Source organism: Caballeronia glathei (assembly GCF_000698595.1).
Lineage (GTDB): Bacteria > Pseudomonadota > Gammaproteobacteria > Burkholderiales > Burkholderiaceae > Caballeronia > Caballeronia glathei.
The window spans coordinates 57,324-113,127 of record NZ_JFHC01000016.1 but is presented as its reverse complement, the minus strand read 5'-3'; the positions used below and the strand labels follow the sequence as shown (position 1 = coordinate 113,127).

The 55,804-nt window shown below is 61.9% G+C and carries 52 protein-coding genes (1 of these 52 running past the window's edge); 27 read left to right on the top strand and 25 right to left on the bottom strand.

The annotated features are described in order from the left end of the window. Positions 1 to 348: 348 nt before the first annotated feature. The 5 genes from BG61_RS44965 to BG61_RS12990 all read right to left on the bottom strand — a co-directional run bounded on the left by BG61_RS44965 (position 349) and on the right by BG61_RS12990 (position 5,545). On the bottom strand, positions 349 to 612 hold the full coding sequence (locus tag BG61_RS44965) for an N-acetyltransferase (RefSeq protein ID WP_411776664.1): 264 nt from the start codon (positions 610 to 612) through the stop codon (positions 349 to 351). A gap of 16 nt (positions 613 to 628) precedes the next feature. Beyond that, a complete protein-coding gene (locus tag BG61_RS13010) occupies positions 629 to 1,210 on the bottom strand; it encodes a carboxymuconolactone decarboxylase family protein (RefSeq protein WP_035937711.1) in 582 nt (193 codons plus the stop codon). A 221-nt stretch (positions 1,211 to 1,431) separates the two neighbouring features. Further along, positions 1,432 to 2,220 carry an alpha/beta fold hydrolase gene (locus BG61_RS13005; protein WP_035937712.1) on the bottom strand — a complete coding sequence of 263 codons (789 nt, stop codon included), beginning with the start codon at positions 2,218 to 2,220 and terminating at the stop codon, positions 1,432 to 1,434. Positions 2,221 to 2,800: 580 nt separating this feature from the next. Then, positions 2,801 to 3,772 (bottom strand): AraC family transcriptional regulator, encoded by a 972-nt coding sequence (locus BG61_RS13000; protein WP_035937713.1) that lies wholly within the window; start codon positions 3,770 to 3,772, stop codon positions 2,801 to 2,803. A 387-nt stretch (positions 3,773 to 4,159) separates the two neighbouring features. Further along, positions 4,160 to 5,545: an FAD-dependent oxidoreductase gene (locus BG61_RS12990; RefSeq protein WP_035937716.1), complete on the bottom strand. Its 1,386-nt coding sequence runs from the start codon at positions 5,543 to 5,545 to the stop codon at positions 4,160 to 4,162. A 118-nt stretch (positions 5,546 to 5,663) separates the two neighbouring features. Here BG61_RS12990 and BG61_RS12985 point away from each other — a divergent pair, with 118 nt between their 5' ends. Continuing rightward, on the top strand, positions 5,664 to 7,214 hold the full coding sequence (locus tag BG61_RS12985) for a bifunctional AfsR/SARP family transcriptional regulator/alpha/beta hydrolase (protein WP_174479722.1): 1,551 nt from the start codon (positions 5,664 to 5,666) through the stop codon (positions 7,212 to 7,214). 352 nt (positions 7,215 to 7,566) lie between these two features. Here the strand turns inward: BG61_RS12985 and BG61_RS12980 are convergent, their stop codons facing one another. The 3 genes from BG61_RS12980 to BG61_RS12970 form a co-directional block, all read right to left on the bottom strand. After that, entirely contained in the window at positions 7,567 to 8,457 is an 891-nt protein-coding gene (locus BG61_RS12980) for an NmrA family NAD(P)-binding protein (RefSeq protein WP_035937718.1), read from the bottom strand. Between the two features lie 121 nt (positions 8,458 to 8,578). Next, entirely contained in the window at positions 8,579 to 9,121 is a 543-nt protein-coding gene (locus BG61_RS12975) for a carbonic anhydrase (RefSeq protein ID WP_035937720.1), read from the bottom strand. Between the two features lie 115 nt (positions 9,122 to 9,236). Further along, on the bottom strand, positions 9,237 to 10,223 hold the full coding sequence (locus BG61_RS12970) for a nitrilase-related carbon-nitrogen hydrolase (RefSeq protein WP_035937721.1): 987 nt from the start codon (positions 10,221 to 10,223) through the stop codon (positions 9,237 to 9,239). A 219-nt stretch (positions 10,224 to 10,442) separates the two neighbouring features. On the opposite strand from BG61_RS12970, the gene BG61_RS12965 reads away from it, so the two are divergent. After that, positions 10,443 to 11,399: a GlxA family transcriptional regulator gene (locus BG61_RS12965; protein WP_035937723.1), complete on the top strand. Its 957-nt coding sequence runs from the start codon at positions 10,443 to 10,445 to the stop codon at positions 11,397 to 11,399. A 248-nt stretch (positions 11,400 to 11,647) separates the two neighbouring features. Here the strand turns inward: BG61_RS12965 and BG61_RS12960 are convergent, their stop codons facing one another. Further along, positions 11,648 to 13,099, bottom strand: a complete 1,452-nt coding sequence (locus BG61_RS12960; protein ID WP_035937724.1) for an IS1182 family transposase — start codon at positions 13,097 to 13,099, stop codon at positions 11,648 to 11,650. 290 nt (positions 13,100 to 13,389) lie between these two features. After that, positions 13,390 to 14,109: a TetR/AcrR family transcriptional regulator gene (locus BG61_RS12955; RefSeq protein ID WP_232256387.1), complete on the bottom strand. Its 720-nt coding sequence runs from the start codon at positions 14,107 to 14,109 to the stop codon at positions 13,390 to 13,392. Between BG61_RS12955 and BG61_RS12950 the strand changes: the two genes are divergently transcribed. From BG61_RS12950 to BG61_RS12940, 3 genes are all read left to right on the top strand, one after another. Further along, positions 14,079 to 15,458: a carotenoid oxygenase family protein gene (locus BG61_RS12950; protein WP_035937727.1), complete on the top strand. Its 1,380-nt coding sequence runs from the start codon at positions 14,079 to 14,081 to the stop codon at positions 15,456 to 15,458. The two genes, BG61_RS12955 and BG61_RS12950, sit on opposite strands and share 31 nt — an antisense overlap. A gap of 12 nt (positions 15,459 to 15,470) precedes the next feature. Next, positions 15,471 to 16,163 (top strand): NnrU family protein, encoded by a 693-nt coding sequence (locus BG61_RS12945; RefSeq protein ID WP_035937729.1) that lies wholly within the window; start codon positions 15,471 to 15,473, stop codon positions 16,161 to 16,163. A gap of 117 nt (positions 16,164 to 16,280) precedes the next feature. Further along, positions 16,281 to 17,180 (top strand): hypothetical protein, encoded by a 900-nt coding sequence (locus tag BG61_RS12940; RefSeq protein WP_081868056.1) that lies wholly within the window; start codon positions 16,281 to 16,283, stop codon positions 17,178 to 17,180. A 543-nt stretch (positions 17,181 to 17,723) separates the two neighbouring features. On the opposite strand, the gene BG61_RS12935 is transcribed toward BG61_RS12940, so the two are convergent. Beyond that, positions 17,724 to 19,139: an amidase gene (locus BG61_RS12935; RefSeq protein ID WP_035937844.1), complete on the bottom strand. Its 1,416-nt coding sequence runs from the start codon at positions 19,137 to 19,139 to the stop codon at positions 17,724 to 17,726. 121 nt (positions 19,140 to 19,260) lie between these two features. Here BG61_RS12935 and BG61_RS12930 point away from each other — a divergent pair, with 121 nt between their 5' ends. Further along, complete coding sequence (locus BG61_RS12930; RefSeq protein WP_051672473.1) at positions 19,261 to 20,190, top strand: LysR family transcriptional regulator; 930 nt, start codon at positions 19,261 to 19,263, stop codon at positions 20,188 to 20,190. Here the strand turns inward: BG61_RS12930 and lepB are convergent. Continuing rightward, positions 20,187 to 20,873: a signal peptidase I gene (lepB, locus tag BG61_RS12925; RefSeq protein ID WP_035937730.1), complete on the bottom strand. Its 687-nt coding sequence runs from the start codon at positions 20,871 to 20,873 to the stop codon at positions 20,187 to 20,189. The genes BG61_RS12930 and lepB overlap by 4 nt on opposite strands. A gap of 128 nt (positions 20,874 to 21,001) precedes the next feature. After that, positions 21,002 to 21,826 carry a fumarylacetoacetate hydrolase family protein gene (locus BG61_RS12920; protein WP_035937731.1) on the bottom strand — a complete coding sequence of 275 codons (825 nt, stop codon included), beginning with the start codon at positions 21,824 to 21,826 and terminating at the stop codon, positions 21,002 to 21,004. 184 nt (positions 21,827 to 22,010) lie between these two features. Here BG61_RS12920 and cynR point away from each other — a divergent pair, with 184 nt between their 5' ends. After that, positions 22,011 to 22,904 carry a transcriptional regulator CynR gene (gene cynR, locus BG61_RS12915; protein ID WP_035937733.1) on the top strand — a complete coding sequence of 298 codons (894 nt, stop codon included), beginning with the start codon at positions 22,011 to 22,013 and terminating at the stop codon, positions 22,902 to 22,904. Positions 22,905 to 23,135: 231 nt separating this feature from the next. After that, the gene (locus BG61_RS12910) at positions 23,136 to 23,786 is read left to right on the top strand and encodes an ureidoglycolate lyase (RefSeq protein ID WP_035937734.1); all 651 of its coding nucleotides are present in this window, start codon (positions 23,136 to 23,138) and stop codon (positions 23,784 to 23,786) included. Between the two features lie 157 nt (positions 23,787 to 23,943). Here the strand turns inward: BG61_RS12910 and BG61_RS12905 are convergent, their stop codons facing one another. Both BG61_RS12905 and BG61_RS12900 read right to left on the bottom strand, forming a co-directional pair. Continuing rightward, positions 23,944 to 24,825, bottom strand: coding sequence for an alpha/beta hydrolase (locus BG61_RS12905; RefSeq protein WP_051672472.1), 882 nt, complete (start codon positions 24,823 to 24,825; stop codon positions 23,944 to 23,946). Between the two features lie 2 nt (positions 24,826 to 24,827). After that, entirely contained in the window at positions 24,828 to 25,625 is a 798-nt protein-coding gene (locus tag BG61_RS12900) for a DUF4118 domain-containing protein (protein ID WP_035937738.1), read from the bottom strand. A gap of 382 nt (positions 25,626 to 26,007) precedes the next feature. On the opposite strand from BG61_RS12900, the gene BG61_RS12895 reads away from it, so the two are divergent. The 4 genes from BG61_RS12895 to BG61_RS42785 all read left to right on the top strand — a co-directional run bounded on the left by BG61_RS12895 (position 26,008) and on the right by BG61_RS42785 (position 32,708). Then, positions 26,008 to 29,382, top strand: coding sequence for an efflux RND transporter permease subunit (locus tag BG61_RS12895; protein ID WP_232256388.1), 3,375 nt, complete (start codon positions 26,008 to 26,010; stop codon positions 29,380 to 29,382). After that, on the top strand, positions 29,379 to 30,647 hold the full coding sequence (locus BG61_RS12890) for an efflux RND transporter periplasmic adaptor subunit (protein WP_051672471.1): 1,269 nt from the start codon (positions 29,379 to 29,381) through the stop codon (positions 30,645 to 30,647). Before BG61_RS12895 ends, BG61_RS12890 begins: the two co-directional genes overlap by 4 nt. Continuing rightward, complete coding sequence (locus BG61_RS12885) at positions 30,644 to 32,176, top strand: efflux transporter outer membrane subunit (RefSeq protein WP_129572263.1); 1,533 nt, start codon at positions 30,644 to 30,646, stop codon at positions 32,174 to 32,176. Before BG61_RS12890 ends, BG61_RS12885 begins: the two co-directional genes overlap by 4 nt. Before the next feature lie 358 nt (positions 32,177 to 32,534). Continuing rightward, positions 32,535 to 32,708: a hypothetical protein gene (locus BG61_RS42785; RefSeq protein ID WP_161783673.1), complete on the top strand. Its 174-nt coding sequence runs from the start codon at positions 32,535 to 32,537 to the stop codon at positions 32,706 to 32,708. A 163-nt stretch (positions 32,709 to 32,871) separates the two neighbouring features. Here the strand turns inward: BG61_RS42785 and BG61_RS12880 are convergent, their stop codons facing one another. The 3 genes from BG61_RS12880 to BG61_RS12870 all read right to left on the bottom strand — a co-directional run bounded on the left by BG61_RS12880 (position 32,872) and on the right by BG61_RS12870 (position 34,322). After that, on the bottom strand, positions 32,872 to 33,210 hold the full coding sequence (locus BG61_RS12880; protein ID WP_063740982.1) for a DUF4148 domain-containing protein: 339 nt from the start codon (positions 33,208 to 33,210) through the stop codon (positions 32,872 to 32,874). 221 nt (positions 33,211 to 33,431) lie between these two features. Next, on the bottom strand, positions 33,432 to 33,629 hold the full coding sequence (locus tag BG61_RS12875) for a hypothetical protein (protein ID WP_035941685.1): 198 nt from the start codon (positions 33,627 to 33,629) through the stop codon (positions 33,432 to 33,434). Between the two features lie 15 nt (positions 33,630 to 33,644). Next, positions 33,645 to 34,322: a response regulator transcription factor gene (locus tag BG61_RS12870; protein ID WP_035937743.1), complete on the bottom strand. Its 678-nt coding sequence runs from the start codon at positions 34,320 to 34,322 to the stop codon at positions 33,645 to 33,647. Between the two features lie 393 nt (positions 34,323 to 34,715). Here BG61_RS12870 and BG61_RS12865 point away from each other — a divergent pair, with 393 nt between their 5' ends. After that, positions 34,716 to 35,027: a DUF4148 domain-containing protein gene (locus BG61_RS12865; protein WP_035937745.1), complete on the top strand. Its 312-nt coding sequence runs from the start codon at positions 34,716 to 34,718 to the stop codon at positions 35,025 to 35,027. Positions 35,028 to 35,178: 151 nt separating this feature from the next. On the opposite strand, the gene BG61_RS12860 is transcribed toward BG61_RS12865, so the two are convergent. Beyond that, positions 35,179 to 36,051, bottom strand: coding sequence for a LysR family transcriptional regulator (locus BG61_RS12860; protein WP_035937746.1), 873 nt, complete (start codon positions 36,049 to 36,051; stop codon positions 35,179 to 35,181). 210 nt (positions 36,052 to 36,261) lie between these two features. Between BG61_RS12860 and BG61_RS12855 the strand changes: the two genes are divergently transcribed. From BG61_RS12855 to BG61_RS12805, 11 genes are all read left to right on the top strand, one after another. Continuing rightward, a complete protein-coding gene (locus tag BG61_RS12855; RefSeq protein ID WP_035937748.1) occupies positions 36,262 to 37,113 on the top strand; it encodes a transporter substrate-binding domain-containing protein in 852 nt (283 codons plus the stop codon). A gap of 11 nt (positions 37,114 to 37,124) precedes the next feature. Next, complete coding sequence (locus tag BG61_RS12850; protein ID WP_035937750.1) at positions 37,125 to 37,805, top strand: amino acid ABC transporter permease; 681 nt, start codon at positions 37,125 to 37,127, stop codon at positions 37,803 to 37,805. Then, positions 37,795 to 38,457 carry an amino acid ABC transporter permease gene (locus BG61_RS12845; RefSeq protein WP_035937752.1) on the top strand — a complete coding sequence of 221 codons (663 nt, stop codon included), beginning with the start codon at positions 37,795 to 37,797 and terminating at the stop codon, positions 38,455 to 38,457. Before BG61_RS12850 ends, BG61_RS12845 begins: the two co-directional genes overlap by 11 nt. Before the next feature lie 33 nt (positions 38,458 to 38,490). After that, positions 38,491 to 39,450: an agmatinase gene (locus BG61_RS12840; RefSeq protein ID WP_035937753.1), complete on the top strand. Its 960-nt coding sequence runs from the start codon at positions 38,491 to 38,493 to the stop codon at positions 39,448 to 39,450. Beyond that, positions 39,447 to 40,193 (top strand): amino acid ABC transporter ATP-binding protein, encoded by a 747-nt coding sequence (locus BG61_RS12835; protein WP_035937756.1) that lies wholly within the window; start codon positions 39,447 to 39,449, stop codon positions 40,191 to 40,193. The genes BG61_RS12840 and BG61_RS12835 overlap by 4 nt, the downstream gene beginning before the upstream one ends. A gap of 19 nt (positions 40,194 to 40,212) precedes the next feature. Beyond that, positions 40,213 to 40,629 carry a RidA family protein gene (locus tag BG61_RS12830; RefSeq protein WP_035937758.1) on the top strand — a complete coding sequence of 139 codons (417 nt, stop codon included), beginning with the start codon at positions 40,213 to 40,215 and terminating at the stop codon, positions 40,627 to 40,629. A 2-nt stretch (positions 40,630 to 40,631) separates the two neighbouring features. After that, positions 40,632 to 41,786 carry an acetylornithine deacetylase gene (argE, locus tag BG61_RS12825; protein ID WP_035937760.1) on the top strand — a complete coding sequence of 385 codons (1,155 nt, stop codon included), beginning with the start codon at positions 40,632 to 40,634 and terminating at the stop codon, positions 41,784 to 41,786. Between the two features lie 447 nt (positions 41,787 to 42,233). Continuing rightward, positions 42,234 to 42,878 carry a two-component system response regulator NarL gene (gene narL, locus BG61_RS12820; RefSeq protein WP_035937762.1) on the top strand — a complete coding sequence of 215 codons (645 nt, stop codon included), beginning with the start codon at positions 42,234 to 42,236 and terminating at the stop codon, positions 42,876 to 42,878. Between the two features lie 174 nt (positions 42,879 to 43,052). After that, positions 43,053 to 43,478, top strand: a complete 426-nt coding sequence (locus BG61_RS12815) for a hypothetical protein (protein WP_035937853.1) — start codon at positions 43,053 to 43,055, stop codon at positions 43,476 to 43,478. Positions 43,479 to 43,651: 173 nt separating this feature from the next. Further along, a complete protein-coding gene (locus BG61_RS12810) occupies positions 43,652 to 43,942 on the top strand; it encodes a hypothetical protein (RefSeq protein ID WP_051672470.1) in 291 nt (96 codons plus the stop codon). A gap of 111 nt (positions 43,943 to 44,053) precedes the next feature. After that, positions 44,054 to 44,344: a hypothetical protein gene (locus BG61_RS12805; RefSeq protein WP_035937764.1), complete on the top strand. Its 291-nt coding sequence runs from the start codon at positions 44,054 to 44,056 to the stop codon at positions 44,342 to 44,344. 18 nt (positions 44,345 to 44,362) lie between these two features. Here the strand turns inward: BG61_RS12805 and BG61_RS12800 are convergent, their stop codons facing one another. Next, a complete protein-coding gene (locus BG61_RS12800) occupies positions 44,363 to 44,950 on the bottom strand; it encodes a helix-turn-helix domain-containing protein (protein WP_035937857.1) in 588 nt (195 codons plus the stop codon). A gap of 77 nt (positions 44,951 to 45,027) precedes the next feature. Next, the gene (locus BG61_RS12795) at positions 45,028 to 46,926 is read right to left on the bottom strand and encodes a PAS domain-containing protein (protein WP_051672469.1); all 1,899 of its coding nucleotides are present in this window, start codon (positions 46,924 to 46,926) and stop codon (positions 45,028 to 45,030) included. A gap of 34 nt (positions 46,927 to 46,960) precedes the next feature. Between BG61_RS12795 and BG61_RS12790 the strand changes: the two genes are divergently transcribed. Continuing rightward, a complete protein-coding gene (locus BG61_RS12790) occupies positions 46,961 to 48,814 on the top strand; it encodes an ATP-binding protein (protein ID WP_232256389.1) in 1,854 nt (617 codons plus the stop codon). 154 nt (positions 48,815 to 48,968) lie between these two features. On the opposite strand, the gene BG61_RS12785 is transcribed toward BG61_RS12790, so the two are convergent. The 4 genes from BG61_RS12785 to BG61_RS12770 form a co-directional block, all read right to left on the bottom strand. Next, positions 48,969 to 49,535: a dimethylamine monooxygenase subunit DmmA family protein gene (locus BG61_RS12785; protein WP_232256390.1), complete on the bottom strand. Its 567-nt coding sequence runs from the start codon at positions 49,533 to 49,535 to the stop codon at positions 48,969 to 48,971. A 66-nt stretch (positions 49,536 to 49,601) separates the two neighbouring features. Further along, positions 49,602 to 51,278, bottom strand: a complete 1,677-nt coding sequence (locus BG61_RS12780) for an APC family permease (RefSeq protein ID WP_035937767.1) — start codon at positions 51,276 to 51,278, stop codon at positions 49,602 to 49,604. Positions 51,279 to 51,428: 150 nt separating this feature from the next. Next, complete coding sequence (locus BG61_RS12775; RefSeq protein ID WP_035937769.1) at positions 51,429 to 52,496, bottom strand: heme-dependent oxidative N-demethylase family protein; 1,068 nt, start codon at positions 52,494 to 52,496, stop codon at positions 51,429 to 51,431. 24 nt (positions 52,497 to 52,520) lie between these two features. Continuing rightward, positions 52,521 to 53,477 carry a PDR/VanB family oxidoreductase gene (locus BG61_RS12770; protein WP_035937771.1) on the bottom strand — a complete coding sequence of 319 codons (957 nt, stop codon included), beginning with the start codon at positions 53,475 to 53,477 and terminating at the stop codon, positions 52,521 to 52,523. A 502-nt stretch (positions 53,478 to 53,979) separates the two neighbouring features. Between BG61_RS12770 and BG61_RS12765 the strand changes: the two genes are divergently transcribed. Next, on the top strand, positions 53,980 to 55,092 hold the full coding sequence (locus BG61_RS12765) for an aminomethyl transferase family protein (RefSeq protein WP_035937772.1): 1,113 nt from the start codon (positions 53,980 to 53,982) through the stop codon (positions 55,090 to 55,092). 131 nt (positions 55,093 to 55,223) lie between these two features. Then, positions 55,224 to 55,804 carry the 5' portion of an oxidoreductase gene (locus tag BG61_RS12760; protein WP_035937774.1) on the top strand. The gene runs 1,612 nt beyond the window's last position, so the window shows 581 of its 2,193 coding nt (coding positions 1–581); the start codon lies at positions 55,224 to 55,226; the stop codon falls past the right edge of the window.

The following is a 55,804-nucleotide window of genomic DNA, read 5'->3' as shown; positions in this document are numbered from 1 at the left end:
GGGGAGTGGTCAAACTTCGACCCTCAACCGTCATCTGCCAGCGGCGCGCCAACGTCCGATATGCGCCGCAAAGCTGCCATCCGTTTGGAGCGTACAGCATGGGCAGCACACACAATCACGGTGCGAGAGGTGTGGGCACAATATCGATACAGCAAGGCTGCGTCAAAAGCGCTTCAACAGCATCTGGTTGTACCGTGGTGCCATGCGTGGACTACGCCGCATCTTGCATAACGACGCTCCTATCTGGGTCTGCGAAGGTTTGGCCCGACACGCCCCAACTAAATTGGTCTTCGGCTATATGTCCCGCTTCATATAGCGAACCCATGCGGTTCTTCCCTTTTCCCGGGTTCACATATCCACCCAACCGGCTTTCGCGTACGAGCGCCGACCGGCCATATGCTCTTCGTCGACCGAAAGCATAATGGACGTCGTATCAACCCAGTGGGTCAGGAGCCGTGCGGGCAAATGCCGAAGCGCGGCTGTTCCGACTCCCAAGCCTTGGAAGCGCAAGTCGATACGCAGGGCTGAGAGGACGAACGCCTCCGTCAAAAGCCCACCTAGCGCTACGCTTGCGGATGGTTGTCTTACTTCCAACGCATTGACGTAACCTATCAGCTCAGTTAACGCATCACAAATCGAGAAGCATGCGAGTCCCGTCTTTCAGGCCCTGACGTGTATGCACCACGGGAAAGTCAATCTCGGTGTGTGCAACGACGTTGGCATAGTTCGTCAAGACACTCAGCGCGATGTGCACAACAATTTCGACGATCTGCGCATCGGTGTAGCCAGCCTCCCTGACGACGCGCAGATCTTCGTCGGATACGCGGCCACGCTCGTGCGCGACCTTCGCGGCGAACTGCACGGCAGGGGCGGCCTTTGGATCATTCGAGCCGCCATTTCGATTGGCGGACATTTCCGCATCGTCAAGTTTCGCCACGTTCTTTCCCAAATAGCTGTGCGCCGACATGCAATAGTCGCAGCCATTGATTTCGGCGACGGCGAGAGCGATACGCTCGCCGGTTTGTGCTGGAAGCGCGCCTTTTGCCAAGGCTCCGGCCAGACCGAGGTAGCCCTCGAGCGCCGCGGGGCTGTTGGCCATCAGACGAAACAGATTCGGCACAACACCCAGTTTCTTGTTGATGGCCTCCAGGAAGGGCTGAGAAGCAGCGGGTGCATCTGCGATGGTGGCGGGTATCTGAAGACGGGACATATCGGTTCTGCCTTTGGGAACAAGAGAAATTGTCGAAAACAACGGATGCGCATGGTTCTATCTGAAAGAGCATCCCGGTACGGACCATCGAAGAGCGGCCTGCAGGCGGTGCGCGGGAACCCGGATATAGCGAGCCCCGCGCCCGGAGCAACATACTTGAAGGCGAAGCGCGGGATGACGAAGCCGCCGCGCCTTCGCTTCCCGGACCAACCGGGAACCGCCTATTTCGCAGCGGCCTCGATCGCCCTTGCGAGGCCGTCGGGATCGGTGAGGAACGGCGTATGACCGGTCTGCAGGGTGTACTCGGCTCTCACGGGGGTCGCGGCAACCATCCTGGCCTGGAACGAGGGGCTGATGACCTGGTCCATGGCTGTGTGGATATAGATCTTGTCGACCTGACCAAAGTTGGTGGAAGTCACATGCACGGGCGTAGACAGCGGGCCCACGGGTTCGTCCAGGATCAGATTCGGGATTGCCTCGCGCAGTTCGTCAGAACCTCCATTGGCGAACAGATCGGCGCGTGCCGAATACTCGATGGAGGCAATACCCTTTTCCTTATCGATCTGCAGGTGCGGGCCGATCTTGGCGTCGGCATCCTTGTTGGCCATCGACACGAGCGAGTCGCCGTCTTGCGGCAGGTAGGCAGCAACGAAGACCAAAGTCTTGATCTTCTTCGGTGCCGTTTCCGCGGCGTCGGCGATGACGATGCCGCCGAAGCTGTGCCCGACCACGACGGCCGGGCGATGGAATTTGTTCAGCGCTGCGACCACGGTGTCGCGATAGAGGTCGAGGCTGACCTTGTCCGGTGCGGCGGGCGCGCCCGGACGCCCGGGCAGTTCAACAGCCACAACCTTATAGCCATCGGATTGAAGCTTGGATGTGACATGCCCCCAGACCTGGGCGTCTTCGAAAGCGCCGTGGACCAGAACGATGGGGGGCTTCTGCGCAGCCATCGCACTAGTACCGAACGCGAATGCTGAAATGGCGAGAGCGGCGGGGAGGAGTTTCATCTACATTGCTTCCTTGAAGAGACATCGGTGCCGATGTCGTGAATTTGAACCTGCCTTTGAAAAGATCCGTGGATACGCCTCGACCTCTCAATTCCGATTAGGAATCAAGGGCACTGCTACGTTAGGGTGGAACTGAACGGCGCCGCATCGAAGAAATGTCCGCGATCAGCCGACATTTCTCATGCATCGAGGCATGCCTGGCCTTCACGCCACCTATACGACGGTGACGCTGGCGGCCGAACTCGCGCTTCGATCCAGACGCATGACGGAAGCGCGGGTGTTGCAACGAGAAGTGTTATCGCAAGCTGTCTGAGCTACTTGAGCATGAGAGATCCGAACCATAGTGCGTGAGAGCCGTCCTCCTCCAGATACGGGAGGACCTTGGCCATCTACTCTAAGGAACGTATCCGGGACTGACCATATCTCTGCGTCCGATTTGCATGATCTATCGTACGATCGACGCACTCGGACAAGCGGGGTAGGTCGACGCCGCTTGGGGAGTGACGCGATGCCATTGAAACGAAACCGCGGCAATGACAGCTTCAACCGACGATTCGAGCCAACGGTGTAAAAAGGACTGTCAAATGAGTTCCGAACTTCGCGCGACAAAGGCCCCTGTCTGCGCGATTCGGTGCGCGTCACGCGGTGGATAGCCGAACTCCTCCTTGAAGGCGCGACTGAAGGCAGCCTCCGAACCATAGCCGGCACCGTGGGCCACTTCGGTCACCTTCAATGTTCCTCCGCGTAGCAAGTCTGCTGCGATCGTCAATCTCCACCGTGTCAGATAACGCAGCGGTGGAAGCCCCACCACCGCCGTGAAGCGATCCGAAAACATCGATCGCGACATCATCGCGGTCTCGGCGAGCGACGAGACCGTCCATGCACGGTTAGGTTCCAGATGCATTGCGTTCAACGCACGGCCGACGCGTTCGTCGCTCAGTCCGGACAGCCAGCCGACCCGGTCGCCTTGCCGGCTGACCCACATCCGCAAGGTGCGGATAACGAGCAGATCAATAAGCCGCGAGATCATCAGCGATGACCCTGGGCCGGCTTTACGCGATTCCACGTCGAGGAAATGGGAGATGGAGGCCAGCCAAGCGGGTTCGCTGACTTTGTCGCATGTCAGATGAATCAGCCCGGGAAGCCCGGTGAGCAAAGAGCGTAACGGCGCCCCGTCAAAATGGAATGATCCTGCGAGAAAGGATCCTGCTATGCCGTCGTCAGCCGCCCATTTGAACTTCTGAGCATCTCTGCTGGGGGTAAAGTCAACCGCCGCCTCGAAGCGTTGATGTGCTTTCCCGCCCGGCTCGCTTCGAATCGTATGTCCGTCCGCATGGGGCAAAAGAACGAAGTCTCCTGACCGCAGCAGCACGGAGGGTCCATTGCATTGAGACACCGACAGTTCGCCGGTACGCAGATGCAAAAACGTCGCCGGCCCTGGCGGAAAAATCACTTCGGTGGAACTGCCCAGCTCGCCGTGGAAAACGTGATCCCCGCGAAGGCGTATCAGCGTGAGTACCTGGGACAAGACATCGGCGTGCTCGGACGGCATGGGTTATCCTCTGCGGCATATTCACAAGACTGCGCCCATCAACGATGGGTGCGAGGTCAAGAGATTGACGGTTGCTTCAGAGCCAGCATCCTACCGTGAACGCCCCCTCCGGTATGCGGACATCTCTTCGGCGGAACGAACGCCAAGCGGGGCGGGCTGGCCAATCCCAGCGTGTCTTCAGCCATTCGAGCTTTTCGCACAAGTGGGCGCTGCTGGCCGGCAAGCGCCCGCTCGCCGACCATCTCGAGCGCGTCGTCGCCTTCGATTCCGAGATATCGGACCGTGCTTTCAAGTTTTGTACGGCCGAATAGCAGCTGAACTGCGCGCAGATTTTTCGTTTTAACATTGAGCGACACAGCCATACGACCAGGGCTGTCCCATGTCAGGTCAGTTCAATTCTCGCGTTGTATCGCGGGTTGCTTCGAGTGCCCGCGAGGGAACGGATAGCGCAGGCTTCCAGGTGCCCCGCCAGACCCGCCAGGCGATCGAAGGGCTGAGCAGCGACGGCGGCGGAATCATCAGGTTTACCACCTTCAGAAAGGTACTCGTCAGCGTGCTGTCGTTCGCCGCAGCAAGATGAAGCTTGCCGATGTACCAGTTGATGAAACGCAGCATCGGCGGACGCGCGCCCTTGACTTGCGGATGGCGGAGATCGTTGCCGACTGCAATGTCCCACGGAATGTCGACGATCCTCGCGGCCGCCCTGAAGAATCGCCGCGCAAGATCGTTCGAGCCCGCGAGCAGGCACTGTTGCAGCCTTAGCGCCTCCTGTGCCGCGACCGTCATGCCTTGCCCGTAGATCGGGTTGAAGCTACAGATGGCGTCACCGAAAACCAGGTAGTTCCCGGGGAAGCGTGCAAGCTTCTCGTACCGCCAGCGCACGCTGGAGGCGTAGTGGTAACGCGTGTAATCGCTTAGCGGCTCCGCTCGTGCGACAACGTCGTGAATCTCCATGGTGGGCAGCGTTGCCAGATACGCGAGAAAGCCTTGATCGTTATCGGGTGCGTCATCACCAAGAAAGCCGCCGGCACTGACGATCCAGGTGTCGTGTTCCTGCGCGAGCATGACGCCGTTCCGCCAGTTCGGCGCACTACCGGCGACAACGATGCCGAGCCTACCGTCAAGATCAGCCGGCCGACGTCGATAGGTACGGGTCATGTAGCCAATGCCGATCTCGACCTTCTCGTTGACAGGAGGCTGGTAGCCGAGCTCCTCCAGCCAAGCCACGCTGGACGAGCCGCGGCCGGTAGCATCGACGACAAGGTCCGCGCTGGCGGTCTCTTCCAGTTTGCCCTCAACACGCATGCGCACACCGGTCACGTTTTTGCGAGCGGGGTCGGTGGCAAGACCCCGCACAGCGCAATTCTCTATGGCGCGCACGTTCGGCAACCCCAGGACCCGTCGGCGCAGATGGCCTTCGAGCACGGGACGACTCGCAATCAGGCCGATCAGGCCGCTCGTGCCAGCAGCAAGCGTAACGTTGTGACCGATCCAGGTCACATCGTTGGCGACATCGCCAAGCAACCCGCCGCTCTGCGCGACGACTTCGTTGTTATACCCTGGGAAGAATTCCTCGAGTATCGCGCTGCCGCGCGCAAGAAGCCCATGGATGTGACGCCCTTGTGGCACGCCCTTGCGCGGCGTGTCTGCTGCTGGAAATGCATCGCGTTCGAGCACGGTGACGGTGGTATAGAAATCCGACAGTGCGCGTGCGGCCAGTAGCCCGCCCATGCTGGCGCCGATTACGATCGCGTGCTCGCCCAGGTTCTTCATGACAATCCTCCAATTCAATCCGTCGCAATGTGTCCGGCGACATTCGTCTGCAGTGGATGATAGTATCGCCTCGTCCCCTGAGCGTCCCCTGGACGCCGTCATTGAGGCTCGCATCACGATGACTCTGTTCAGCGTACGGACGCTTGGATTTCCGGAAATCCGCCGGGACGACCGGCTGTGCGAGCTGCCCTTGCGCAAGGGCCTGGCCCTGCTGATCTATCTGGCCGAAGCGAAGGGATCGGTCGGGCGCGATGTCATCGCAACCATGTTGTGGCCGGACAGCAGCGAAGACGTCGTACGGGCGCGGCTGCGGCGCCTCCTGCATCGCCTCCAGCCAACGCTCGGCGACGACGTTCTCACAACCGACCGGTCGACGGTTCGATGGTCATCAAGGATCGACCTGCAGGTGGATGCTCAGTCGTTCGAGCAAGCCTGCGACCGCGGCGAGTTCGAGCGGGCCTGCCGTCAGTATTCCGGCGACTTTCTGGAAGGTTTTTCGCCTGGCGACTGCCCGCAGTTCGACGAGTGGGCTTTCTTTCGCCGTGAGGCCCTGCGGGGTCGGGCGATCCAGGCGCTCGAGCGGGTAGTGCACGACAAGAATGCGGCCGGCGACTACGCGGCTGCGGCTGCGCACGCCGGCCGTCTCGTCGAGTTCGATCCGCTCAGCGAAGTGTACGGCCGGCACCTCATCCGCAATCTCCTGCTCGCCGGAGATCGGGCCGCGGCCGAGCGCCACCTCGAAGCCCTGACGCAGCGCCTTCGCGACGAGCTCGATGTCGCGCCCGAAACCGAGACCCGCGCGCTGCTGAACCCCGGCGCAATGTTGCCGATCGAGGCCCCACCGCCGACGCGCTTTGTCCGCGGTCGCGACATCCATCTCGCGTTTCAGACCTACGGCGCCGGTCGCATTGATATTCTGGTGCTGCCGGGATTCGTGTCCCACGTCGAACGGGTTTGGGAGGAGCCGCGGTGCCGGGCATTTCTGTCCTCGCTCGCTGGAATAGGCCGTCTCATCCTGTTCGATCGTCGAGGCATCGGGCTTTCCGACCGCGTCGGATTCAATCCCGGCGTCGACGCCACCGCGCAGGACATCGGCACCGTGCTTGACGCCGCCGGCAGCCGCCGGGTCGTGCTGTTCGGCGCATCCGAGGGTGGACCGCCCTGCATCCAATTTGCCGTTGATCACCCCGATCGTGTCGCCGGCCTCATGTTGTTCGCCTCGTTGGCAAAGGGAAGCGCGACGCCCGACTATCCGCACGCGTTGCACGCCAGTCAGTATGACATGTGGCTGCAGCAGCTCGTCTCAGCGTGGGGCGGGCCTGCCGGCATCGAGACGTTCGCGCCGAGCCTGTCTGGCGATCCTCAGGCAAGAGCCTGGTGGGCAGGCATGCTGCGGGCCGCGTCGAGCCCGGGAGCCATCAATGGCGTGCTCGAGGCGTTGCGCGATATGGATGTGCGGCACCTTCTGGGCCGAGTTTCCGTTCCGACTCTGGTGCTCCATCGTCTCGACGACCGCGCTGTTCGCATCGGCGCCGGCCGGCATCTCGCCAGCCACATCGCGCAGGCGCGACTGGTCGAACTCGACGGCGCCGATCACTGGGTCTTCGCGGGCGATCAGCAACCCGTCCTCGCCAGTATCAAGCAATTTGTCCGCAATCTCGCGGCATGACTGCGAACGAGAGATACAGGCCAGGATTGCAACGTTGTCAGCGGCTAGTCGTCAACTGATGCATTTGGCCGCGATTGCCGGTTCGGCTGTAGGCGTGGAACGCCGAGCCTGGCCAACCGCTGCGTGTGGGCGATCGGCGACACGCGACCCGTCGCCGCCTGATACCGTCCGGATTATCGAACGACCGCTTCCAATGCATGGCGCCGACAGCCGTCTTGCCTATCCGCGATGCGATGGACGATTTTTCGGACTGAGCGACAAACGGGACGCTCGCAAATCAACGGAGAAGACACGCCGTGTTGCCGAGTGTGCGCGGGCGGCGTCAATCGGGTACCTATGCGGCGGTTCAGCGTTACTTTCCCGGCTGAAACACTTCACGGTTCGCGATGACATAGTCGTGCACGGAAATCGGCTTTTGACCCGTAATCCGTTCGACCAAATCGTTCGTACCAGCGAATTCGCCCGCCTGATAACCGCGATACACAGACGTGATGTGCTGAATGAAATACGCCGACAATCCAAATTGCTTGAGACGCGCCTCGAATGATTCCAGGCTTTCGGGTTCATAACGCACCGGGCGGCCGAGCGCATCGCCGACTATTTTCGCCATTTGCTCGTGATTCAGTTCCTCGGCGCCGAACAACGGATATGTCTTGCCCACGTGAGACTCAGGCTCCAGCAGGATGCGGGCAATCACACGCCCCTGATCGGCGGCGGCGATCGGTGCGTGACGTCCGTTGCCGGCAGGCACGCGTAGCAGGTCATGGTTCGCTATCTGCGAACGCTGAAATCCGTAGCTCAGCCACTCCATAAAGAATGTCGGCCGCAGATGCGTGACGCGAATACCAGCCCAATCGAATATGCGCTCACCATACCAGTGCGCGAGCGACGCATGGCTCTGCGCGTCCGCGCTCGCGGAAATCTGCGACATGTTGACGACCGAGCGAACGCCTGCGAGCTTCGCAGCGTGCGCAAAATAGGCGGTCGCGTCCACGAGTTGCGATTGCATGATCGGGTACACGAAGTACGCGCCCGTCACGTGTAGTAGCGCCGCTTGAACAGCACGACTGTCGAGCAGATCGCCAACAACAACTTCAACGTCGCTTGCCCGTAATGAGGCGGCACGCTCGTCGTCGCGATGGACCAGGGCGCGCACGCGTGCGCCCCTCGACCGCAGTTCCTCGATAGCGGCACCGCCCGTTGCGCCGGTCGCGCCCGTAATCAGATACACATCATGCTTCATCTCATACTCCAGGTTGGACCGCGAAGAGGTACGCGAGGCTTTTCGCTTGTCGATGCGTGTGACAGCGGTGATCGTTCAGGAAACGCCCGGCGATGTGCCGGCTCTTTCATCCAGCCGATCCTCAGCCTGCGGCCTCACGCAAAGGCGCGGGAGGAACGACGGTCTTGACGAGGCCTGTTTTGACGTCGTACACCAGCCCCGACACGATCAGGTTATCGGGGAGTTCCTTGTTCGCCCGCAGCGCTGCGACGTCGAGTGCCACCGCCTCGTACGGTTCCGTGATAGCGAGCGCATCCAGCGCGGCCGTCTCGACACCCAGATGCTTCGCGAGCAACGCGGGGGCATGCTTGTGGCAGCCGATGATCCCGCAATCCGTGTGCTGGAGCAGGACGAGATTGCGCGCACCATCGGGGCGCCCTGCTGCTTTCGCGACCACACTCAGCACTGCCAGCGTTTCGAGCAGCGGTTTGTTGATCCGGCCACCGACATTACGAATGACCGCCGCCTCACCCTGCTTCAAGCCCAGCACGTCGGCGGGATCGACACGAGGATCGACACAGCCGACGACGACCGTTCCCGTCGATGGCATCATCTTCAGTTCGTGGTCGAACGTCGTGTTTGCGAAGTTGGCGTTGCGCCCCAGCATGACATCGTTGAAGTCCATTTTGTTTGCTCCCGCATCGTTGGTTCGAAGTTGCGTGGCTGAATTTCGTGCGTCTGTCGCATCGCACGTGTGCGATGCGCACTCGACGACGGTATCGCGCGATTCCACATGCGGCTCAAGCGAGCTCTTCCAGATCGCTGACTGGCTCTTCAGCCGGCGCGCGCACCGATCGCTCGATGACGTGCAGCTTCGGCGTGCGGTCGATCACAAGCCCGAGCACGTCGGGACGGCTGTAATGACCACGCGAGTCCATCAGGCGTTTGCGCTTGTCGATCTGCCAGAAATCCAGATCGGCGATGATCTCGCCCTCCCCTTCACGCAGCGGTTCGCCACCCATGTACTCGCCGTCCGGCGAAACAATGGCGGTGAAACAGCCGCTGGAGATCGGGCCGATCTGCGTTGTATTGGTATCCTGCAGAATCTGCTGTTGCTGTTCGGGCCTCAGCCAGGCCGTCGCGTTGACCACGAAGGCACCCGCCTCCAGTGCGTGCTGGCGGATGTTGACGGAGATCTGCTCCGAGAAAAGATCACCAGCGAACGAACCCGGATACATGGCTGAATGGATTTCCTCACCATCGGCCATCAGCGCGTAACGTGCGAGCGGGTTGTAGTGCTCCCAGCAGGCCAGTTGGCCGACCCGGCCCACGGCGGTATCGATTGCACGCAAGCCAGAACCATCGCCCATTCCCCAGACCATTCGCTCGTGATAAGTCGGCGAGAGCTTCCGGCGGCGCTGCACGAGCGTGCCATCGGCATCGAACAGCAGTTGCGTGTTGTAGATCGTGCCGCCGTCGCGTTCGTTGACCCCAATCGACACAACCATCCCGGCCTGGCGTGCGGCTTCGCCGATTGCGCGAGTCGTGTCCGACGGGACCGTCACTGCCTGCCCGAGCAGTTTGTAATGCTCGGCACCCATTGCAAATGGCGATTCGATGAACGAAAAGTACGGATAATAGGGAACGATTGTCTCAGGGAAAGTCGCGAACTGGACGCCCTGCTTGCCGAGCTCCAGAATTTTTCTGACGACTTTATCGACAGTGCCTTCCCGGCTATAGAGGACGGGCGCAATCTGGACGGCTGCGGCGCGGATGATTTTGGACATTATGATGTTCCTTTCGCTGGCTGCGAGGAGGATAAGAGAAGTGCTTGTACCTTAACGTGGCGGGCTATTACGATGTATGTCGTTGTTGCCACCATTCATGACATCCGTCCTCGGGCGCAGAAAAGCTCGCTACTCAGGTTCACCAGTTTGCTATTCGGGAATTCGACCCGGACGGCGCTCATTCACACCACGTTCGTATGGCGAACGGCAGGATCAGATATGCACCGGATTGGCTTCATAGTGCCGAGAAGATTTCAGATGATGAGCCTCGCGGCCCTTACCGTATTCGAGATCGCGAACATGCCGCCGAGAGGCAAGTGCTACGACGTCCATCTCTTGTCTGAACACGGCGGTCCTGTTGTGTCTTCGGGCGGTATGACGTTGGAAACCGAGGCGTTTGGCGATCCGGCATTCGACACGGTCATCGTGGGCTCGATAACCGAAATGAAAATGCCGTCTTCCGATGCCCCCGTGGTTGCATTCGTGAAAGAAGCAGCCAAGGTATCCAGACGAGTGGCCTCGATCTGCAGTGGCGCATTCGTCCTCGCCGAGGCAGGACTACTGGATGGCAGACGCGCAACCATGCATTGGGCACACGCGTCCGAATTCAGGGTGCGTTTCCCGAAAGTCCGCACAGAAGAAGACCGGATATTTGTCAACGACGGTTCATTCTGGACTTCGGCGGGAATGACGGCCGGCATCGATCTCGCCCTGGCGTTGCTCGACAACGACCTCGGCCCCGATGCCGCAAAAATGGTTGCCAGACTGCTTGTCATGAATCAGCGTCGGCTTGGTGGTCAGATGCAGCATTCCGCACTGCTGGACATGACGCCGAAATCCGATCGAATTGAATTGGTCCTCGCGCATATTCGCCGCAACCTGCGCAACCCGCTCACCATTGAGGAGCTTGCTGATGTGGCCAACCTCAGCCCTCGCCAGTTCAGCCGCGCCTTCGTCGCTGAAACCGGTCAGTCGCCGGCCAAAGCGGTGGAACAGCTTCGCCTGGAAGCAGCCAGATTCATGATTGAGCAAGGCCGCCACACGATTAACGTGGTGGCGCAGGAAACGGGTTTCTTGGACCGGGAACGTATGCGCCGAGCGTTCCTCCGAACGTATGGTGTACCCGCCGATTTCCTGCGCAGGAGTGCCCGGCGGGAGCCGGCCATTGCCAACTGACGTCGCTCGGTCCAGCGAGCCTGGCCCATGCGCTCGGCTCACCTGAAGATGGCCGATGTCCGAGCGAAAGAGATGGTCGAGTGTCAGCGTCGCAGCGATGGCGAACGGCCGAAACTGGCCCGAGGCTGTGTAAAAACGTACAGAACGGCCGACGGGTGAAGCTCGGTTGGGAGCGCAGTTGCGCTGGACCGGGACATAGACGAATGACGTGATCTTGACTTTCCAGCAAACAGCGTCGGCACGCGAATTCAAGCGCCCGCCAGCTTCATTGCGCGCATCGTCTTTGCGAATCCGAGAATCCTGATGACGCGCTTAAGGTTGCATGCCAGCACATGCAAACTCATTTCGGCCGCGACATGGCCGAGCCCGCGCGTCTGGAAGTGGGTTGAACCCATCCAGTGTTTGAGGGTGCCGAACACGTGCTCGACTGTCCGGCGTCGTATCGTCATGGCGTCGAGCTGGCGATCCAGCCTGGACTGCATCGCCTCAAGCACATCTTCGTGTTCCCATCGTCGGATACGCCGGTAATCAGCTGGCGTGCACTGCCTTTTCATTGGGCACTTCGGACAAGCACTGCTCCAGTACGTTCGCAGTTCCAGTGAATTGGCACTTTCGAAGGAGGTGTATCGATAAATCGCCCGCTGCCCTGCCGGGCACAGGTACTCGTCATCCTGGGCAATGTAGATGAAGTCGGCCCTGTCGAACCGTCCATCGGCCTTTGCATTGGAGGTGTGCGTTTTTGGCACCAGTGGCGTAATACCAGCGTCGTCGCATGCCTTGATCTCCGGCGCGCTGAAGTATCCGCGATCGGCCAGTGCCTTGATCTTCTTCTTGCCCATGGCATCGCGAGCGGCCTTGGCTATCGGGCTTAACTGCGTGCGATCGCTTCCGACGTTCGTAACTTCGTGGGTCACAATGAGGTGATGCCTCGTATCGACAGCCACCTGAACGTTGTAGCCAACTACGCCCGTGCCCTTGGCTTGCGACATCATCGAGCGTGAATCGGGATCAGTTGGCGAGACCTGTTTGCCCGGCAAATCATTCAACAGTTCTGCGGCACGATCCAGATCGCGCATCTGCTCGCGCAGCGTCTCGATCTTTTCCCTTAGCCGTTCGGTTTTCGCTTCCACTTCGGCTGGTTGCGTGCGATCAGCCGTCTCCAGGGCATCCAAATAACGCTGAATGCTTTGCTCGATCTGTTCCTGCCGCCTTGCAATCTTGTTGGACGTGAAGTTGTTATCGCGGCTATTGACTGCCTTGAACTTGCTACCGTCGATGGCGACGACCGCTTGCGTGAAGAGCTTCAGGTCACGGCATATGATCACGAAGCGCCGGCATACGTTGCGAATGCCGGCACCATTGCTGCGTCTGAATTCGGCAATCGTTTTGAAGTCCGGTGCGAGGCGACCGGTCAGCCACATCAGTTCGACATTGCGCTGACACTCCCGCTCCAGACGTCGGCTCGACTGCACGCGGTTGAGATAGCCGTATATATAGAGCTTGAGCAGAACGGCCGGATGGTAAGACGGTCGACCTGTGATCGCGGGCGTGATGCGTTCGAATCCCATAGAAGCCAGATCGAGCTCGTCTACGAATGCATCGACGATCCGGACAGGGTTGTCTTCGGCGATAAAGTCCTCGAGACATTCCGGCAGCAACGTTGCCTGATTGCGGTTCGCACCTTCGACAAATCGCCCCATCTCCGCCTCTCGCGCTAACAGGTTGATTCAGTCTAGGCGATCAGGCAGGTTTTGACACAGCCTCGGCCCGCCTGCGCTCCGACGTTGAACAACCGAGCGCTCCGCCCCGATTGGTCCGCGTAGGACACAAGACGACCGGTCCGCACACTGGGGCGCGGAGTACCCGACATCACCGCCGAACGTCCCTCGCCGACCCGTTGCCCCCGTTGGGGAGTGAGCAACCTGAAGGGTCGCGACCGAAGCTAAAGCGACTGCTCACGGGAAAATGTGCTGGTCTCCGCGCGGAACGCTTACAGAGCAAGCTCCGGGAGCAATGCCTCGAGCGGATCGGAAACGAAGCCGTCAGCCTTTAACATCACCAACCCGTGCAACTGGGCCCACACTGCAGTGGCGGACCCATTTGACCCGCCCGCAGCACGGTCATCAACACCCGTAAGGAGCAACTGATAGCTCGCCTCGGCAGCCTCAGCCAGCAGGCTATCCGATGGAGCGTCGGGAACCAGGCGCGAAGCGAACATCAATCGATAGCGCTCAACATTTCTTTCCCCGAACTGGAGGTATGCGGCAGCCATGCGCCTGACGCTCCCCTCCTCGCCGTTGGCGTCGGCCGCGCTGCGCAGTGCCACCGATAGCTCCTGAAATCCCTCTGCAGCCACCGCGATCAGCAGGTCGTCCCGGTCCACAAAGTGACGGTAGGGTGCCGACTGGGCAACGCCGGCACGCCGTGCAAGCGACGCGAGAGTCAGGCTTTGGGCGCCGTTTGCCGCGACTTCTTCTCGCGCCGCGTCGAGCAAAGCCCTTCGCAGATCGCCGTGGTGGTAGCTCTTCCGGTCTCGGGAACGCTTCGCTGGCGCCTTTGCAGCTGTGTCTTTGCTCATCGGTGTGTCTAACTCAATGTGATAGGTAATAACTTTTTCTTGACTCGCCGTTCGGAGTTCATCAAAATGATACCTCATCACATTGCGAGCAGCCACCCAAAATGACTCATCAATCCGTTCACCCTGTTTCATCCGGAAGTGCCTATCTCACGGCCAATTTCGCACCTGTCGAGGTCGAAACGACCGCGTTCGACCTGAAGGTGACTGGCAACATTCCTGAAGAACTTAGCGGCCGCTTCCTGCGAATCGGCCCAAATCCGGCGGCGGCACCCGATGCGACGCGCTATCACTGGTTTGCCGCAACGGGGATGGCGCACGGTCTGCGGCTTCGCGACGGCAAGGCGGAGTGGTTCCGGAGCCGCTTCGTCAAGGATGCGACTGCATCTGCTGCCCTGGGACTCGAACCGATACCTGGCCCGGCGCCGCAGCGCCGTGACGGACCGGTGAATACCAACTTCACCCGGGTCGGGGACAAGGTGTATGCGGTTGTCGAAGCTGGCAACTTGCCGGTTGAGCTCGACTACGAGTTGGAAAGTGTCGCGCGCTCTGACTTTGGCGGGACGCTGGAAGCTGGCTTCACAGGGCATCCCAAGTTCGACCCGGTCACCGGCGAGCAGCACGCGTTGACGTACGAACCAGGAGAACCGATCAGGTACGTCTCAGTCGGACGCGACGGTCGCGCGACCACCAAAGCGCGCATCGACCTGCCCCATGTCCCGCTGATTCACGACGTCGCGTTCACGGCATCATTCATCGTCGTACCCGACCTGCCCGTGACGTTCCAGCCGCAGAGCGCGCGAGCCGCGTTTCCGTGGCTCTGGGATGAAAGCCGCGATTCCAGAATCGGTCTGCTGCCACGGGACGGCGACGTCTCACGCCTTCAATGGTTTGCCGCGCCGCGCTGCTTCGTATTTCACTTCGTCAATGCCTATGACGAGGGCAACCTAACGATTATTGACCTTATCCGGCACCCACGCATGTTCGAGCGCGACCACCACGGTCCCAACGAGGGCGTGCCGGTGCTCGTTCGGTGGACGCTCGAACGCAGTAGCGGTCAACTGAGCGAAACGGTCCTTGACGAACGCGGCAATGAATTTCCGCGAATCAACGGGCGCTTCGAAGGACAGTCTTACCAGTATGCCTATACGGCCCACTGGGGCGACCAGGTCTCATTTGGTCCGGCCAGAAAACACGACATGGTGCGCGGCACATCCGAGGTACATGACTACGGCGCGGGCCGGATGACGCTCGAGCCGGTGTTCGTGCGACGCTCAGACGCTGTGCAGGAGGACGACGGCTGGATTATGTCCTACGTCTACGACGGCAACCACGATCTCAGCGACGTGGTCATCCTCGACGCACAGGACTTCGCCGGCGACCCGATCGCGACTATCCATCTGCCAGTGCGTGTGCCATTCGGTTTTCACGGCGGATGGGCGGCGGATACTCCTTTGTCCCGTGAAACTTCTGACGCATCTTGAGGAGCGGGCGCAATGGGAAGCATCAATGCAGTTGTGGCGGCGGCGATCGGCTTCGTGGGCAGCCACTTTCTCTTGTCCCATCCATTGCGCGGGCGCCTGGTCCGTGCAATTGGCCAAGCGCAATTCCAGGGCGTGTATTCGCTGATTGCGCTCCTCACGTTCGGCTGGCTGATCGTGGCTTACCGGAACGCGCCCTTGACCGCGCAACTGTGGGCGGTGGGGGACGGACTCTGGGCGGTTGTGACCGTGCTCATGCTGATCGCGTCGGTCCTCCTGGTGGGCTCTCTGATCCGCAATCCGGCGCTTCCCACTGGAGGCCGGCCTGCCTCGCTCCCGGAAACAGCGCGGGGCGTGTACGCGGTGACACGCCACCCGATGATGTGGTCGTTCGCGCTTTGGGGCTTGTGCCACATCGCAGTGTTCCCGGTGGCGAAAAACATCATCGTCGCCGCGGCTATCGTCCTCCTTGCACTTGTCGGCGCGGCGTTGCAGGATCGGAAGAAAGAGCGGCTCCAGCCCGATCTCTGGCCCGCATGGGAGTCGAAGACGAGCTACTTGCCGTTCGCAGCGATTGCTGCCGGCCGTGCGCGACTGGGCGGATTCAGCCTGCAAGTGCTTCTCGGTGGACTTGTTGTCTGGCTCGCAACGTCCTGGGCTCATATTCCGCTCGCCGGCTGGGCTGCGGGTATCTGGCGCTGGTGGTAATCGAAATCCGGCTATATTGGTTCAAATTGCCTGTGTGCTCGAATGGCTCATCCGCATTTGATGGCGGCTCTGCTACATTCGTGCGAGATTTGCCTGACTCAGCGGGGGCGCGCTGTCATGACCACCCAGCGGATCGTGCGTATCACCAAGCGGCTCGCGTTAGTTGCGCTCGCGCTGCTGGGCCTCTCGTTCGGGGCGCTGACATCGGCCGACGACAATGCCACCGCGCTCAGGAACAAGTACGACACCTTCGCGCCGCAGCTCAAGTCGAATGTGTTTCATCGCCCGATCCATCTGGACTCGGAAGAAACGCAGGACACGCTAAAGGGCGATATCTACGCCGTCGTCGATTATCCGTTCGCGACCGTCAACAGCGCATTCAACGACCCGCAGCAAGGCCCTGCGAACTGGTGCGAAGTGCTGATCCTGCATCTGAACACGAAGTACTGTCATGCCACTTCAGGCAACAACGGCGCGACGATCAGCATGAACGTCGGCAAGAAAACCGAACAGGAACTCAACGACACGTTCCGCGTGCAGTTCAATTACCGTTCGGTGGCGACGACTCCCGACTACTTCCAGGTCGATCTGAGCGCAGCGAAGGGACCGCTCAGCACGAAGGACTATCGCATAGTGCTCGAGGCCGTCGGTATCGGCAAAGGGCGGACCTTCTTGCACCTCACGTATTCGTATGGATTCGGCATGGCAGGCCGTATTGCGATGAAGACCTATCTCGCGACCATAGGCAGCGCGAAAGTCGGCTTTACGAAGGCGTCGAGCGGCGAATACATCGGCGGCGTGCGCGGCCTCGTCGAGCGCAATACGATGCGCTACTACCTTGCCATCGATGCATATCTGGGTTCACTCGCCCTTCCTGCCGACAAACGCGTCGATCAACGCTTTGCGTCATGGTTCGATTCAACAGAACAGTACCAACGCCAATTGCATGAGTTGGACGAGCAGGAGTATCTGCAGATGAAGAAGAACGAGTACCGGCGCCAACAAATGCCGCAATAGAACGACTGCGGACGAGAACCGCTCTCATGCCGCGCTACAACCTGTTGGCAGCGATGCGACAACGAGCGCTTCAACCTCGGGCGTGAATTAAAGCGGACATGGAACTCCGAATGCGCGAACTGGCTTGATCGTGGGAACGTCCGCAAACCCATGCCTTCCGTTGACGCCTTGAGGGACCACGACCGCTGTGGCCGACGAAGCGGCGCGAGAATCGCGGATCGAAGGACCGCTTCCGAGATGGAACTGACGCCTGCATGTCCGATCCAGGACGAGAAAGAACGGCGGCTCTTGGCTGCAAGACCGGCTGCGAGACCGGATTCGATCCCCGGCGCATCGCGCACCGGGACGCTCGATGCACTCCGGGTATCCAGTCTCAAGTAGAAACAATGCCTTTCGCAGGCCGAGTACGACCCGCCCAGCGCAAACGTCTGGCGTTCGTTCAGCAGCACAGCGCGCCCTGATTCCGGCAGCCGAAGCGAGCCGCCCCGGCCTCCGTGAATACGTCATGCGCAGGAGGCGCGCTGCACTGTGTAGCCGAACGGATCAGAGCATGGGTCGTCGATTGCCGAGACCGCCCCTGCGTTCGATCAGTGCCCCCAGTCGCAGGATGGTTGCCTCGTCGGTCCAGCTCGACACCAGTTGAACGCCGATGGGCAGGCTCTCCGAGCTGAGGCCATACGGGACCGAGAGTGCAGGCAGACCCGTCAGGTTGAACGGCGACGTTGCACTCATGACGTGAGTCCAGGGAACCACCGTGCCATTGACGATCAGTTCCTGAGCACCGTGTGGTGTCGCGGTCATCGGATTGACGGGACACAGCAACGCGTCGTACTTCTGGAAGTAGCCAGCAAATGCGGACCTGAGCGCCTCAGCCTGAGTCAGCGCGCTGTTGAAATCCGTGAACGAAGGATTCGACCTTTCAACAATACCCACACCGATCGCGTGCAGCTCGGATTCACGGCCGGCTGCGAGCGACTTGACGTAAGGCACGATCTCTCCGAAGACGACCGTCATGAGCGCTGACAGCGGGTCGCCGAGGAAAGGCAGGCTCACCTCTTCCACCTCGCATCCGAGGTCGGCAAGCCGGGCCGCGGCGCTCGCGACGGCTGCTGTAATTTCCGGATCCACGGGTCCAAACGCCGCATCCGACACCCAGCCGACACGGATCGACTGACCCGCGATTCTGCGGTCATCGGGTGCGGCGTTTCTCGCGTGCACCGCGTAGCCATCGACTCCATCTGTTCCGCGAAGAATCGAATAGCCCAAGGCAACGTCACGCACTGTGCGAGCCATCGGTCCGACGTGCCACCAGCGGGACGTCACCGTCGGGAAGTGACCGGTGTAAGGAATGCGGCCGTGCGTGGCCTTGAGCGCGGCGATGCCGGTGAATGCGGCGGGCCCGCGCACCGAGATCGCAACATCACTGCCGATGCCAATCGGCGACATGCCGGCGGCAATCGCGGCCGACTCCCCGCCGGAGGATCCACCTGGCGTGCGTTCGAGATTCCACGGGTTGTTGGTGCGGCCGGTTACCAGGTTGTCTGTTTCAGTCCACGCGGAAAACTCGGGAAGATTGGTCTTCATCAAAGGGATGCCGCCGGCGGCCTTGAAGCGCGCGACCGACGTGGCGTCTCCCTCAGGGACGTTTGCTGCGAAGAGCTTCGAGCCGCGCTGGGTCCGGACGCCCGCGGTGTCCAATGAATCCTTGATAGAAAACGGCACGCCGTGCAAAGGTCCAAGCGCATCGCCGTTCAGGACAGCCTTTTCGGCGACTTTCGCGGCCTTCAGTGCCTCCTCTCCCATCAACGTGACAACTGCGTTCACCTTCGGATTGGTTGCTTCGATACGGTCCAGATGAGCTTGGATCACTTCAACCGGCGACAAGGCCCGGTTCCGCACCAGGCGGGCTAACTCAGTAGCATCCGCGTAGTAGATGGCTGCTTTATCTGTGGCGTTCATTTGGTACTCCATTTAACGGTTTCGTCCGGCTCCGTGGGAACCTCGACGCTGAACGCAGAGTACATTGATCCGCGCCATCGATTAACATTGCCACGACGGATATAACTTATCGAGAATTCGCATGAATAACATGGGCCTGTTCGAAGCAGAAACCTTCCTGGCTGTCGCGGAATGTGGCGGCTTCGGGGTGGCAGCGAGGGAGCTCGGCGTCACCCAATCCACCATCAGCAGGCGGATCGCCACTCTGGAGGCAAGACTGGGCGTACGCCTGATCGAGCGAACCACGCGGCACGTTGCGTTGACAGATGCGGGCCTCTCGTACGCCAGCGAGCTTCACGACATTCTTCTGCGCTTAAGGGACGCCGATGCGCGCGCTCAGCGTGGTACGGCGGAGCCGGAGGGGCTCATCCGCATCACCATGCCGACAGCGTTGGGGCGCGCGAGCGTGGTGCCCGCCCTCGCCCGGGTCGCGAGGCGCTATCCGAAGTTGCGCTTTGAACTGGATCTGTCCGACCGGTACGTGGATCTGAGTGAAGGCACTTACGATATCGCGGTGAGGACTTCCACTACGCCACAATCCGGAATCAGAGAGGAACGGATCGCGTCATTCGGCCGGTGCCTGTGCGCTTCGCCCGACTATCTGGAGACGCATGGCACGATCACGGAACTCTCGCAACTGGGCGCCCATGATTGCCTTGCGTTGAGGACTTACGCGCCCCGGACCACCTGGCAGGTGATCTGGCGTGGCGAACCAGCCGAGCTTCGCTTGACGCCCAGAATGACCGTCAGCGATGTGTACGCGCTTCTCGACCTCTGTGGCTCGGGACTAGGGGTGGCCGTGTTGCCTATGTATGCCGCCAATGCGCCGATAGCGAACGGCAGTCTGGTCAATGCCGCGCCGGGCCTTTCATTTGAAGATCTGGATGTTTTCGCGGCGTACGCGCGCGATCGCGCGAAGTTGCCGAAGGTGGCGGCCGTGCTCGACGAGCTTCGTCGAATTGGATCCGGTCAAGAACCCGCTCATCTTGTCTCGGCGGAGCGATCCCCTTAGCCGGGAGGGATAACCAGACGTTTGCCAAACCGGTCGGGTCGCGGCAAATCGAAGTGAGTCGGGTCCAGCGAGAAGGCGACCCGACGCACCCGGCCCATGATCTCGGTGCGCGGGAAGAATCCAAAATAGCGAGAGTCCGCACTGTCGTCACGATTGTCGCCTAGCATCAAATACTCGCCAGCCGGCACGACGACCGGCCCGAACGAACTGCGAGGACTCGGAGCGTCGAGCGACAGACGCACCTTGTGCGCAACACCGTCGAACTGCTCGGTGAGATATTCGGCGTGCGAGCTTGCATCGCCCGGCAATTGATCGAACCCGAGCGGCCGGTAGTCTGCTCGCTTGCCGTTAAGGAATAGCACGTTGTTACGCATGGCCACGCTGTCGCCAGGTATGCCAATGACCCGTTTGACGAGAAGTTCGTGCGCTGCCGATGAGTCGATCGTCACGATGTCGTCGCGTCTAGGGTCACTCAGACGCGCGACTCCGATGTGAGTCAGCGGGATGCGCAGTTCATAGGCCATCTTGTCAACGATGATGTGATCGCCGGGGCGAATGGTTGGCAGCATCGAACCGCTTGGCACGACGTTCCAGTCGGCGATCGCACTGCGGAAGAAGGTCATCAGAAGCACCAACGCGACGAGACCTTTGTATTCCCGCCATAGCCTGATCATGGTGTGCATGGTGTAAGCAATCGTTCGTGAGAGTTGAAACCGCGGATTCGATGGGAACCAAGGTGCGCACGAAAAATGCATGTCGCCCATGATGGCTCGAGGTCGGGAACGTCCACACCGACCTCGCACCATCGCCTTCAGGCCAGAATCAGGTGCCGCTGTGCGCCAAGATGCGTGATGCCGCATTCCAGCACGTCGCCGGGCTCCATGAATCGGTTTTTACCGAACCCGACTCCAGGCGGTGTTCCTGTCGCAAGGATGTCGCCAGGAAGCAGCGTCATGTGCGTCGAGAAGTAGGCGAGCATCTCGCCGATCGAGAACAGCATGTCGCTCGTGTTGCCTTGCTGCTCGAACTGGCCGTTCAACTTTGTCCACAGTCCCAGGTTCGCACCATCGACGCCGGTTGCCAGGTACGGTCCGATCGGTGAATAGCCGGGGCGTGACTTGGCACGCACCAGGTGCTGGCCGCCTTTTTCGTCGACCTGGGTTGCGCGGTCCGAGATGTCGTTGATGCAGACATAACCGAAGATATAGTCGGCGGCGTCGGCTGCCGCGATGTCCCGGGCCTCGCGCCCCACGATGATTGCCAGCTCCACCTCCCAATCCAGCTTCGTGCCGGCGTTGGGGCCACGGGAAATCGGGTCGTTCGGGCCGGCAAGCGAGGTCACCGCCTTGAGAAAGACTTCCGGTTCGGTTGGCGGCGTCATCTTGAACTCTTCGATGTGTTTCTTGTAGTTGAAACCGGTCGCTGCGATCTGACTGATACCATTGACTGGCGCGAGATAGGTGTGTTCGCCGCGCAGCGGATCGAGCGCGGCCGTATCGACCTCGTTCAGGACGCCGCTCGCGATGACGTCAGGCGTGATGTCCGCCGCGACCGGGCGCAGATCCAGATGCTCACCGCCAACGATGATGATGGGAACGGCACGGTCATTGACGAGAACTCGGGCAAATTGTTGCATATCAACTCTCCTTTAATTGGGGCAACGCCCGCTCTGATTCTCAGGCGTCAGTCATGCGATGGGCACTTTCCGCCATCGCGGAATCGACGTGTTTCGTTGCGCGTCTTGACTACAGAATATGGATTGGATGCATAATCGTCCAAGACTCGTTCCTTACGCTTTCTATAAGTTGAGGTTATAGACAATGCTTCTCCGCCATATCCGATATCTCACGGCGGTCGTCGACAACGGCAGCTTTACCCGGGCGGCACAGGTCCTGCATGTTTCACAGCCGGCGCTATCGCAGCAGATCAAGGAACTGGAAGATCGCCTGGGCGCTCAACTACTGGACAGAAGCGGGCGCCAGGTCCGTCCTACGGATCGGGGGGCCGTGTACCTTCGTTATGTCCGCCATATCCTGGAGGAGCTCGACGAAGCCGCTCGCGCGGTGCGGGATGTCGAGGATCTTTCAACCGGATCGCTCCGCCTTGGCGTGACGCCGACCGTCGCAAGCTATCTGATCGGCCCGCTGGTGCAGCGCTTCAGATCAAGTTATCCGGGGATCTCGCTGTCGATTCGCGTCGCGTCGCAGCAGGAGGAAATCGAGCCGGCACTTCGGGACGACAGGTTGGACCTGGGTATCGGTTTTGGCGATATGCAGGTAGAGGATATCGAAGCGACCCCCCTACACAAGGAACGACTTGCTTTGATCACCGCAGCAGCTCGATTGTCCGTGCGGAAGGCGGTCGTGACGCCCGCCGAAGTTCTGGCCGCTCCGCTCGCATTACTGGACGCGTCCTTTTCGATCCGCAGAAGCGTGGATCGCTACTTCGCGCGCAGGGGCCTGCGTCCAGAGATCGTGGTAGAGGCAAACTCCATCACAGTGCTGATTGAGATCGTTCGCCAGACCGACGTGGCGACTATCCTGCCAGAAAATGTCGCCGGAGCCGGTTTGACCGCGGCGAGAATCCGACCTGAACTCGAACTCAGGCCCGCTGCACTGCTCCAACGACGCAACGCTTACCGTTCTGCCGCGGTGCGCGCGTTTGCCGCGATGGCTCTGGAGGCGACGGTGCCGTTCGCGGAGAGGCAGCAGTAAAAGATTGGCCGGTGCGCTGACACGACCCGTGAGGTTCGCCTTGTCGAAAATGGATTTGTACGCATTGCGCCGCCAAATCCTTATTGGAACAACAAGAACCGACACTGAACTTCCGTCCACACGACCCGTTTCCGACGTTACCGCAATGGCCGTTTTGCGTTTTAGATGATCGTCTAAACGCCGTGTTCGAGCAACTGCGGTCAGTATCTTCAACTCATGTAAACTGTGCCGATGTCCCAAGAGATCGATTACCTCAACCCCGCCCTTCCCCCCGGCCTCAGATGCGTATCGATGCCCGTGGTCGACGCGACCCCTGCAACGCTTGATGGATTTGGCAGACTCGTGACCGACCCGAGCGCGTGCTCGATCGAGATTGTGCAGTGGCCAGCAGTGGGGACAAGGCCCATAGACCCTGGAACCGGTGATCAGGCTGGCACGACCGAAGGCACATTCGTGAGCGAATGGCGCGGCGATATTCTGTACGGTCGAAACGAGGCTGTGAGCGGTAACTACGTCCTCGCGTATGCAACTGCACCTGAAGCAGCCCGCGACGACCACGCCAATGCTCCGGAGCGCATGTTGCTTTGGCACGCGAACTACCACCCCGACGGAGGACAACTGTTCTTTCCTCTCGACCGTCTTCCGTTCTACGTTCCACTGGCATTGCCGGGGGACGACATTGCGCCAGAGAAGTTCGTGTGCTTTCGCTTCGATGGACAGCAGGGTCTCTACATCCATCCAAACGTCTGGCATGAAGGTGTGTTCACTCTCAGAGGGACGCAGCGGTTCTTCGACAAGCAGGGCGCAGTCCATGCCCGCGTATCTGTCGACTTTGCCCGTGAGTTTGGTTGTCTTCTCGAGGCGCCGATCAGCGGCGCCTAACCGCCTGGTCCTGGCGCGCCCTGCCCGGCCGATATTTTTCCGTCGCTGTCGGCTTGCGGCTCGGCGCCGTTCGCCGCGCTCGCGAAGTCCATCAGTCCACACGCGATTTCCGCTGCAAGCGCGGTACAACGGTATTTGAGCGATTCCATAAACCGCGTCATGCTTTCCCCGCCACCGATGCCAGTTGCCTCAAACGGCGTGCGAGCGCGCGGGACACCACTGGCGCCGGGTTGTTGCTTGCCGCCGAGGCGGCCGCGCTTTCGCGCAGAAACAGCGCGCATTCGCGTGCGACCACCTCGCGTTCGTTATCCGACGTGATCATGTGATATGAATCGTCGAGCCAGATGGTTCGGAGAAACGCGGCCCCGACGTTCGACTCGACAAAACGCGCGTTATGAGGACTCGACGTTTCGTCATCGATCGCGTGGATGATCAGACAATCAGTGGCAATCCCCTTCAGCTTATTTCGCACGGAGCCGGCGAGACGCCTCGCTTCGTGCAACGCGGGCATCGCGATGGAAGCAGGTCCAACTTCGCTGATTTCGTTCTTTTGCATCGCCCGCGCGATCTTCGAGCGCAATGCCTCGTTGCGCAGGCCGTACGGTTCGTGTTCCCGATAACGGTAGCGCGAGCGCAACGGCGTGTAGTAGAGGTAGTCGAACATGAACAGGTACCACGGAATTGCCCAGCCGTCGTAACTGAGCGTGATCGACAGCAGCAGCAATGCGCGAGCGGCCGGCCGCTGATGCGCGACTGCAGCGGCGAGCGTCGCACCCATCGAAAGGCCACACACCGAGACGTGGCGATACTGCACGGCAAGCGCATCGAATTGCGCCACCGCCGCGCTGATCCACTGCTCCATCGGCAGATGCCCTGTGCCCGCGCTATACCCGGCCAGCTCAGGTGTGTGCGTTATGAAACCCTCCTCGGCGAGAAAGCGCGCGAGGAACCGCAACTCGAGCGGTGAACTCGACAGGCCGTGCAACAGCAGAACGGCGTGATCGCTGTTCTGGGCGGTAGAAAACGGAGGCGCACCCATGGTCATTCTTCCGTCCGCAGGATCAGAAACTCGCCCGACGTCGTAGTGAAGCGGTCGCACACACATTCGACGGGGCGCCACCCCTGTGCGGCCGATAGAAAACGCAAGCGGTGATGACCCGGCACCAACCGCTCGATCACGCGTTCAAGGTCTTCCTGATGTACCTGCGAATGCTTCGCACCGTAGGCTACGCCCACACGAAACGACTCGTCGTCGATGATGCCGCTGGGTGTCGCGGTCGCCGCCGCTGCGACGAAACTGCCAGGCGCGGCGCTGTTCGCGGGATCGAGTGCCCTGATGAGTATCAGCGAGCGATTGTATTGTGCGATGTAATGCAGCATGCGACGCATCTCAACCGTGGCGCGCCGGACGAGAAGACGCTCGTTGTCGTGACGCAGAAGCATTTCGTAGCGCGACTGGGACACCGCGGCCAGCAGCTCGGCGCGATACTGCTCGCGCCTGAGCCGCTCCACAAGCGTGATCATGACGATCGTGATGAACGGATACGAGATCAGCAGCATGATGTCTGCCTGATCGATGATGTCGAGACGCCGATATGGCGGCACGAACAGATAGTCGGCGAGACCAAGGCCGACGATCATCACGCAAAGCGCAGGCGCGAGGCCGCAGTAATATTGAACGAGGATAGCGGCGACGAGGAAGCCGGTGTCCGGCATGAAGTTGCCAAGCAGCGGCTGAAGCGCCGTCCGAATGAGGGCGGCGGTAACAAGCGCTGCGGCAGCGATGATCCACCGGTTCCGGCCACGCGGAGCCCACCGCCGAGAATTCCTGACTTCCATCTGTTTGATCCCGAACGATATCGGAATGGAACTTTCGCTTAGCTAACCGTGCTTGAGTATATTACAGCGCGTTACCTTAGTGCGCTTGATCTGTTCTTTCGACGTGGATTTCCATGGGCGCGTCCAACCCAAGCCGAACAGAAAGCCGGTCGGATACATATGCCGGAATCGGCACGTCAGCGCGTTCTCGCATTCCGCTTTCGCACGCACGCCACCCCATCGGCGCGTTGGCGCGTCGCCGTCGAAAATTAAGAATCCTTCATCAAGCTGGCCAATGCGGGTTAATCCCGAACAACGATCATGCATCCTTGTTCCCAACTGACCGGCATTCGACCATGAACCAGTTCCACGCGATGCAAGCCCATTCCCGATCCGCCACACCATGCGAGCGTGGCGGGTTGAGCAAAGATCGGGGCGCGACCCTCACGACGCTCTCGTCAGCGCGCAATCTAGCCCCGCAGCCGTAACGCATTCGGACGCGCAGTTTTCCGTTCAGCTTGTCGCGCCGCGCCGGGCGGCATCAAGCACTGCAAACACGTCCGACGCCCAGAATCAACCCCGAAGCCGCCAACACCTTTTCATGAACGCCATTGTCCTGGTTGCCCTGCGCCGCCCGCTCACATTTGTGGTGATGAGCATCCTCATCGTGCTCGCTGGCGCGATGGCGATATTGAAGACGCCGACGGATATCTTTCCGGCAATCCGCATCCCAGTCGTCGCGGTCGTGTGGTCGTACACCGGCCTCTCTCCGCAGGACATGTCGGGCCGCGTCGTCTACTACTACGAGCGCGCGTTGACTACGACGGTCGCCAATATCCAGCACATCGAAAGCCAGTCGCTCTATGGAACAGGCGTCGTCAAGATCTTCTTTCAACCGGGGACCGACATCGCAGCCGCTCAGGCGCAAGTGACCGCGATTTCGCAGACCGTCCTAAAGCAGATGCCAGCCGGCATCACGCCGCCGCAGGTGCTTTCGTATAGCGCGTCGTCGGTTCCGGTGCTGTTTCTGCAGGTCTCGGCGCCCAGCATGACGGCCGCGCAAATCTACGACATGGCGTCCAATCTGATCCGGCCGGCGCTCGTATCCGTACCCGGCACAGCGATCCCGAACCCTTACGGCGGCAGCTCGCTGAACGTCGAAATCGACCTGAACCAGGCGAAGCTGCTCGCGCATGGCCTGTCAGCCACCGATGTCGCACACGCGCTCGCGAAAGAAAACGTGGTATTGCCGGCCGGGGACCAGAAGATCGGTGCCCTCGATTTCATGGTTCAAACGAACTCGACGCCGGTCGCGGTGCCCTCTTTCAACAACATGCCTATCAAGACGGTCAACGGTGCGACGGTCTACCTGCGCGACGTCGCGTACGTGCACCGCGGCTCGCCTCCGCAAATCAACGCGGTGCTGGTGAAAGGCAAGCAGTCGGTGCTCATCGAGATACTGAAAAGCGGCGATGCGTCGACGCTCTCCGTCGTTGCAGGCATCAAGAAGGCGCTGCCCGGCATCGTCAAGTCGCTGCCACCCGGCGTGAAAATCACCCCGCTCAACGACACCTCCGGGTTCGTCAAAGATTCGGTGCGCGACGTCGTGCAGGAGATGGTCACCGCGGCGCTGCTCACCGGCATGACGGTGCTGCTCTTTCTCGGCAGCTGGCGTTCGACGCTGATCGTCGCGACGTCGATTCCCCTCGCGATTCTGTGCTCGGTCATCATGCTGCACCTGACCGGTCAGACGATCAACGTGATGACACTGGGCGGACTTGCACTCGCGGTGGGTATTCTCGTCGATGACGCGACCGTGATGATCGAAAATATCGACACGCACCTGGAATCAGGCGAGGAACTGGAGCCGGGCATCATCGCGGCCGCCAATCAGATCGTCGTGCCGACGCTCGTCGCGACGCTGTGCATTTGTATCGTGTGGCTGCCGATGTTTCAGCTTGGCGGCATTTCCGGCTACCTGTTCCGCCCGCTCGCCGAGGCGATCATCTACGCGATGCTCGCCTCGTTCGTGCTGTCGCGCACGCTCGTGCCAACAATGGCGGCGTGGCTGCTGCGCGGGCAAGTGCACGCACCCGCTCACGTTCACGGTCACGGCCGTGCGGCCGGCAACGCGGGCTTTTTCACGCGCTTTCAGCGCGGCTTCGAGCGGCGTTTCACCGCCTTCCGCGAGCGCTATCGCGACCTGCTGACGCTTGCCGTGGTCCACCGCCAGCGCTTCGTGCTGACGTTCGTCGCGTGCGCCGTTGCATCGATGGGTCTCGTCGCCTTTCTCGGCCGCGATTTCTTCCCGAGCATCAAGTCGAACGAGATCGACATGCATATGCGCGCGCCGGCCGGCACCCGTCTTGAAGACACGGGCGAAATTGCGGACCTCGTGAATCACGGCGTTCGCCGCATCCTGCCGGGCCAAGTCACCAATCTCGTCGACAACTGCGGCTTGCCGACCAGCAGCACCAACGAAGCGTACAACTCGAATGGCACGATCGGGCCGCAGGACTGCGACATCACGATCAGCATGAAAAACGAGGCATCACCCGTGGACGAATACCGCGCGAAGCTGCGCCGCGAGTTGCCGAAGATGTTCCCAGGCACGCAGTTCTCGTTCCTGCCGGGCGACATCACCGCGAAGATCCTGAACTTCGGCTTGCCTTCGCCGATCGATGTGCAGATCGCCGGCCGCGGACAACTCGAGAACATGGCCTTTGCGCAAAAGCTCGCCGCGCGTCTTCGCCGGATTCCGGGCGCAGCCGACGTGCACGTTCAGCAGCTATTCGACGAACCGACGCTGAAAGTGGACGCGGATCGCAGCTTCGCATCCGGCGTGAATCTGACGGAAGCGAGCATCGCCAACAACGCGCTCGCGACGCTTTCCGGCAGTGGTCAAACAGCGCCGACGTACTGGCTCGACACGGCCAACGGCGTCTCACACCTCGTCAACCTGCAGACGCCGCAAGACCAGCTTTCGTCGCTGAACGACCTCGAGACCATCCCGATCGATCAAGGCAACGGCTCGCCAAGCGGTAGCAGCACGCAGCTGCTCGGCGCGCTCGGCACGATTTCGCAGACTGGTTCGCCGCTGGTGGTATCGCACTACAACATCCTGCCGGCCATCGACGTGTATGTAAGCAACCAGCAACGCGATCTCGGCGCGGTCGAAGGCGATGTGGAAAAGGTCGTGAACCAGATGCAGGCACAGTTGCCGCACGGTGCGAGCATTCACTTGCGCGGTCAGGCGACGACGATGAAGCACGCGTACGCGCAACTGCTCGGCGGTCTCGCGATATCGGTGCTGCTGGTGTACCTCGTGATCGTCATCAATTTTCAATCCTGGCTCGACCCGTTCATCATCATCACCGCTTTGCCAGGCGCACTTGCGGGCATCGTGTGGAGTCTCTTTCTCACCCATACGAACCTTTCCGTGCCCGCGCTCACCGGAGCAATCATGTGCATGGGCACCGCGACCGCGAACTCAATTCTGGTCGTGTCGTTCGCGCGCGAGCGCCTTGCCGCACATGGCAACGCAGTGGCCGCGGCAATTGAAGCCGGCTATGCGCGAATCCGGCCCGTGATGATGACCGCGCTCGCGATGATCATCGGCATGTTGCCGATGTCGCTAAGCAATTCGCAGAACGCGCCGCTCGGCCGCGCCGTGATCGGCGGTCTGCTGATCGCCACATTCGCCACTTTGCTATTCGTCCCCTGCGTGTTCGCGATCATGCATCGCAACGGCAAAGACACCACGGAGTCTCATCTATGAACATTCCTCGCGAGGTGCTGGTACCGAGCCAAAGCCGCGCTAAATGGTCCGTCGCGATCGCCGCGATGATTCTCGGCGGGCTGGTCGTCCTCGGCATCGTTCAACGACACGACAGCTTCGTGGACCTGAAAGCGGCCACCGATGACGAGGCCGTGCCTCAGGTTCAGGTGATGGGGCCCGCGCCGGGCCCTGCGATGCGCAGCGTCACCCTGCCCGGCAACATCAATGCGTGGTACACGGCGCCGATCTATGCGCAAGTATCGGGCTATGTGCAAAAGTGGTACGTCGACTATGGTGCTTTCGTCAAGAAAGGCTCGCTGCTCGCCACGATCGACGCGCCGACTGTCGACCAGCAGTATCAGGGAGCGCTTGCCGATCTCGCCGTTGCGAAGACCAACAGCAAGCTGGCCGACGTCACGGCGACGCGCTGGAAGGCGCTCGCCGGCACTGAAGCGGTCGCGCAGGAAGACGTCGACATCAAGATGGCGAATGCGGCCGCCAAAGATGCGATGGTGATGGCGGCGGAACACAACGTCGAGCGCTACCATGCGCTCGAGCAGTTCAAGAGCATCGTTGCGCCGTTCGACGGCGTGATCACGTCGCGCGATACGGACATCGGCAACTACGTCAACCCGGCCGGCGGCGATGTCAGCTCCCGTGGCTCGGCCGACGAGCTGTTCTCGGTGGCGGACGTGCACGAGATGCGCCTTTTCGTGTCGGTTCCGCAGGACTACGCCGGCATGCTGAAGCCGGGCCTCGACGCGATCTTCACGGTGCCGCAGTATCCGGGTCGCGAGTTCCACGCGAAGCTGCTCACCACCGCAAACGCATTCGATCCCCGCACGAGAACGGTCGTTACCGAACTGGTCGCCGATAACCCCGACCATCTTCTGTGGCCCGGCACCTATGCGACGGTAACCTTTAAAGTGCCATCCGACAGGAACATACTCGTCGTGCCCGAACAGGCGCTGGTGTTCCGTGAACAGGGCATGCAGGTCGCGCTCGTGGACTCGCACGACCGCGTGCATCTGCAGAACGTGATGCTCGGGCTCAATCTCGGCCAGAACGTGCAGGTCATCTCAGGACTGAAGCCGACCGACCGCTTCGTCGTCAACCCGTCAGCCGGGATACTCGACGGTCAGAAGGTCGATATCGTCAACGGCGTGCCCGGCATCGCGCAGACGGTCGCGGTCGCGCAACCTGTGCAAGCCGCTGGCCAGAAGAAACCTGCCGACGCCGACCCGGCCGGAAGGGACTCGAAATGATGCGCCACGTCAAACCTGCCTTCGCCCGCGCCGGCACGCTCGTCGGCACATTGCTGGCGCTTGTGGCGCCGCTTGCCGGCTGCAGCCTCGCGCCGGTCTATACGCAGCCGCACACGACGATGCTGCCGATGAGCTACAAGGGAACCGGCCCGTTCGTGCTCGCCCATCCTGAAGACCAGCTCGCACACGGGCCGTGGTGGAAGATGTTCGGAGACAGCGAACTCGACCGGCTCGAAGCCGGACTCGCTGCCGCAAACCCGGATCTGCAGGCCGCACAGGAGACTTATACGCAGGCCCGCGACGTGGTTGCCGAAGCCCGTTCGCAGCTGTTTCCGCAACTGAGCGCGCAAGCGTTCGCATCGCAAAACGCGGAATCGGCGCATACGCTCTTTCACAGCCTCGCGTCCAGTCCGTCCCTGCCACTCGAAGAGGCGTCGCTCGGATATGGCGCAGCGGCGACCTGGGAGCCCGATTTCTGGGGAGAAATTCGCAACCGCACCCGCTTTGCAAAGGCCAACGCGCAGGCCACGGCGGCGCTCGTCGCAACGGCTCGACTCAGTCTCGAGATGCAGCTGGCAAGCGACTACATGATGCTGCGTGGGCTCGACGCGCAGCATGCGGTCTATACGAAGACGCTGGTCTACTACCGCGACGCGGTGAACATCACGAAGCTGCGCTACACCGGCAAGATCGGTTCGGGCCTCGATCTCGAGCGAGCTCGCGACCAGCTGGCCACGGCGCAGGCAGCCGATACGGACATTGAAGCGCAACGCGCGGTTCTCGAACATGCCATTGCCGTGCTGGCCGGCCAGAACCCATCGACCTTCGCGCTGCCTCCCGGCAATCTCAAACAGTTCGCGATTCCTGCCATCCCTGTCGGCGTGCCGTCGGCGCTGCTGCAACGGCGACCCGACATCGCGGCAACGGAGCGCGAAATGGCCGCGGCCAATGCGGCGATCGGGGTCGCGCGCGCGGCGTTCTATCCGAACATCCAGCTCAGTGCCAATTTCGGCTTCGAGAACAACGGTATCGGGCTCGCTTCGCTGCCGGACAGCCTGTGGAGTATCGGTGCATCGGCGATGCTGCCTTTGTTCGAAGGCGGACTGCGCCGGGCCGAAGAGCAACAGAGCTGGTCCTCGTTCCATCAGGCCGCGGACACCTATCGGTCGACAGTGCTCAAAGCATTCCAGCAGGTCGAGGATCAACTGTCGCTGACGAACACGCTCGCCACCGAGTATAAGCAGCAAAGCGACGCTGTCACGGCGTCACTGAAGGCGCAGGACATCGCGATGCAGCTTTATACGAGCGGTCTCAACGATTACCTCAACGTCACGGTGGCGCAAATCGCTGCATTGAGCGCCGAACTGTCAAAGGTCCAGGTGAAGGCCCGCAGGCTGCAGACGGCGGTCGATCTGATCGGCGCGCTTGGCGGCGGCTGGTCGGCGCAAGACCTGCCGACGCCGAAAGAAACGGTTCCGTTTTCGCCGATCGCGCTGCGCACGTCGCCGCAGGACGTGCGCGCACGTTGAGGATGAACTTCGTCATCGCCAATTTGCACGGCCCTTTGCAAGCGATGTTCCCGCCGCGGCGCCCTTTGATATCGAAGCGGTGCTTAGCGGGATCGTGAGTCAACGTTGAGAAGCACTGACCTGGCGTCCAGCGATCGTCGATGTGATCAAGCTGCCCGATCTCTCACGACCGCTTTTTGCGCGGCCGTTCAATCAACCGGAATATCGTGCTGGGAATTGCGCTGAAAATGCCCGGACTTTCACCGCGAAGTATAGGTGGCTCTATTGAAGCACCTTTCATGTCGACGCGATGCTCCGCTTGAGCATGCGAAATGGACAAGGCCGCGCGACGCAGCCGGGTCAACTCCCGGCACGGTCGATGAACGACGCCACGCCGATCGCGAAGTCATGTCGCGAACGACGGACGGTTGACCATAGGTGTGCCGCCGATACGATTGCGGACACATCGATTGTGCCGCTCGGGCAGCTGCTGTCGCTGCGCGCAGCGGTGAATCTGATTGCGACGCTCGCGCTGAAGCCGGTGCGCGCGTAGTACGTTCGCTCGCAGCGCGGCGTACGCTGATTGCGTACAGTCCAAAGGAATTCCCACATACCGCAGGCAACCGTTTTGCACACGCCCTGATTGCGCGGGCTTGATGCGCAAAACGGTACCTGTCGCCTGCTTGCGATCGACGCGCTCGCGCCGTGACGGAACATCAATAAAATCCGCTCGGGCCGCCGCTGTAAATGATCGGCGATGTCGGCACCTTTACGTTCTCACCGAGGCAGTCGGCGCGGTATTTCAGCCTGAGCCTCGCTTCCGCCTGCTGAATTTCCGACGGATAGTAGTTATCGTCTCCTGCGGCCGCCTGGTAACCCACCGATTCCAGCTCACTGAGTTCCTGCATCAATTGTGCATGCGTGACCGGCTTGCTCAGCGGTGTAAACGGATAGTCGTTGCATTCGCCCGGCGTAAGCTTGGCGCCAGCCGACGCTGCGCCACTTGCCACCAACATGCAAAGCACCACCGTGGTTTTCATCCAGAAGGGTTTCATGTCATTCGCTCCTTGTGCGACGTTGCGATGATGCAAAGATGCGCCGCGCACAGTATCGAACCGCCATGAGTCAGATGAAGCTTTTGTTAGGCCACGGCGCCAAAAGGCCGTAGTACGCGTCGTGCATCCGTTCGCACGCGAGCCGGTGTCCGATGGCTCTGGCTAGTGCGGCATGTGGAATCGCGTCGAAGTACCGGAGTTGCCAGTCCATCACGAGATAGTTAGTTTTGCTGCTTCATTTCGCCGGTCACGACCCAACTCATGAAACCGAGCAGCAGCATCACGGATACCGCGAAGATCAATGCATACACGGACAGGAGTTGAAACGTCGTGGCATGCCAGCGTGTGCCGACATCCGGCGCCAATGTGCGGGAGGGGGCAGAAGCTTCGGCGGCATCGGTGATGCCAAACGTCAGCATGCTCGGTGTCGTCTCCTAGCCGAGCATGTAGCCGGACCCACGCACGGTCTGGATCATCGCGCGCGCTCCGGGCGGATCGATCTTCTTGCGCAAACGGCCCATGTGCACGTCAATCAGATTGGTGCCAGGATCGAAGTGGTAACCCCATACCGACTCGAACAGCATCATGCGCGTAACCGTGCGGCCTGCATGACGCATCATGTATTCGAGCACGCGATACTCGGTCGGCAACAGCGGAATTTCTTCACCGTCGCGGCGCACTTTGCGCGAAATCAGGTCGAGTTCGATCGGCCCGACAGACAGCACCGTCTCCAATTGCGTCGTCGGCGCATGGCTTCTGCGCAGCAGCGCTTCGAGCCGCGCAGCCATCTCCTCCGGATCGAATGGCTTGGTCAGATAGTCGTCGCCGCCCGCGCGCAGACCCCGCACACGCTCATCGACATCGCCAAGCGCGCTTAGCATCAACACCGGCGTCGTGACGCCGGTGCCGCGCATCGCCGTCACGATAGTCAGACCGTCCATGCCTGGCAACATCCGGTCGAGGGTGATCACGTCGTAATCGTCGCAAAGCGCACTGACCACGCCCTCCTTGCCATTGTCGATCCAATGCACGGAAAAGCCTCTGCGGCTGAGCGCATTGACGATAGCGTCCGCAGCGATCTCGTCGTCTTCGATCGTAAGCACTCGAATCATATTGGCTCCATCAACTCACGCGTCGTCACGGCGCTCACGTCAACCGATCAGGCTCGTCCATTGCCCGCTCCTTCGTCTCTCCTGTGACCTTACGCGACATCGTCGCTTGACATTTGCGATTTGATGAAGGAATTTTCAAATTCGCACGGTAATCCGGCTGGATCGTCTTCAACGACAAGGGCAAGCCAATCCGGCAGTACGAACCCTTTTTCACCGACACGCAGCATAAGCCGGCGCAGAATGTGCAGACATCCGGTATCTTCAAGGTCGTGAAGGAAGGCGACAGTGGCTCGAGGTTGACGTGGCGGGCGTCGAAGGCGAACACTACCCTCCCGCACGGACCCTGGGCGGCATGCCCGCCTCGGCCGGCGACAGGATGCGAGGAAACATACGATGAAAATGGCGCTGACGAACCGGTCGATACTTCCAGCGTTGGTGTTTCTGCTCGCTGGCTGCGCCACCGGCGGTATGCAAGAAAGCGCGACGCATCTAAGCCCTACAGAATGCCGCGACCTGACGGCGCTTAGAAGCAATGCGTCTCCGACAATGAAGCAGCACCAAAGCGAACTGGCCGCCCTCAGGAAAGCGGGGTACAACCCATCGCTATGGGACGACCCGTACTACCCAGAAGACCTGCAAGCGGCGCAGCGTCTGGTCGATCGTTGGTACCAGTCGGAATGTCAGCACGCGGCGGGGCTTGATTGAAAGGTAGATCGTCGGGACGCGGGCGACGCGTAGCCAGCGCATAGCCGCCACTCAGTCGCGGCGCATGATCCGCGAGGTTTCGTGAGAAAACAGCAGCGTGAGTGCCCGGTCAAGACATTGCTTCGCGACGCCCGTTTGCGCACCGATACCGTCATTCAACGCGATGGAGTTGCTGGAGAAGATCCAGGAACAAATCAAGCGCGCGAGTTCTTGGGCGAGAAATTTCGATGATCGCGCTGATCGTATTTTCATAGGCCGGGCCGGACGGCACTTTCGCAAGTGCGTACCGCTTCGCGAACGACGCGGCATAGAACTGCGGCAGCAGGCCAACGTATTGCCTGGACAGCACCAGCATCGCGACTGCCTCGAGCCCCGAAGCAGACGGCCCGCGCTCCATCCCCAGCCTATTGAGCGCCTCGTGCACGAACGGCTGCTCGCGATAGACGAGCGGTAGTGTCGACGCATCGCGCAGCTTGCTACGCGCCACGTACAGTGATTGCCGCTCGATGAAGAGCGGCAAGTATTCGAAACCCGCCTCACGCCGGTACATGCCCCGGATCGCAACCTGCACGCGACGCTCCCGTAATGCCAGATCAAGCTCGTTGAAGGTCATCACCCGCAACTCGACGGTCACGTCCGGCGCCTGCTCCTTCAGCGCGGCGAGCACCTCGGGCAGATGACAGCCGTCATCGCTAATGATGTGCTCGACCATCCCGATCGACAGCGTGCCGGACAGCACCCCGCGCACCGCGTCGATTTCCGGCTGGATCCGTTCCAGCGAGCGGATCGCGTCGCGCGCAAGATCGAGTGCGACCTTGCCAGCATGCGTCAGAACGAATCCCGATGGGCCGCGCTCGCATAACCGGGCGCCGAGTGTCTCCTCAACTTCGCGAATGTGACGGCTGATGGAGGCCTTCGACATATTCAACTGCTTTTCCGCCGCGGCGAAACCATTGGCCTGCGCGACCGCGCAGAAAATGCGCAGCGAGCGCAAATCGCGTTCGGTGAAATCGGGGCGGGACACGCAAGTGACTCCAGGGTCGGGCGAATGGCGCAAAACGTGTCCATTCGCAATGGTTTCATTTTTTGGAACCATACCGCTAAAAAAATCATTTTTCACCCTCTTTATGACGGCATACATTGAATCGCCTGACCAATCGCGCGAAGTCGCGGCGTCCGCGATGTGCCGGCCAGTCACCCTACACGACCAAATGACCACCATGCGGAGAGCGCAATGAAACAACTGACCAGACGATCCTTCATCAAAACCACGCTCGCATCCGGCGTGGCACTGGCACTGCCGAAGCTCGCACTGGCCGAAGGCGGCACGCTCGCGGACATCAGGCAGCGCGGCAAACTGGTGGTCGGCACGGAAGCCGCGTACGAGCCGTTCGAATTCGTCGAGAATGGCCAGATCGTCGGGTACGGTCACGATGTGCTGGAGCTGATGGCGGCGAAGCTCGGCGTGAAGCTCGAGCAGATGAATCTGCCGTTCCAGGGACTGCTTCCAGGCCTGATGTCGCACAAGTTCGACTTCGTCGCGACCAGCGTTGGTATCACGCCGGAGCGGGCCAAGCGATTTGCGTTCAGCGAACCGGTCGGCGTGGTGCGCTCGGTGCTGCTGGTACGCGCCAGCGACACGTCGATCAACCGCGACCTCGACATCGGTGGCAAGACGATCGGCACGCAGATGGGTTCGTCGTCGCAACCCGTCGCCGATGAGTTCGAAAAGGAACTGAAGGAGAAGACCGGCAAGGGCTACGCGGGCACCAAGCTGTTCCAGGCGTATCCAGACGTGTCGAACGCGCTTGCGAACCGGACCGTCGACGTTGCGCTGATGCCGTCGAACATCGCTGCCGTGCAGATGAAGCGTCAGCCGAACGCATTCCGCATTGCCGGCACGATCGGTCAGCCGAAGCTGCTCGCGTGGGTCGCAAACCCGAACGATCTCGAGATTCGCAAGTTCATCAACGATTCGCTCGAGGAATTCCGCGCGAACGGCAAGCTTGCCGCGTTGCAGACGAAGTGGTTCGGCGCGCCGATGGATACGCCGCGCGCGAGCTATCTGCCGGCCGGCGCCATCTGACGCGCACCGCCATGCTCAACTGGTTTGACAAGGGCGGCGTGATCGCGCCGTTTCTGGACGGTGTCGTATCGGGGACAGCGCTTACGCTGGCCGCCTCGGCCTGTGCGTTCGTCATCGGCGTCGCGCTTGGCATCATCCTGCTGCTTGCGCGCATCTCGCCGTTCGGCCCGTTGCGCGCGCTGGTGGTGCTGTGGGTGAGCCTGATTCGCGGCACGCCGGCGCTGATTCACATGCTGATCGCGTATTACATGGTGCCGGCTCTGCTCAACATCTCGATCTCACCGGTCACCGCGGGTATCGCTGCGCTCGCGTGCAATACCAGTGCGTACATCGTCGAGATCCTGCGCGGATCGCTCGGCACGATCTCGTGGGGGCAGCGCGCGGCCGGTTACGCGATGGGCATGCGCGCCGCACAGGTGTGGCGTCACGTGCTGCTGCCGCAGATGATCTATCGCGCGATTCCACCGCTCACCAGCGAGTTCACCCTCCTGCTGAAGGCCTCTTCGCTGATGTCGATCATCGCGGTGCCGGAACTCGCGACCGTCGCGCGCAACGCCACGCTGCAAACCGATTTGCCGCTGCAGGTCTTCACGATCACCGCGGCGGTCTACTTCCTGATCCTGTTCTGCATCTCGGCTGTTTCGCGAGTATGCGAGCGCCGCGTCTCGAGGATGCTGCCCCATGGCCATTGATTTTTCGATTGTCCGCGAAGCGGTGCCGGTGCTGCTCGACGGGCTTCGCATCACCGCACTGGTCAGCGCGATTGGCATTCCGGTTGGCGCCGTGGCGGGGATCGTTGCCGCGTACGCAACACAGTCGCGTACGTTCCTGAAGCCGGTGGCGCTTGCCTACGTCGAACTGGTGCGCAACATTCCGTACCTGATTCTCGTGTACCTGTCGTTCTTCGGCCTGCCGAAGCTCGGCTTGGGCGCGTCGGCGATGGCGGTCGCGATCGGCTGCACAGCGTTCTACACGGGCGGCTATTTCTGCGAAATCCTGCGTGCGGCATTGCGCAGCGTGGCACGCGGCCAGACCCAGGCGTCGTTGTCCCTCGGCATGACGTTCTGGCAGACGCAGCGCCACGTGATCGCGCCGCAGCTGTTCGGCTACATCACCCCGCCGGCCACGAGCCTTGTGATCATGATGTTCAAGGACTCGGCAATCTTCTCGGTGATGAGTCTGCCGGAGATGACGTACCAGAGCAATCTGCTCACCGCCAATACCTTTGCGTATGTCGAAGTGCTCGGCACGACGGCATTGATCTACTGGATCTGCAGCGTTTTGCTGGCGAGCGTCGGCCGCCGTCTGGAGACGGCGATCGGACGGCGCGCGCGCCACGTCTGACGCAGATCCCGCCATCCCCCTGGAGATACTCGCATGACTCAATACACCGTAGCGCCGCGCACCGGCCATCCCACGCTGCTGTACTCGGAGCTCGATCTCGACATCGATAACCTGAAGGCCGATATCGCCGTGCTCGGCATGCCGTACGGCGCACCGTACTCACCGTCCGATTTCAGCAACGACCAGACCAACGCGCCGTCGGCGATCCGTCAGGCGACCGACCGTGTCGTGCGCAAGCCGGGGCACTACGACTTCGATATCGACGGCCCGCTGCTGCAAGGCCGAGACGACGTACGCTTCGTCGATTGCGGCGACATCATTCCCGATCTGACGAGACCCGGCGAGCACTACGCGCGCGCCGAAGCGGCCGTGCGCGGCATCGTCGCCGCCGGCGCGATGCCGATCGTGCTGGGCGGCGACCATGGCATCACCACGCCGATCCTGCGCGGCCTCGACGCCAAAGGGCCGATCACGCTCGTGCATGTCGATGCACACCTCGACTGGCGCGACGACGTCAATGGCGTTCGCGAAGGCCTGTCGAGCCCGATCCGCCGCGCGTCGGAAATGGCGCACGTCGATCGCATCATCCAGATCGGCTTGCGTGCGCAAGGCAGCGGACGCCCCGAGGAACTCGTCGCCGCGCGCGCGTATGGCTCGGAACTCGTCACCGCGTACGAGCTGCACGACATCGGCATGGACGCGGTGCTCGCGCGCATTCCCGACGGCGGCAACTACTATCTGACGATCGATGCCGATGGTCTCGATCCTTCGGTGATGCCGGCTGTCGCGGGACCGGCACCGGGCGGCGTGACCTTCGTGCAGGCGCGCAAGCTGATTCACGGGTTGGTGAAGAAAGGCCGCGTCGTCGGCATGGACATCGTCGAGATCCAGCCGGAAAAGGACCACGCCAATCTGATTTCCTGTGTGACCGCCGGACGCCTGATTCTCAACCTGATCGGCGCGTCGATCCGCGCGGGATATTTCGACAAATGAACGCGAATCGCGCCGTCATCGATATCCGCGGCATCGACAAATGGTACGGCAGCCATCACGTGCTCAGGCAGTGCTCGACCCACGTGAACAAAGGGGAGATCGTCGTGGTGTGCGGGCCGTCGGGCTCCGGCAAATCAACGCTGATCAAGACCGTCAATGCGCTGGAGCCGTTCCAGAAGGGCGACATCGTCGTAGACGGCACGTCGCTCGCCGCAAAGTCGACCAATCTGCCAAAGCTGCGAAGCCGCGTCGGCATGGTCTTCCAGCACTTCGAGCTGTTTCCGCATCTGGACCTGACGCGCAATCTCATGCTCGCCCAGCGCATCGTGCTCGGCCGCGACGAAGGCCGGGCACGCACGAAGGCGCGTGATTTGCTCGACCGCGTCGGGCTGTCGGCGCATGCGCACAAGTACCCGGGACAATTGTCGGGTGGCCAGCAACAACGCGTAGCGATTGCGCGCGCGTTGTCGATGGATCCGATGGCGATGCTGTTCGACGAACCGACGTCGGCGCTCGACCCCGAGATGGTCAACGAAGTACTCGACGTGATGGTCGAACTCGCGCGCGAAGGCATGACCATGATGGTGGTCACGCACGAAATGGGCTTCGCAAAGCGTGTCGCGCATCGCGTGGTCTTCATGGAGGACGGCGCGATCATCGAGGACAGTCCAACCGACGTGTTCTTCCAGGACGCCGCCAGCGCCGCCGCGAAACGCTTTCTTTCCAAGATCCTTCATCACTGAGCTTTCGAACCACACCGACATGACCACTCACACACGCATCCGCAAATTCAACACTCGCGAAACGTATCCGGAACAGCAACTGGACAACGATCTGTGCCAGGCGGTGATCGCCGGCAACACGGTGTATCTGCGCGGCCAGATCGGCCAGGATCTCGACACACGTGAATCGGTCGGCATCGGCGACGTCGCCGCGCAAACCGAGAAGGCGATGTCGAACGTCAAGATGTTGCTTGACGAATGCGGCAGCAAACTCGAAGACATCTGCAAGGTAACGGTCTACATCATCGACCCACGCTATCGCGAAGCCGTCTACAACGTAATGGGCCGCTGGCTCAAGGGGGTGTTCCCGGTGTCGACCGGCATCGTGGTGCAGGCGCTCGCGCGTCCCGAATGGCTCGTTGAAATCGACGTCGTCGCCGTCAAGCCGGAGGCGTGATCATGCCGCTCAGCCGAAGTGCCGAACTGCTGAAAACGCTGATCGCGTTCCCGACCATTTCTCGCACGCCGAATCTCGCGCTGATCGAACACGTCGCCGGTTTGCTGGCCGCGGCGGGCATCCGCAGTACGATCGTCAGGAACGACACCGGCACCTGCGCGAACCTGTTCGCGAGCACCGGGCCGGCGGACGTGCCCGGCGTGATGCTGTCGGGACATACCGACGTCGTGCCCGTCGAAGGCCAGCCGTGGACGATGCCGCCCTTCGAGGCCACGCTGCGTGACGAGCGGCTTTACGGCCGTGGCGCCGCCGACATGAAGGGCTTCGTCGCGTGTGCGGTCATCGCGATGATCGATGCCTCGGCGCGGACGTTGAAGAAGCCGCTGCAACTGGCGCTCTCGTATGACGAGGAGATCGGCTGTGTCGGCGTACGGCGGCTGATCGACGTGCTGGAGGTCGCGCCCGTGCGGCCGGAATTGTGCGTCGTCGGCGAACCGACGATGATGCAGATCGCGACCGGCCATAAAGGCAAGGCCGCGTATCGCGCGATCTGTTGCGGCCAGGAGGGCCACTCCGCACTCGCGCCGAACTATCTGAATGCAATCCACGTCGCCGCCGACTGGATCGCGGGCATTCGCGCGGCGCAGCAGCATCTCGCCGAAAACGGCGCGCACGACGACGGTTACGACGTGCCGTATTCGACGATACACGTCGGTACGATTCACGGCGGCAAGGCGCTCAATATCGTGCCGAACGAATGCACGCTCGAGTTCGAAATTCGCACGCTCACGAGCGACAAGGCTGACGCAATACTCGACGACATCCGCTCGCGGGCCTCGATCGCGAGCGCCACGGGCCTTCAGGGAAAAGTGCATCTGCCTGCAGTCGAGGAAGTCAACGCCTATCCGGGCCTGGACACGCACGTCGCGAGCGACGCCGTGAAATTTCTCGAAGCCCTGCTACCGCCCGAAACACAGACGCGAAAGGTCGCGTTCGGCACGGAGGGGGGTCTGTTTTCGACGCGTCTGTCGGTGCCGGCAGTTGTCTGCGGCCCGGGCGACATAGACGTCGCACACAAGCCGGACGAATACGTCGCGCTGGCCCAGCTCGATGCATGCGATAGCTTTCTCGCCCGGCTAACGAGCTGCTTGCAGTAAAGCCCGCTTTCCCGGCACGCGACCTATGCAAAATTGGAGCGAGGGAGAAGTCTAGTTCGGCGTAGGCGAATGTCGCCACTTTCGCATTGACAGGATTATCGGACATTCCGGAGAACGCGTTGTATTAATCGCTTTGCGCGCGCCATTCAACAGAACACCCTCGCGAATACCATCATGCAGCGCTCGCTTAATCAGCGCTCCCGTCTCCGCCTTGATGGGCGGCGCACCCCATTCAGGGCCGGGAGTCGAGCGCTGTGCTCGAACGTCATCTGCGCCCTCACCATAAAAGCTCGCATCGCGTACTACGCATGACTAGACTGAATAATGGGCGACGCGGTGGCAACTTGCCGCCGGCGTATAAAAACTGCGGCAACGCAGCACGGCCTCGCGGCTCCGGCCTCTCTCTTATATCGGCCGTGCGGTGAATGAATCGATGAAGCGTGGATCATGTCCCCCAACACCATTCTTCTGATAGATGACCACGCACTGTTTCGCCGTGGCGTCGCGCAACTGATCGAGATGGACCCTGCGTTCACGGTCGTCGGCGAGGCGTCGTCCGGACCGGAAGGCGTCGAGATGGCCATGCGGCTCACACCGGATGTCATCCTCGTCGATCTCAACATGCCTCAGGTGAGCGGCATCGAAACGCTCGAACTGATGCGAAAAGCGGGAGTCAGGTCGCACGTCATCATGCTGACCGTATCCGACAGCGAGCGCGACGTAGTGGCCGCGCTGCGCGCCGGCGCTCAGGGCTATCTTCTGAAGGACATGAACCCGGAAGACCTCTGCCCCAGCCTGAAGAAAGCCTTGGCCGGCAAGCCCGTACTCAGCGAAGCGGTGACCGGCAGCCTCGTGCACGCGGTGTCCGCGGGACAGCCCATCCCGGCCGCGCAGACCGATCTCACGGCCCGCGAACTCGAAGTACTCGACTACCTCGTTGCCGGCCTCTGCAACAAGGCCATCGCGCGCAAGCTCGATATCAGCGTCGGCACGGTGAAGGTCCATGTCAAGCACATGCTGCACAAGCTCAATCTGCATTCGCGCCTGGAGGCGGTCGTGTGGCGCCATGAGCACGGCACGCGCGACCGCTGACACACGCCTCGCAAGCCCGACCACCGCGTCCTGATGACGGCGCATAGCTTCGCCGGGACGCTACCCCTAAAGGGGCACCCTCCTCTGGACAATTGCGGCACGCGGCCGACCGCCCATACTACAAGTGCGGAATCGTTGAACGGCCGCTAACGTCACGACGCAGTGGAGGCCCGAATGGACACCCTGAAGTTCCTCACCCATCAGCAGATCTTCGACCGCGCTGTCGAACATCTTATCGGTCAAGGTCAGGCAGCTTTGCTGCCGCGCGGCGGCGGTGCGTATCGGGGATACTGCGGAGGCTGCCCTGTCGGCAGCTTCATCAAGCCCCGCGACTACATGACAGCGATGGAAGGGGTGCCCATCCGCTTCATCGGCAAGTCATCGGCGGCCGTTCCTGCGCATATGGACGTCGGCATTGCGGCGCTCAGGAAGGCGTTGCTCCGTTCCCGCATCAATGTCTATGACCCGGCCACCGTCGAACTGCTCAGTTGCCTGCAAAACGTTCACGATGTCTTTGGCAAGTGGGAGTGGCACGACCGTCTTCACTCGATTGCTCGCCAATTCGGCTTGTCAACGGACCTCGGGAAAGCCGCTGCCTGACAATTGACCCGCCCGTCTACCTCCAAGGGAGGAGCCCATCCTGGGCAATTGTATCGGTCGCCGGGCGCGCGAATAATCGTTTGCAGGGCGTCGCACGCGTCACACGATCGTTCTCCGCCAAAGCTCGGGAAGCAACGTGGTCGAACGAACTGGCATGGATTGAGGAGAGGCACATGAACACCGGCGAACATTCGTTGCGTCAGCTCATTGAAAAATGGTTTGCGCCGAACCCGGCGATGCCGGCGCACGTCACGCAATTCGGTCGCATGCGGGAGAGCAAACAACGTTTTGTGCGTGTCGAGTCGACGCAGCAGTCGTATCCATTCGCCATTTTCTTCTTCCGGCACGGCGACGGCTCGTGGCGCGTCTTCCCTTCCCCGCGCCAGCAGCCCGCAATCTCATATCGCCTGATGGACGCTTCGACCCATCAATCCGATGCGCTTTCCGAGCGGCACGCAGCCTGACATGCGATACATGAATGATTCCCGCTTGCCGAATGCGGGGCGCACGCTGCCACAACGCCGGCACACTCTGAAACGCCCGCTGACCGGCCGCGCTTGCGCTGGCACGGATCAATGAAGCTGGATCGGGGCAGCACCCGTGAACTCGCCCGGCGCGTCCGTGAATGCGCGGATGCCGCCGCGGCCCTGGCGCTGTTCGAGCACAGCGTCGCGTGCGGCCACACGAAGATCGCCCTGCTGCGCTATCTCGATGCCCGGCGCCTGCGTGCACCGCTCTGTCCCTGGCATCACTCATACGTCGAATCGGTGTCGACGAGGATGGGGGAAAAACAGTTGCATGCGCTCGTGGCGCAGTCGTGGCGAAGACACGATCAGAGCCAGCGGCGCACTGAGAGATACGACTGAAGCGCAGTGTGTGCGCACTCAGGATTCGACGCCGCCCTGCGTCTGACCGTACATGATGATGGTGATGAAGCGGATCGGCAGCTTGATGAGCCGCTCGGGGCCATGCGGCACCGAGCCGCGAAACGTGAACGCATCGCCGGGCTGCAGCAGGTAGCTGCGGTTGCCGTGCCGATACTCCATCTTGCCCTGCAGCATGTAGATGAATTCAGTGCCGGGATGCTCGAACGTCGGAAAGATTTCGGCTTCGTCGTCCATCGAAATGAGGAACGGCTCGAAGAGCTTCACCGGCCCCTGATCGTAAGCCAGCAGGTGATACGTATGCCCTTTCGTCGTACCGCGGCGGACCACTTCCATGCCCTTGCCCGCCTTCACATGTTGCGCGCGGCCTTCTTGTCCTTCGAAGTTCTTGAACAGCGACGACATCGAAATGCCGAGCGCCCGCGCGATACTCACCATCGATTCCAGGCTGGTCGAGACCTGTCCGTTTTCGATCTTCGATACCATGCCGCGTGACAGGCCGCTCTGCTCGGCAAGTTCGGCGATCGTCAGCCCCTGGTTCGTGCGATTTTCCCGCACGACCTTGCCGAGAAAATGCTCGATCGACATCGAAGCGGACTGCCCGTCGCTGTCCGCCGCGTCGAGCGTCGGCCCCTCGCGCTTCGCATCCGCTTCCGTGTGTTTGGTCATCTGTTTTCGTCCTCTTGTGGCGCCCTGTCGGCGGCGGGCACGGCGCCTGCCGCGTCGAGCGCGCGGTCGAGCAGGTCCTGTGCGTTGGCCGGCTCGCCTTGCGCGAGCGCCCATCCTACTCGCACCGGTGCATTGAATTCGTACCCTTCCAGTCGTAGCGGCCGGCCGACGAGACGCTGCAACGCGTCCGCGAGCATGTCGAGCGCGGCATCGCGGTCGCGCTGCGCCAGTTGCTCGATCTGCGCGGCCGCGTCGCTCCAGCCAAGCGACGACGCCCTGAAATCAGCGACGATCATCGCGAAGTCCTGCTTGTCGAGCAGCGTCGCGCAGTTCACGTCCGCCTCCGCGTCCTGCAAACGCGTGCCGAGATGGACCAGCACGCGATCCGCATAATCCTGCCCGAAGCGCTCGGCGATATGCTTGAGACCCGTCACGCGCACCGCGAACACGGCGCAAAGGAGGCCGGTGCGCCGTGCCATCGCGTTCGCGAAGCTCAGACGGTCCATGAACATCGTCGCATTGGTGAGGCCGGTGGACCGGTCGAACACGAGCCGCCGCCGGGCGCTTTCCTCCGCAAGACGCCTGCGCGTCACTTCGATGATGAAGCCTTCCACGCCGATCAGTTCGTCGCGTGCGGAGAAGATGCCGCGCCCCTGATCCCACACCCATTTCGTTTCGCCCGACCGGTCGATGATCCGGTAAGTCAGCTCGTAAGGCTCGCCTGTCAGGAGGCGCGACTGCACCTCGTTCCAGACGAATTCGCGGTCATCGGGATGGATCAGCGAGCCGAAGCTGATGCGTTCGTCGTCGAGCAGTTCGCTCGCTTCATAGCCCGTCAGTTCGAAGCACCCTTCGCTCACGAACTCCATCGACCAGCGCCGGTTGTTCTGCCCGCGATAGATCATCGCGCGCAGGTTCGCGAGCAGCGTGCGCAGGCTGCGGCGGCTCGCGCGCAGCGCGTCTTCGTTGCGGCGGCGATTCGAAATGTCGTTCGCAAGACCCACTGCGCCGATCAGCTTGCCCTCTTCGTCGGTGACACCGTGGCAGCGCAATTCGACGTGAATCAGGGTTTCGTCGGAGCGGATCATCCTGGCTTCCGTGCTGAGCTCGCTGATGTGGCCATCGAGCACCCCCGTCAGCTTCGCGCTGAGCGCCTCGCGGTCCTCCGGGTGAAAGAAGCTCCCGAACGGCGCACGGTCCACGCTGTTGCCGACGATGCGCATCAGGTTGCGCCACGCCGGATTCGCGAAGATCAGGTGCAGTTCGCGGTCGACGCGAAAGAGCGCCTGGGGCAGTTGCACCACGACGTCCTGACAATAGTGCTGCACCTGCGCTTCGTTGCGCTGCTCGTCGGCACTCGCATAGGGCGCGGGAAACTGCAGCATCGTGAGATGCGAGCCCTTGCCGCGCAGCGCCGTCACCGGATGCAGGCGGAACGTGCCGTCGCCATATGCGATACGCAGCGAACCGGAGGTGCGTTCCTCGTCGTCGCCTGCCTCCTGAAGCAGCTTCGTCAGATCGAGCAGCGACTGCGGATGAACGAGGTTGTTGAACGGCATGCCGACGATATCATCAACATAGGGTTCCCAGCGCGCGTGCTTGAGAAACGCCTCGTTGACGAAGACAAGCGCGTCGCGGTCGAGCAGCACGGCCGGCGTGGAAAGATTCGCGGCGAATGCGCTCAGCTGCGGCGATTCGGCGCCGGGCGTACCGCGGCGCGTCGCGCGTCGCGCGCCCGATGCATAGGCCATCACGAGAAGGCTCGCGGCGACTGCGCCCGCGAACGCCATGCAAACATACAATAGTGCGTCCACCTGGGGGCCGATGCCCAGCCTCCCCACGACCAGCGAGGCTACGGCAAGCAGCAACACGGTCGAAAACAGATAAACTGACATGACGCCTTGATTTCCCGATCCCGGAACATGGAGCATGGGCGTATCCGCCGCACGCCTCTCAGCCAGCCACCCACAGATGAATGCCGCCCAGCCCGCGCCGTATCGCCGTCATCCACTGTACGCCAAAACCTGCGCGGTGCTTGCCTGCCTCGTTGCGCTGATCACGCTGCTGTTCGTGAGCGAGCGCATGCGAATCGACGGTGACATCGCGTATCGCCAGACCATCTCCAATCTGCGTGAATCCGCCCGCTTGTGGCGACTCGCGGCGCTAGAGGCGCCCGCCTCGCCGGAAGCGGCCGCGTCAGCGCGCATGCACGCCGATCTCCTCGTTCGCAACGATACGTTATTGGCGGACTGGAGGCAACGCGGCGCACCGAGCGCGGCGCTCGACGGCCTCGTCAAGGCGCTGCCCGATGCGGGCCCCGTGTCCGGCGGCAGGCTCGATTCCGTGACGACCATCGACGCACTGCGAACCGAGGTCGAACGCGAAGCCGAAGCACATGCGGGAGTGATCGCGCTTTTGCAGGCCTGCACGGCGATGCTGCTGCTCACGGGCGTCGCGACGCTTGCGTGGGGCGCGCGCAGCGCGTTCGTCGTGCGTCCGGCGCTGACCTTGCAGGCGCTCACGCAGGCGGGGCATACGACGCCCGAAGGGCGGGACGAAATCGACCGGCTGCTGAAGCTGCAAAACCACCTGTCTGCGCGCCTGCGCAGCGAGAAGGACGAATCGGCGCGCCTGAAGCGCATCGTCGAGGATCACATCGCGTTCGCCGATCAGTCGCTCGACCTGCTTCACTACATCTGCGCCCAGCTCGCCGAAGACGTGCCGTCGCGCGGCACGCTCGAAGCGCTGCTGCAACGCCTCCTCGGCATTTCGCGCGCGCGCCGGGTGGCGCTCGTGCTGTCGGAATCCTCGGCGCATCTGCTGGGCGTCGATGTGGTGGTCTCGCCGGGGGGCGATCCGCCGCTCATCGTGCGCGACCGCGTGGTGCACGAACTGATGACGCTGTCCGGCGTGCGCGCCGTATCCGCCAGCAAGGGCACCGGGGTGCCGCTGCCGGTCCTCGCGTCGCCGGTTCGCGTGCCTTCGGAAACCTATGGCGTCTTGATCTGCGAAGGCGACCCCGACACGCGGTTCGAGCCGCGCCATCTTCACCTGATGGAAACGATCGCGAGCGTGCTGGCTCACGCAATCTCGAACCTGGGTCGTGACGTGCGCGATCGCCGCATGGTCCTGCTCGAGGAACGCAACGCGATCGCGCGCGAACTGCACGACTCGCTCGCGCAATCGCTCTCGTACATGAAGATTCAGCTGGCTCGCCTGCAGGCAGTGCTGCCCGAGGACCTGGCGAAGAGCGACGTCGGACAGATCGCGCAGGCCATCCGCGAAGGCATCGACAGCGCCTACCGCCATCTGCGCGAGCTGCTCACGACCTTTCGCACATCGATGCACGCGCAGGGCCTCGCGTCGACGCTCGAAGAAGTGGTCGACGAATTCGCATCGCGCAGCGAGATACAGATTTCGATCGACAACCGGATCCGCCGCATGCGGCTCACGGTCAACGAGGAATTGCACGTCGTGCAGATCGTGCGCGAGGCCCTGACCAACGTGGTCCGCCACGCGCGGGCGTCGACGGCGCTCGTGCAACTGTCGTCGAGCGGGAGCGAGGTCACGGTGACGATCGAAGACGATGGACGCGGCATCACGCGCGAACATGGCGACGAGCATCACTACGGCCTCGCGATCATGCGCGAGCGTGCGCGAAGCCTCGGCGGCCGGCTCGATATCCGCTCGCCAGGCACCGGGTCGCGCGTGGTGCTGACGTTTGTCCCCGCTTCGATCACGGCTGAAAAGGCGCGCAGCAGAGCGAGCGATTCGGACCGGTGATTCCGCGAACCGGCGCACGCCAAATAAAAAAGTCCGCCAGGGCGACCCCGGCGGACTACCCTCCACGACATCAATACGGCTTGATCGGCGCCGCGTCTACCGCGGGTGTCAACAGGCTCACGGTATCCCTTCGAGAAGACGCCAGGAGAGGAAACTACAGGTAGACCTGCTCGGGTTGCGGCAACTCGCCGGGATTCTCCGCATCGGCCTGCACGCCCATGAATGCCGCCAGCCGCCGCGAGAAATGGTCTCGCACGAAGAGGCTGCGCTTGCACCCTCCGCACTCGGCGACGCTGGTGGTCACGCCTTCGTTCAGCGTCCGGCAATGAATGCAGTACACCCGGCGATGCAGGCTGCCGCTATGGGCCACCCTCACCGCTTCGCGCGCAATCGCGAAGCGCTCGCCGAGTTGCCGCACGGACCAGATGAACGGCTCGCTGCCGAGCGCGTAGATCCGCAGACCGATCTTCGCGTCGCGCAGCGCATGCTCGAGCGCGGCGAGGAGCGCGCGTTCATCGTCGAACCGGCGCAAAGGCCCGGCTTGCGACGTGCCCGCGTCCACGGCCCATACTTCAAGCGGCACGGCCCGGCTGAGCGCAGCCTGGGCGCGGGCGCGGTCGGCATCGGTCGCCCCGGATGTAACGAACCAGTGTTGCGTGCCATGCGGGTCCGCTTCCAGCGGGACATAGGTCGGGCGGCTGGTGTTGGTCGAAGTCATCATCTCAGTGCAGTCCGGTTTGAACGTTGCGTGATGAGGTTGCGCAATCTGCGTGTTGGGGTTGCGCAATCAATAGACGGCCATGTTGTGCGTGACCGCCACCACGATGATGCCGGCCAGCACCGTCGCGTAGGGCAGAATTCCCGCGCGCTTCTGCACCCTGCCGCTGCCCACGAGCTGCATGTCTTCCTTCATCGCGTCGGGGAAATGCCCCCGGTCGACGATGTAGTGGCGGTAGACGAACACAGGGAGGATCAATGCGGCGAACGTCAGGCCCGAGAACAGCGTGCCTGCACCCCAGATGTCCGCGCCCATGCCGAGCAGCCCGAGGTTCACGAAGGAGAACAGCGTGCCGAGCGCGAGCAGCCAGTTCGGCGCACGGAACGGACGGCTCCAGTCCGGGCGGTCGAGCCGGTGGATCCACGCCGAATTCAGGTTCAGGAAGTTGAAGATGATGTATCCGACATTGGACATCGCGAGCACGAACACGTAGTCCGACATCAGCAGCAGGATCAGGTTGAAGCACAGGTCGGTCCACATGGCACGCGTCGGCGCGCCATGCGAGTTGACATGCGAGAGGTACTTCGGCAGCCAGCCGTCCACCGACGCCTGATACAGCGTGCGCGAAGAGCCGGCCATCGAGGTCATGATCGCGAGCACGAGCGCGAGCACCAGCATCACGACGAGTATCCTCTCGACGAGCAGGCCGCCGTGGATCATCGGCGCCATCGCTTTCGCGACGCCCATGCCGCTATAGATGTCCGGTGACAGCATGCCGTTGTAGACCGCCGCCGAAACGACCTTGCCCGACGCGTCCTTCACTTCGGGCGTGACGAGATGGCCGAGGCCTAGCACGCCCTGGAACGAGAGAGGCACGACCGTGAACACGAAGATGCACAAGAGGCCGGAATACAGGATCGCCTTGAACGTATCCACCTTCGGGTCGCGGAATTCACGCGTATAGCAGACCGCCGTTTCGAAACCATAGGTCGACCACGCGGCGATGAAGAGCCCGCCCGCCATCAGGGTGACGCCGCCCATGCCCCACGCGCCATCCACGACCTGGCCTGCGGCATCCTTCGCGAATGGCACGAGCGGCAGAAGGTTCTGCATCGGCAGGTCGCCCGTGATCAGCGGCACCGTGCCGACGAGAATGAGCGGAATCAGCGCGGCGACGCCGAGAATCGTCTGGATGCGCGCTGCGTTCAGGATGCCGCGATGCTGGATGGCGAACGTGATCAGCAGGACCGCGGCGCCGAGGATGAACGTCGAGTTGATGCGAAGGCTCAGGCCCGATCGCAGCCAGTCGAGGCTGCAGAGCGTGATCTGCCACGTGTTGATCGCCGCGTCGGGCGGGAACATGACCGAGAGGATGTACCCCGCTGCCAGCCCCGAGCCGATCGCGAGCACCGGCGACCACGCGAACCAGTTGCACCACACCGATAACGGTGCGAACAGTTTCGAATAGCGGACCCAGGCGATCGCCCCATAGACCGATGCGCCCCCCGACTTGTGCGGGAATAGTCCTGCGATCTCCGCGTACGCAAACGACTGGACGAACCCGAGTCCGATCGAGATGATCCACACGGCCCATGACAGCTTGCCGACGGTTGCGGCAATCGAGCCGATCGAGAACAACACCAGCGCGGGCACGCCGCTCGCCACCCAGAACGCACCGGTCCAGCTTATCTTTCTCTGCAGAGAACCGTCGGGTTCGCCGGCATAGTCTTCGGGAATCGCACTCATCTCTGTCTTCCTTTCAGGTTGAGTCACCGATACGTGGAATCATCACGCACGTCCTTCGCGAGCCTCGCCGCAATCGGGGCATGCTCGCGAAGGAGGGCATTGCGGGGGTACAGGATTAAAGCAATGACAAAAAACGGGGACGTTGCGGGCTTACGTGACTTGCTCCTCCAGCCGGTCGGCTTCCGAATGCGTGCCCGCGCTCGTGGGCAGTCCGTCGTCGAACTGGGAAAGCCACTGCACCGCGGTCTGCCGATACCGCGTGATGCCCTTGTACTCGACAAGCTCCGGCGGCAGCGATCCGAGCACGCGATGCATGCGCCTTCCCCATTTCGGCACGCGCACGAGTTCGTCGAACGCGATCAGGTAGCAGCGCACGCAAAAGAGGATCGCGTTGCTGCGCGGCAGCCTGAAGAGCGTCTGCAACTCGACGCGCAGGTGCAACTTGCGCCCCACGTTCTCGGGCGTGATGCTTGCCCGGTCCGGACCCCACTCCGGATAGGTCTCGGGCGACGTGTCCAGACGCGGATTGACCGTCATGGTCCAGTTCAGGCGCCGCACGGGCGCGCCGAGCTGCAGGCGCAGCAGGAACTTCAGCGCGCGCTCGAAGATGCCCGCCTGATGCGCGAGCGGCACGGGACCATGCCACTCCATGAAGCTCATGCCGAGATCGAAGTCGAGCGACCAGTCGGCTTGGGTCGTGACCGTGCCGCCATCCATGAAAAGGTTGTCGTCGCGATGGTCGAGCAGTACGTAGTCGCCCTGGGCCTGGCGCGTGATGTATTCGAAGGGCGGGCACGGCAGCGTGGCCACGTCGCCGAACACGAACTGCTGCTCCAGACCGAGCGGCTGGTTGATCCAGGTCCAGTGGTCGCCGTCGCGTGTCAACTTGAAATGCTCGGGATAGTCCGCCGCGAGGCTTTCCATGATCATTTCGAGCGTGTCCCACTGCGCGGCGTCCATGTGATCGAGCACCTGCGAGCGCAACGGATCGCGCTCCAGCGTGAGCGCCCGGTCGCGGCATTCGGAGACATAGTGTTCGTCGATATCGAAGGTTGCTCCGAACGCGGCCGACGCGCCGCCCTTCACATGCGGCTCGATGTTGACCGAGTACATGTAGCGGTCCTCCGGGAACGGAAACGGAAAGCGCAGGATGGCCTGATCGCTGTTCCGGAACGTATAGGGAGCGCGGAAGTTTTCTTCGTTGAAGACAATGGTCATGGCGTTTCCCGTTCGTGGCCTGGGTCAGATGTTCAGGACGATCCGCCCACCGCGTGCACGCGACACGCAGGGCAGCACATTGCAGTTCGTCGCGCGTTCGGCGGCGCTCTGGAAAAAGTCGCGATGCTCGGGAGTGCCTTCCAGCACCTCCAGCGCACACGTGCCGCACGCGCCGCCGCGGCACATGTAGGGCGCATCGACACCCGCCGCTTCCAGCGCTTCGAGCAGGCTCTGGTCGCCGGTCACCGCGACTTCGCGACCACTCTTCGCCAGCACCGCAACGAACGGCTCGCCGTGCGACGCGCCGCCGAAGCTCTCCTGATGGAAATGACTTTCCGGCCAGCCAAGCGCGCGGGCGGTCTCAGCGACGCCTTCCATCAGCCCAGCCGGTCCGCAGGTGTAAAGGTGGGTGCCGGCCGGCTGGTCTGCGAGCATTGCGCCGAAACGCTCCTTCGCACCGGCCACTTCGACATACACCGCAACGCCGCCCGCCGTGCGCGATGCGATGAGATCCGTGAAGGCGTCCGCGTCTTCCGGGCGACAGCACAAGTGCATTTCGACGCGCGCGCGGATGCGGGCAAGCTCAGGCAGCATCGAAAGAAACGGCGTCACGCCGATGCCGCCCGCGATCATCACGTGCTTGCCGCCGCGTCGCGCGAGCGGAAAGAAGTTCGACGGCACCGAGATGTCGAGCCGCGTGCCCTCGCTCACGCTCGAATGCATGAACGCCGATCCGCCACGCGATGCACTCACCCGGCGCACCATGATCTGATAGGCGTCGCGCACGCCGGAGGGCGTCGTGAGCGAATAGGCGTTGCGCCATACACGCGACTCTCCGCGCATGGTGACGATGACGTGGCTGCCCGCGGAATAGGCGGGCAGGTGCCGGCCATCTGCCGGCACGAGCGTGAAGCGCCGCACATCATCCGTGACCGGTTCGACATGCGCTACACGTACCGGGATCGTTTTCGGTCCATTCATGCCCGCTCATCCTCGTGTCGATTGCGCCTTGATCAAGGCTCGATTGCGTGGGCCCATGACCGTGCAGGCCATGCGTCCACATCGGCGAATTCACGAAACTAGAATCGGCCAGTCAAAAAGCCATTTCAATGATTCATTGGAGGTAGCCCTGCGCGGTAGCAATCGGGCGAGCGATTGCACGCGAAATTGCGGTCGGAGGCCTACGGCCCGCGCATTTCGAATGGCTCCCGCACCGCGTGCACAGTGGCTTCAGCGGATACCTTACAAACCAGCTTACAGAACGTGTAAGGCGTCTTCGCTCATCCCGCGCGCCCTTTGATTTCTGTTTTCCGGCGCGCGCGGAGTAGGCGGAACTACCCACTCGGAGGTAGCGCCATTGGGCCATTGTGACGCTGATTTTTACGAACGAGACTTGCTGTCATCCAATGGCCATCCGAGGCCACTCGCTGCCCGGCCGCTCCGGGCATCCCATCACGTTCGGTTTCACTCTCGGGAAACAGCTATGACAAGGCAATCCATTCTGAATGTCCGCCATCGTGAACTCGGCTCGAAGCTTGACGGCGATACCTGGAACGATATGCCGCTGCCCTGGTTCTACGCGAGCGATCCGAACGACGACGTGGTCGCCGTGCGGACCAAAGCCGGTCTCTACGACATCAGCGCGCTGAACATCCTGCACGTGACCGGTCCTGACGCGGCGTCGGTCATCGACAGCATCTGCGCCATCGATGTCACGAAAATGAAGCCGGGCACCGCGCGTCTCGCGGCAGAAGTCGATGCACGCGGTGCCGTCTGCGACGACCTGATGGTGATCTACGACGCGCCGGAGCGCTACCGCATCTCGCACGGCGGCGGCATCACGCAACAACTGCTCAAGGAGGCCGCCGAGGGCCGCAAGGTCGAGTGGCGCCAGGACTTCGACGTCCACATGCTTTCGCTGCAGGGCCCGCGCGCAACCGACATTCTCCAGCCGCACATCGGCATGAAGCTCAGCGAGCTTCCCTACTTCGCACACGTCGAGACGAAACTCTTCGGCCGCAGGATCGTGATCTCGCGTGGCGGCTATTCGGGCGAACAGGGGTTCGAAGTATCGTGCAGCGCTGACGACGCCATCGCGATCTGGGATGCAATTCTCGAAGCAGGCAAGCCGCACGGCATCGTCCCCGCCTCATGGACCTCGCTCGAACTTGCGCGCATCGAAGCGGCCCTGCTCTTCTACCCGTTCGACATGCCCGAAGGCGACACGACGCCGTGGGAACTGAACCTCGACTGGATGATCGATCCCGACAAGAAGGGCGACTACGTGGGCAAGGCCGCGCTGCTCGCCTCGCGCGGCAAGGAGCGCTTCAAGCAGGCGGGCGTGATCGTCAAGCATGAAAGCGCGGTCACGGCCGGTTCCCCGATCTTCATCGGCGACGAGCAAGTGGGCGTCGTCACGAGTGCCACGTTCAGCCGCTACCTGATGCAGTCGCTCGCCATGGTGCATCTGAAGCCCAGCCACACCGCGCTCGGCACGAAGGTGGAGATTCGCGATCCGGCCGGCACGTTCAGCGGCGTCGTCACGAAGACGCCGTTCTACGATCCGCTGCGCCTGCGCACGCGCGTGGCGCCATAGCAACCACGCCGTCCGGTGCCTGGCGCCCGTTCCACTTGAGCGGAGCGCAGGCCGGAGCCCGGGCCGGCGGCGCAAGACTCCCAAGCCACCCGAACATCGTCTACGAAGACCCAAGCCAGGAGAGACACCCCATGCCACGCGATTCCCGTTATGACGTCCTCTTCGAGCCGATCAAGATCGGACCGAAGACGCTGCGCAACCGCTTCTATCAGGTGCCGCACTGCATCGGTGCCGGCAGCAATCTGCCTGGCTTCCAGGCCGCGCACCGCTCGATGAAAGCCGAGGGTGGCTGGGCCGCCATGAACACCGAGTACTGCTCGATCCATCCGGAATCGGATGACACGCATCGTCTCTCCGCGCGGATCTGGGACGAGGGCGACGTGCGCAACCTGCGCGCGATGACCGATGAAGTGCACAAGTACGGCGCGCTTGCAGGCATCGAGATGTGGTACGGCGGATCGCATGCGCCCTGCATGGAAAGCCGCGCGACGCCGCGCGGCCCGAGCCAGTTCGCCTCCGAGTTCGAGACCTTGACGTACTGCAAGGAAATGGACCTCGACGACATCCGCGACGTCCAGCAGTTCTACGTCGATGCGGCGCTGCGCGCACGCGACGCAGGCTTCGACATCGTCTATGTCTACGGTGCGCACTCGTACCTGCCGCTGCAATTCCTCTCGCCCTACTACAACAAGCGCACGGACGGCTACGGCGG

What these genes read in the sequence shown, in the direction of transcription:
- BG61_RS13010 (WP_035937711.1), bottom strand. Translation starts at nt 1,210, where the DNA reads ATGTCCCGTCTTCAGATACCCGCCACCATCGCAGATGCACCCGCTGCT.
- BG61_RS13005 (WP_035937712.1), bottom strand. Translation starts at nt 2,220, where the DNA reads ATGAAACTCCTCCCCGCCGCTCTCGCCATTTCAGCATTCGCGTTCGGT.
- BG61_RS13000 (WP_035937713.1), bottom strand. Translation starts at nt 3,772, where the DNA reads ATGCCGTCCGAGCACGCCGATGTCTTGTCCCAGGTACTCACGCTGATA.
- BG61_RS12990 (WP_035937716.1), bottom strand. Translation starts at nt 5,545, where the DNA reads ATGAAGAACCTGGGCGAGCACGCGATCGTAATCGGCGCCAGCATGGGC.
- BG61_RS12985 (WP_174479722.1), top strand. Translation starts at nt 5,664, where the DNA reads ATGACTCTGTTCAGCGTACGGACGCTTGGATTTCCGGAAATCCGCCGG.
- BG61_RS12980 (WP_035937718.1), bottom strand. Translation starts at nt 8,457, where the DNA reads ATGAAGCATGATGTGTATCTGATTACGGGCGCGACCGGCGCAACGGGC.
- BG61_RS12975 (WP_035937720.1), bottom strand. Translation starts at nt 9,121, where the DNA reads ATGGACTTCAACGATGTCATGCTGGGGCGCAACGCCAACTTCGCAAAC.
- BG61_RS12970 (WP_035937721.1), bottom strand. Translation starts at nt 10,223, where the DNA reads ATGTCCAAAATCATCCGCGCCGCAGCCGTCCAGATTGCGCCCGTCCTC.
- BG61_RS12965 (WP_035937723.1), top strand. Translation starts at nt 10,443, where the DNA reads ATGCACCGGATTGGCTTCATAGTGCCGAGAAGATTTCAGATGATGAGC.
- BG61_RS12960 (WP_035937724.1), bottom strand. Translation starts at nt 13,099, where the DNA reads ATGGGGCGATTTGTCGAAGGTGCGAACCGCAATCAGGCAACGTTGCTG.
- BG61_RS12950 (WP_035937727.1), top strand. Translation starts at nt 14,079, where the DNA reads ATGACTCATCAATCCGTTCACCCTGTTTCATCCGGAAGTGCCTATCTC.
- BG61_RS12955 (WP_232256387.1), bottom strand. Translation starts at nt 14,109, where the DNA reads ATGAAACAGGGTGAACGGATTGATGAGTCATTTTGGGTGGCTGCTCGC.
- BG61_RS12945 (WP_035937729.1), top strand. Translation starts at nt 15,471, where the DNA reads ATGGGAAGCATCAATGCAGTTGTGGCGGCGGCGATCGGCTTCGTGGGC.
- BG61_RS12940 (WP_081868056.1), top strand. Translation starts at nt 16,281, where the DNA reads ATGACCACCCAGCGGATCGTGCGTATCACCAAGCGGCTCGCGTTAGTT.
- BG61_RS12935 (WP_035937844.1), bottom strand. Translation starts at nt 19,139, where the DNA reads ATGAACGCCACAGATAAAGCAGCCATCTACTACGCGGATGCTACTGAG.
- BG61_RS12930 (WP_051672473.1), top strand. Translation starts at nt 19,261, where the DNA reads ATGAATAACATGGGCCTGTTCGAAGCAGAAACCTTCCTGGCTGTCGCG.
- lepB (WP_035937730.1), bottom strand. Translation starts at nt 20,873, where the DNA reads ATGCACACCATGATCAGGCTATGGCGGGAATACAAAGGTCTCGTCGCG.
- BG61_RS12920 (WP_035937731.1), bottom strand. Translation starts at nt 21,826, where the DNA reads ATGCAACAATTTGCCCGAGTTCTCGTCAATGACCGTGCCGTTCCCATC.
- cynR (WP_035937733.1), top strand. Translation starts at nt 22,011, where the DNA reads ATGCTTCTCCGCCATATCCGATATCTCACGGCGGTCGTCGACAACGGC.
- BG61_RS12910 (WP_035937734.1), top strand. Translation starts at nt 23,136, where the DNA reads ATGTCCCAAGAGATCGATTACCTCAACCCCGCCCTTCCCCCCGGCCTC.
- BG61_RS12905 (WP_051672472.1), bottom strand. Translation starts at nt 24,825, where the DNA reads ATGGGTGCGCCTCCGTTTTCTACCGCCCAGAACAGCGATCACGCCGTT.
- BG61_RS12900 (WP_035937738.1), bottom strand. Translation starts at nt 25,625, where the DNA reads ATGGAAGTCAGGAATTCTCGGCGGTGGGCTCCGCGTGGCCGGAACCGG.
- BG61_RS12895 (WP_232256388.1), top strand. Translation starts at nt 26,008, where the DNA reads ATGCGAGCGTGGCGGGTTGAGCAAAGATCGGGGCGCGACCCTCACGAC.
- BG61_RS12890 (WP_051672471.1), top strand. Translation starts at nt 29,379, where the DNA reads ATGAACATTCCTCGCGAGGTGCTGGTACCGAGCCAAAGCCGCGCTAAA.
- BG61_RS12885 (WP_129572263.1), top strand. Translation starts at nt 30,644, where the DNA reads ATGATGCGCCACGTCAAACCTGCCTTCGCCCGCGCCGGCACGCTCGTC.
- BG61_RS42785 (WP_161783673.1), top strand. Translation starts at nt 32,535, where the DNA reads ATGAACGACGCCACGCCGATCGCGAAGTCATGTCGCGAACGACGGACG.
- BG61_RS12880 (WP_063740982.1), bottom strand. Translation starts at nt 33,210, where the DNA reads ATGAAACCCTTCTGGATGAAAACCACGGTGGTGCTTTGCATGTTGGTG.
- BG61_RS12875 (WP_035941685.1), bottom strand. Translation starts at nt 33,629, where the DNA reads ATGCTGACGTTTGGCATCACCGATGCCGCCGAAGCTTCTGCCCCCTCC.
- BG61_RS12870 (WP_035937743.1), bottom strand. Translation starts at nt 34,322, where the DNA reads ATGATTCGAGTGCTTACGATCGAAGACGACGAGATCGCTGCGGACGCT.
- BG61_RS12865 (WP_035937745.1), top strand. Translation starts at nt 34,716, where the DNA reads ATGAAAATGGCGCTGACGAACCGGTCGATACTTCCAGCGTTGGTGTTT.
- BG61_RS12855 (WP_035937748.1), top strand. Translation starts at nt 36,262, where the DNA reads ATGAAACAACTGACCAGACGATCCTTCATCAAAACCACGCTCGCATCC.
- BG61_RS12850 (WP_035937750.1), top strand. Translation starts at nt 37,125, where the DNA reads ATGCTCAACTGGTTTGACAAGGGCGGCGTGATCGCGCCGTTTCTGGAC.
- BG61_RS12845 (WP_035937752.1), top strand. Translation starts at nt 37,795, where the DNA reads ATGGCCATTGATTTTTCGATTGTCCGCGAAGCGGTGCCGGTGCTGCTC.
- BG61_RS12840 (WP_035937753.1), top strand. Translation starts at nt 38,491, where the DNA reads ATGACTCAATACACCGTAGCGCCGCGCACCGGCCATCCCACGCTGCTG.
- BG61_RS12835 (WP_035937756.1), top strand. Translation starts at nt 39,447, where the DNA reads ATGAACGCGAATCGCGCCGTCATCGATATCCGCGGCATCGACAAATGG.
- BG61_RS12830 (WP_035937758.1), top strand. Translation starts at nt 40,213, where the DNA reads ATGACCACTCACACACGCATCCGCAAATTCAACACTCGCGAAACGTAT.
- argE (WP_035937760.1), top strand. Translation starts at nt 40,632, where the DNA reads ATGCCGCTCAGCCGAAGTGCCGAACTGCTGAAAACGCTGATCGCGTTC.
- narL (WP_035937762.1), top strand. Translation starts at nt 42,234, where the DNA reads ATGTCCCCCAACACCATTCTTCTGATAGATGACCACGCACTGTTTCGC.
- BG61_RS12815 (WP_035937853.1), top strand. Translation starts at nt 43,053, where the DNA reads ATGGACACCCTGAAGTTCCTCACCCATCAGCAGATCTTCGACCGCGCT.
- BG61_RS12810 (WP_051672470.1), top strand. Translation starts at nt 43,652, where the DNA reads ATGAACACCGGCGAACATTCGTTGCGTCAGCTCATTGAAAAATGGTTT.
- BG61_RS12805 (WP_035937764.1), top strand. Translation starts at nt 44,054, where the DNA reads ATGAAGCTGGATCGGGGCAGCACCCGTGAACTCGCCCGGCGCGTCCGT.
- BG61_RS12800 (WP_035937857.1), bottom strand. Translation starts at nt 44,950, where the DNA reads ATGTCGATCGAGCATTTTCTCGGCAAGGTCGTGCGGGAAAATCGCACG.
- BG61_RS12795 (WP_051672469.1), bottom strand. Translation starts at nt 46,926, where the DNA reads ATGTCAGTTTATCTGTTTTCGACCGTGTTGCTGCTTGCCGTAGCCTCG.
- BG61_RS12790 (WP_232256389.1), top strand. Translation starts at nt 46,961, where the DNA reads ATGGGCGTATCCGCCGCACGCCTCTCAGCCAGCCACCCACAGATGAAT.
- BG61_RS12785 (WP_232256390.1), bottom strand. Translation starts at nt 49,535, where the DNA reads ATGATGACTTCGACCAACACCAGCCGCCCGACCTATGTCCCGCTGGAA.
- BG61_RS12780 (WP_035937767.1), bottom strand. Translation starts at nt 51,278, where the DNA reads ATGAGTGCGATTCCCGAAGACTATGCCGGCGAACCCGACGGTTCTCTG.
- BG61_RS12775 (WP_035937769.1), bottom strand. Translation starts at nt 52,496, where the DNA reads ATGACCATTGTCTTCAACGAAGAAAACTTCCGCGCTCCCTATACGTTC.
- BG61_RS12770 (WP_035937771.1), bottom strand. Translation starts at nt 53,477, where the DNA reads ATGAATGGACCGAAAACGATCCCGGTACGTGTAGCGCATGTCGAACCG.
- BG61_RS12765 (WP_035937772.1), top strand. Translation starts at nt 53,980, where the DNA reads ATGACAAGGCAATCCATTCTGAATGTCCGCCATCGTGAACTCGGCTCG.